At 63.9% G+C, this 56,401-nt stretch carries 51 protein-coding genes and 1 other RNA gene (2 of these 52 only partly in view); 33 read left to right on the top strand and 19 right to left on the bottom strand.

Going from position 1 to position 56,401, the window contains the following annotated elements; all coding sequences use genetic code 11:
• Together tig and mddA are read left to right on the top strand one after the other, a co-directional pair.
• On the top strand, positions 1-736 hold the 3' end of the coding sequence (gene tig / locus V474_RS00605) for a trigger factor (protein ID WP_059149653.1). Its footprint begins 833 nt before the window's first position; only the last 736 of its 1,569 coding nucleotides appear in the window; the start codon falls outside the window, past its left edge; it ends in the stop codon at positions 734-736.
• 237 nt (positions 737-973) lie between these two features.
• Positions 974-1,711: a methanethiol S-methyltransferase gene (gene mddA, locus V474_RS00610; protein ID WP_059149654.1), complete on the top strand. Its 738-nt coding sequence runs from the start codon at positions 974-976 to the stop codon at positions 1,709-1,711.
• Positions 1,712-1,719: 8 nt separating this feature from the next.
• Here mddA and V474_RS00615 read toward each other — a convergent pair whose 3' ends face one another.
• Positions 1,720-3,198, bottom strand: a complete 1,479-nt coding sequence (locus tag V474_RS00615; RefSeq protein ID WP_059149655.1) for an amidase — start codon at positions 3,196-3,198, stop codon at positions 1,720-1,722.
• Between the two features lie 168 nt (positions 3,199-3,366).
• On the opposite strand from V474_RS00615, the gene clpP reads away from it, so the two are divergent.
• The 3 genes from clpP to V474_RS00630 all read left to right on the top strand — a co-directional run bounded on the left by clpP (position 3,367) and on the right by V474_RS00630 (position 5,895).
• Positions 3,367-4,032 carry an ATP-dependent Clp endopeptidase proteolytic subunit ClpP gene (gene clpP, locus V474_RS00620; RefSeq protein WP_059149656.1) on the top strand — a complete coding sequence of 222 codons (666 nt, stop codon included), beginning with the start codon at positions 3,367-3,369 and terminating at the stop codon, positions 4,030-4,032.
• 133 nt (positions 4,033-4,165) lie between these two features.
• Positions 4,166-5,428: an ATP-dependent Clp protease ATP-binding subunit ClpX gene (gene clpX / locus V474_RS00625; protein WP_043976320.1), complete on the top strand. Its 1,263-nt coding sequence runs from the start codon at positions 4,166-4,168 to the stop codon at positions 5,426-5,428.
• 83 nt (positions 5,429-5,511) lie between these two features.
• On the top strand, positions 5,512-5,895 hold the full coding sequence (locus tag V474_RS00630; protein WP_082699545.1) for a ribonuclease HI: 384 nt from the start codon (positions 5,512-5,514) through the stop codon (positions 5,893-5,895).
• A 33-nt stretch (positions 5,896-5,928) separates the two neighbouring features.
• Here V474_RS00630 and V474_RS00635 read toward each other — a convergent pair whose 3' ends face one another.
• Entirely contained in the window at positions 5,929-6,906 is a 978-nt protein-coding gene (locus V474_RS00635; RefSeq protein WP_059149657.1) for a cation diffusion facilitator family transporter, read from the bottom strand.
• Between the two features lie 387 nt (positions 6,907-7,293).
• On the opposite strand from V474_RS00635, the gene V474_RS00640 reads away from it, so the two are divergent.
• On the top strand, positions 7,294-9,903 hold the full coding sequence (locus tag V474_RS00640) for a TonB-dependent receptor (RefSeq protein WP_059149658.1): 2,610 nt from the start codon (positions 7,294-7,296) through the stop codon (positions 9,901-9,903).
• A gap of 554 nt (positions 9,904-10,457) precedes the next feature.
• Here the strand turns inward: V474_RS00640 and mtgA are convergent.
• The 3 genes from mtgA to V474_RS00655 all read right to left on the bottom strand — a co-directional run bounded on the left by mtgA (position 10,458) and on the right by V474_RS00655 (position 13,217).
• On the bottom strand, positions 10,458-11,123 hold the full coding sequence (gene mtgA, locus V474_RS00645) for a monofunctional biosynthetic peptidoglycan transglycosylase (RefSeq protein ID WP_059149659.1): 666 nt from the start codon (positions 11,121-11,123) through the stop codon (positions 10,458-10,460).
• Between the two features lie 146 nt (positions 11,124-11,269).
• On the bottom strand, positions 11,270-12,175 hold the full coding sequence (gene rpoH, locus V474_RS00650; protein ID WP_059149660.1) for an RNA polymerase sigma factor RpoH: 906 nt from the start codon (positions 12,173-12,175) through the stop codon (positions 11,270-11,272).
• 97 nt (positions 12,176-12,272) lie between these two features.
• On the bottom strand, positions 12,273-13,217 hold the full coding sequence (locus tag V474_RS00655) for an RluA family pseudouridine synthase (protein ID WP_059149661.1): 945 nt from the start codon (positions 13,215-13,217) through the stop codon (positions 12,273-12,275).
• Between the two features lie 30 nt (positions 13,218-13,247).
• Here V474_RS00655 and V474_RS00660 point away from each other — a divergent pair, with 30 nt between their 5' ends.
• The 4 genes from V474_RS00660 (at position 13,248) to rnpB (ending at position 15,579) form a co-directional block, all read left to right on the top strand.
• The gene (locus V474_RS00660) at positions 13,248-13,643 is read left to right on the top strand and encodes a M67 family metallopeptidase (protein ID WP_236710469.1); all 396 of its coding nucleotides are present in this window, start codon (positions 13,248-13,250) and stop codon (positions 13,641-13,643) included.
• 54 nt (positions 13,644-13,697) lie between these two features.
• Positions 13,698-14,345: a histidine phosphotransferase family protein gene (locus V474_RS00665; RefSeq protein WP_059149663.1), complete on the top strand. Its 648-nt coding sequence runs from the start codon at positions 13,698-13,700 to the stop codon at positions 14,343-14,345.
• A 24-nt stretch (positions 14,346-14,369) separates the two neighbouring features.
• A complete protein-coding gene (locus tag V474_RS00670) occupies positions 14,370-15,074 on the top strand; it encodes an N-acetylmuramoyl-L-alanine amidase (RefSeq protein ID WP_059149664.1) in 705 nt (234 codons plus the stop codon).
• A gap of 8 nt (positions 15,075-15,082) precedes the next feature.
• Positions 15,083-15,579: RNase P RNA component class A (rnpB, locus tag V474_RS00675), an RNA gene on the top strand.
• Positions 15,580-15,738: 159 nt separating this feature from the next.
• On the opposite strand, the gene V474_RS00680 is transcribed toward rnpB, so the two are convergent.
• The gene (locus V474_RS00680) at positions 15,739-16,524 is read right to left on the bottom strand and encodes a metallophosphoesterase (protein WP_059149665.1); all 786 of its coding nucleotides are present in this window, start codon (positions 16,522-16,524) and stop codon (positions 15,739-15,741) included.
• A gap of 265 nt (positions 16,525-16,789) precedes the next feature.
• On the opposite strand from V474_RS00680, the gene V474_RS00685 reads away from it, so the two are divergent.
• Complete coding sequence (locus V474_RS00685) at positions 16,790-17,554, top strand: TorF family putative porin (protein ID WP_059149666.1); 765 nt, start codon at positions 16,790-16,792, stop codon at positions 17,552-17,554.
• An 82-nt stretch (positions 17,555-17,636) separates the two neighbouring features.
• Here the strand turns inward: V474_RS00685 and V474_RS00690 are convergent, their stop codons facing one another.
• A complete protein-coding gene (locus V474_RS00690) occupies positions 17,637-18,347 on the bottom strand; it encodes an SIMPL domain-containing protein (protein ID WP_059150701.1) in 711 nt (236 codons plus the stop codon).
• A gap of 144 nt (positions 18,348-18,491) precedes the next feature.
• Between V474_RS00690 and V474_RS00695 the strand changes: the two genes are divergently transcribed.
• From V474_RS00695 to V474_RS00720, 6 genes are all read left to right on the top strand, one after another.
• Entirely contained in the window at positions 18,492-18,923 is a 432-nt protein-coding gene (locus tag V474_RS00695) for a VOC family protein (RefSeq protein ID WP_059149667.1), read from the top strand.
• Between the two features lie 210 nt (positions 18,924-19,133).
• Positions 19,134-20,570 (top strand): glycosyl transferase family protein, encoded by a 1,437-nt coding sequence (locus V474_RS00700; RefSeq protein WP_059149668.1) that lies wholly within the window; start codon positions 19,134-19,136, stop codon positions 20,568-20,570.
• Between the two features lie 638 nt (positions 20,571-21,208).
• Positions 21,209-21,709, top strand: coding sequence for a hypothetical protein (locus V474_RS26450; protein WP_236710470.1), 501 nt, complete (start codon positions 21,209-21,211; stop codon positions 21,707-21,709).
• A gap of 46 nt (positions 21,710-21,755) precedes the next feature.
• Positions 21,756-22,670, top strand: coding sequence for a sulfite exporter TauE/SafE family protein (locus V474_RS00710; RefSeq protein WP_059149670.1), 915 nt, complete (start codon positions 21,756-21,758; stop codon positions 22,668-22,670).
• Between the two features lie 41 nt (positions 22,671-22,711).
• The gene (locus V474_RS00715; protein WP_407938315.1) at positions 22,712-23,431 is read left to right on the top strand and encodes a TIGR02186 family protein; all 720 of its coding nucleotides are present in this window, start codon (positions 22,712-22,714) and stop codon (positions 23,429-23,431) included.
• Between the two features lie 178 nt (positions 23,432-23,609).
• A complete protein-coding gene (locus V474_RS00720; protein WP_236710471.1) occupies positions 23,610-25,232 on the top strand; it encodes an ATP-binding protein in 1,623 nt (540 codons plus the stop codon).
• A gap of 16 nt (positions 25,233-25,248) precedes the next feature.
• Here the strand turns inward: V474_RS00720 and V474_RS00725 are convergent, their stop codons facing one another.
• The 3 genes from V474_RS00725 to V474_RS00735 form a co-directional block, all read right to left on the bottom strand.
• On the bottom strand, positions 25,249-26,688 hold the full coding sequence (locus V474_RS00725; RefSeq protein WP_082699547.1) for an MATE family efflux transporter: 1,440 nt from the start codon (positions 26,686-26,688) through the stop codon (positions 25,249-25,251).
• Positions 26,685-27,431, bottom strand: a complete 747-nt coding sequence (locus V474_RS00730) for a 7-carboxy-7-deazaguanine synthase QueE (protein ID WP_059149672.1) — start codon at positions 27,429-27,431, stop codon at positions 26,685-26,687. The genes V474_RS00725 and V474_RS00730 overlap by 4 nt, the downstream gene beginning before the upstream one ends.
• A 74-nt stretch (positions 27,432-27,505) precedes the next feature.
• Positions 27,506-30,154 (bottom strand): valine--tRNA ligase, encoded by a 2,649-nt coding sequence (locus V474_RS00735; RefSeq protein ID WP_059149673.1) that lies wholly within the window; start codon positions 30,152-30,154, stop codon positions 27,506-27,508.
• Between the two features lie 171 nt (positions 30,155-30,325).
• On the opposite strand from V474_RS00735, the gene V474_RS00740 reads away from it, so the two are divergent.
• The 5 genes from V474_RS00740 (at position 30,326) to V474_RS00760 (ending at position 34,781) form a co-directional block, all read left to right on the top strand.
• The gene (locus V474_RS00740) at positions 30,326-31,441 is read left to right on the top strand and encodes an ABC transporter permease (RefSeq protein ID WP_059149674.1); all 1,116 of its coding nucleotides are present in this window, start codon (positions 30,326-30,328) and stop codon (positions 31,439-31,441) included.
• Positions 31,438-32,355, top strand: coding sequence for an ABC transporter ATP-binding protein (locus V474_RS00745; RefSeq protein WP_059149675.1), 918 nt, complete (start codon positions 31,438-31,440; stop codon positions 32,353-32,355). The genes V474_RS00740 and V474_RS00745 overlap by 4 nt, the downstream gene beginning before the upstream one ends.
• A 9-nt stretch (positions 32,356-32,364) precedes the next feature.
• Complete coding sequence (locus V474_RS00750; protein ID WP_059149676.1) at positions 32,365-33,303, top strand: MlaD family protein; 939 nt, start codon at positions 32,365-32,367, stop codon at positions 33,301-33,303.
• Positions 33,304-33,314: 11 nt separating this feature from the next.
• Positions 33,315-33,935, top strand: a complete 621-nt coding sequence (locus V474_RS00755; protein WP_059149677.1) for an ABC-type transport auxiliary lipoprotein family protein — start codon at positions 33,315-33,317, stop codon at positions 33,933-33,935.
• Positions 33,936-34,232: 297 nt separating this feature from the next.
• A complete protein-coding gene (locus V474_RS00760) occupies positions 34,233-34,781 on the top strand; it encodes an outer membrane protein (protein ID WP_059149678.1) in 549 nt (182 codons plus the stop codon).
• A gap of 154 nt (positions 34,782-34,935) precedes the next feature.
• Here the strand turns inward: V474_RS00760 and V474_RS00765 are convergent, their stop codons facing one another.
• From V474_RS00765 to crcB, 5 genes are read right to left on the bottom strand one after another with little or no spacing between them, the layout of a single operon-like run.
• On the bottom strand, positions 34,936-35,628 hold the full coding sequence (locus tag V474_RS00765; RefSeq protein ID WP_059149679.1) for an ATP12 family chaperone protein: 693 nt from the start codon (positions 35,626-35,628) through the stop codon (positions 34,936-34,938).
• A 10-nt stretch (positions 35,629-35,638) separates the two neighbouring features.
• Positions 35,639-35,848: a hypothetical protein gene (locus tag V474_RS00770; RefSeq protein WP_059149680.1), complete on the bottom strand. Its 210-nt coding sequence runs from the start codon at positions 35,846-35,848 to the stop codon at positions 35,639-35,641.
• Positions 35,845-36,495: an HAD-IA family hydrolase gene (locus tag V474_RS00775; RefSeq protein WP_059149681.1), complete on the bottom strand. Its 651-nt coding sequence runs from the start codon at positions 36,493-36,495 to the stop codon at positions 35,845-35,847. Before V474_RS00775 ends, V474_RS00770 begins: the two co-directional genes overlap by 4 nt.
• A gap of 6 nt (positions 36,496-36,501) precedes the next feature.
• Entirely contained in the window at positions 36,502-37,878 is a 1,377-nt protein-coding gene (locus V474_RS00780) for an RluA family pseudouridine synthase (RefSeq protein WP_059149682.1), read from the bottom strand.
• Positions 37,875-38,294, bottom strand: a complete 420-nt coding sequence (gene crcB / locus V474_RS00785; RefSeq protein ID WP_059149683.1) for a fluoride efflux transporter CrcB — start codon at positions 38,292-38,294, stop codon at positions 37,875-37,877. The genes V474_RS00780 and crcB overlap by 4 nt, the downstream gene beginning before the upstream one ends.
• A gap of 301 nt (positions 38,295-38,595) precedes the next feature.
• On the opposite strand from crcB, the gene rpsU reads away from it, so the two are divergent.
• The 6 genes from rpsU (at position 38,596) to gatB (ending at position 43,468) form a co-directional block, all read left to right on the top strand.
• A complete protein-coding gene (rpsU, locus tag V474_RS00790; protein WP_043976268.1) occupies positions 38,596-38,802 on the top strand; it encodes a 30S ribosomal protein S21 in 207 nt (68 codons plus the stop codon).
• Between the two features lie 165 nt (positions 38,803-38,967).
• Positions 38,968-39,546, top strand: coding sequence for an FKBP-type peptidyl-prolyl cis-trans isomerase (locus V474_RS00795; RefSeq protein ID WP_059149684.1), 579 nt, complete (start codon positions 38,968-38,970; stop codon positions 39,544-39,546).
• A gap of 11 nt (positions 39,547-39,557) precedes the next feature.
• The gene (locus V474_RS00800; RefSeq protein WP_407938305.1) at positions 39,558-40,067 is read left to right on the top strand and encodes an FKBP-type peptidyl-prolyl cis-trans isomerase; all 510 of its coding nucleotides are present in this window, start codon (positions 39,558-39,560) and stop codon (positions 40,065-40,067) included.
• Between the two features lie 116 nt (positions 40,068-40,183).
• Entirely contained in the window at positions 40,184-40,486 is a 303-nt protein-coding gene (gatC, locus tag V474_RS00805) for an Asp-tRNA(Asn)/Glu-tRNA(Gln) amidotransferase subunit GatC (protein WP_043976262.1), read from the top strand.
• Complete coding sequence (gene gatA / locus V474_RS00810) at positions 40,486-41,970, top strand: Asp-tRNA(Asn)/Glu-tRNA(Gln) amidotransferase subunit GatA (protein ID WP_059149686.1); 1,485 nt, start codon at positions 40,486-40,488, stop codon at positions 41,968-41,970. Before gatC ends, gatA begins: the two co-directional genes overlap by 1 nt.
• Before the next feature lies 1 nt (position 41,971).
• Entirely contained in the window at positions 41,972-43,468 is a 1,497-nt protein-coding gene (gatB, locus tag V474_RS00815; RefSeq protein WP_059149687.1) for an Asp-tRNA(Asn)/Glu-tRNA(Gln) amidotransferase subunit GatB, read from the top strand.
• A 400-nt stretch (positions 43,469-43,868) separates the two neighbouring features.
• Here the strand turns inward: gatB and V474_RS00820 are convergent, their stop codons facing one another.
• The 3 genes from V474_RS00820 to V474_RS00830 form a co-directional block, all read right to left on the bottom strand.
• The gene (locus tag V474_RS00820; protein ID WP_059149688.1) at positions 43,869-44,171 is read right to left on the bottom strand and encodes a hypothetical protein; all 303 of its coding nucleotides are present in this window, start codon (positions 44,169-44,171) and stop codon (positions 43,869-43,871) included.
• Between the two features lie 11 nt (positions 44,172-44,182).
• Positions 44,183-47,116, bottom strand: a complete 2,934-nt coding sequence (locus V474_RS00825) for a M16 family metallopeptidase (RefSeq protein ID WP_059149689.1) — start codon at positions 47,114-47,116, stop codon at positions 44,183-44,185.
• 96 nt (positions 47,117-47,212) lie between these two features.
• Complete coding sequence (locus V474_RS00830; RefSeq protein ID WP_059149690.1) at positions 47,213-47,668, bottom strand: nuclear transport factor 2 family protein; 456 nt, start codon at positions 47,666-47,668, stop codon at positions 47,213-47,215.
• Positions 47,669-47,974: 306 nt separating this feature from the next.
• Between V474_RS00830 and clpB the strand changes: the two genes are divergently transcribed.
• Both clpB and V474_RS00840 read left to right on the top strand, forming a co-directional pair.
• The gene (gene clpB / locus V474_RS00835) at positions 47,975-50,554 is read left to right on the top strand and encodes an ATP-dependent chaperone ClpB (RefSeq protein ID WP_059149691.1); all 2,580 of its coding nucleotides are present in this window, start codon (positions 47,975-47,977) and stop codon (positions 50,552-50,554) included.
• Between the two features lie 96 nt (positions 50,555-50,650).
• Complete coding sequence (locus V474_RS00840; protein WP_059149692.1) at positions 50,651-51,094, top strand: hypothetical protein; 444 nt, start codon at positions 50,651-50,653, stop codon at positions 51,092-51,094.
• Positions 51,095-51,194: 100 nt separating this feature from the next.
• Here the strand turns inward: V474_RS00840 and V474_RS00845 are convergent, their stop codons facing one another.
• Positions 51,195-54,152 (bottom strand): TonB-dependent receptor domain-containing protein, encoded by a 2,958-nt coding sequence (locus V474_RS00845; protein WP_059149693.1) that lies wholly within the window; start codon positions 54,150-54,152, stop codon positions 51,195-51,197.
• A gap of 472 nt (positions 54,153-54,624) precedes the next feature.
• Between V474_RS00845 and V474_RS00850 the strand changes: the two genes are divergently transcribed.
• The 3 genes from V474_RS00850 to V474_RS00860 all read left to right on the top strand — a co-directional run.
• Entirely contained in the window at positions 54,625-55,410 is a 786-nt protein-coding gene (locus V474_RS00850; protein WP_059149694.1) for an SDR family oxidoreductase, read from the top strand.
• Positions 55,411-55,417: 7 nt separating this feature from the next.
• Complete coding sequence (locus V474_RS00855; RefSeq protein ID WP_059149695.1) at positions 55,418-56,074, top strand: TetR family transcriptional regulator; 657 nt, start codon at positions 55,418-55,420, stop codon at positions 56,072-56,074.
• Between the two features lie 73 nt (positions 56,075-56,147).
• On the top strand, positions 56,148-56,401 hold the 5' portion of the coding sequence (locus tag V474_RS00860; RefSeq protein ID WP_059149696.1) for a hypothetical protein. The gene runs 7 nt beyond the window's last position; only the first 254 of its 261 coding nucleotides appear in the window; its start codon is at positions 56,148-56,150; its stop codon lies off the right edge, out of view.

Raw genomic sequence — 56,401 nt, forward strand, 5'->3', positions numbered from 1 at the left:
CGGCCTGACCCGCACCGCCATGAAGCGCTCGCTGCTTGACCAGCTGGCTGCCGGCCATGACTTTGACGTGCCGCCGACCATGGTGGAAGCCGAATTCTCGCAGATCTGGCAGCAGCTCATCCAGGAAGCGCAGAGCGAGGAAGATCCCGCCGCTGCCCTGGAAGAGATTGAAGCCGAGAAGGACGATTACCGCAAGATCGCCGAGCGCCGCGTGCGTCTGGGCCTGCTCCTGTCGGAAATCGGCCAGGCCAACGGCGTCGAAGTGACGGCTCAGGAAATGCAGATGCTGGTCGGCCAGGCTGCCCAGCAGTACCGCCCGGAAGATCGCCAGCGTTTCTTCGAATACGTCCAGCAGGACCCGATGATGGCAGCCCAGCTGCGCGCGCCTCTCTATGAGGACAAGGTCGTCGACTTCCTGATCGAGAAGGCTGACGTCACCGAGCGCGAAGTGACCCGCGAAGAACTGCAGGCCGCCATCGAAGCCGACACCGACGGCGAGACGCCGGCGGAAGGCAAGAAGCCGGCAAAGAAGGCTCCTGCCAAGAAGGCCGCCAAGAAGGCCGACGACGCAGAAGCTCCGGTCGAAGCGGAAGCCGAGGAGAAGCCAAAGAAGGCTCCTGCCAAGAAGGCCGCCGCCAAGAAGGCCGATGACGCTGTTGAAGGCGAAGCTGAAGAAGCAAAGCCCGCCAAGAAGGCCCCGGCCAAGAAGAAGGCCGCTGCCGACAAGGAGGACTGATCCCTCCTTTCGGCCTGATGGCTCGAAAAAACGGCCCGGTGCAGCAATGCGCCGGGCCGTTTTCGTTTGCGCCCGGCGAGTCGGTCTTTTGTGGATATGACGCTTGGTGCCAGAGCTTGCGGTATTTTCCGATATTATCAGGAAGTTCCGTCCAAATATCACTGTATTTCACGGGCAAATGACAATTAATTATCCGTGTGTTATATTATTGATATAAAGTAATCGTGGGGTGCCGGGATGCGCATCGTCTTTCTCCTGTTCGGTGTGATCGCCTACGTCGTATTCTTTATGACGTTTCTCGCGCTGATCGCATTCGTTGGCGGACTACCGGTCTTGCCGCGCACTGTCGATGCAGGCGGACCATTCACTGCGCCCGGCATGGCTGCGGTGATCGACCTTGCCCTTATCATCCTGTTCGCGGTGCAGCACAGCGTGATGGCCCGGCCGGGCTTCAAGACGGTATGGACGCGGATATTGCCGCAGCCGATCGAGCGCAGTTTCTACGTACTGGCCGCCAGTGCGGCGCTGATCGTCCTGATGGTGTTGTGGCGGCCGATCCCTGCGGTGGTGTGGTCGTTAGGCAGTCCGTTGTGGGCCTGGCTGTCGTGGGCGCTGTTTGTGACCGGTTGGCTGATCGTGCTGGTGAGCACGTTCCTGATCAGCCATTTCGAACTTTTCGGCCTTAAGCAGGTCTGGAACAACCTGCGCGGGAAAATTGCTGCGCCGGTAGTTCTGCGTCAGCCGTTTTTCTATCGGCTGGTACGCCACCCGCTTTATTCCGGGTTCTTCCTCGCCTTCTGGGCGACGCCGCGGATGACGGCGGGACACCTGCTGCTGGCCGCCGGGCTCTCTGTGTTCATGCTCGTTGCGATCCGTTTCGAGGAACGTGACCTCATCGGGGTTTTTGGCGAGGATTACGTGAAATACCGGGCGAGCACGGGCATGTTGGTACCCAGGCGCCGCCGCCGGGCTTGACGGCGAGCCTACCTCCCCGTCGGTTCCCGCCAAGGCTGAAAGCCCGGTTTGGCAAGTATGGCGCTGCGCACCCTCTCATAGCCCGCACCTATGCGCAGGACTCTCGCGTCTGCCCACTTGCCCGCCATGAACGATAGTCCGACCGGCAATCCCTCCACCGCCCCCATCGGCACCGAGAGATGGGGATAGCCGGCCACCGCAGCGAGCGAACCCGCGCCGATATTGAGGAAATGATCGCCGATGACCAGGTCGATCGGCCAAGCGGGGCCGGTAGTCGGCGCCACCAGCACGTCGACCTTGTGCTTCGCCAGGAGCGCGTCGATCCCTTCCGCCCCGGCAAGCCGGGTCGCATCGCCTCGTGCTTTCTCGTATGTAGCCCGGTCGGTGGCGGCGAGCGCCTTTTCGAACAGTTCCTGGCCGAACCAGCGCATTTCCTCGGCTTCATGCGCCTTGTTGAATGCGATCAGCCCGCCGAGATCGCGTATCGGCGCAGACCCCGGCAGGGCGGCAAGATAGGCATCGATGCCTTCGCGAAATTCGAACAGCAGCGCCGCGGATTCCGCCTGTTCGAGCCGGGGCGAGGGCGCAAAGTCAATCTCGACGATTTCGGCGCCCGCGCGTTTCATGTCGGCCATGGCCTTGTCGAACAGCGCTGCCACGCGGCGCACTGAGCCGACCTGTCGACGCATTACGCCCACGCGCACACCGGTGAGCTTCGCCTTTGCAAGGCCGGCTGCGAAATTCGCCGCGTGTTTTCCTGCCTCGGCCGTCGCGGGGTCGGCCGGGTCCGCTCCGGCCATCGCGGTGAGCAACAGTGCGGCGTCGTGGACGCTCGTCGCCATAGGCCCGGCGGTGTCCTGTGTGACACTGATCGGCACCACCAGAGCGCGGCTGACAAGGCCTACGGTGGGCTTGAAGCCGACCACCCCGTTCACCGAGGCAGGGCAGGTGATAGACCCGTCTGTTTCGGTGCCGACCGCCGCCCAGGAAAGGCCGGCCGCGACTGCCGCGGCGCTGCCAGAGGACGAGCCGCAGGGACTTCTGTCGATTGCGTAGGGATTTTTTGTCTGGCCGCCCGCCGCACTCCACCCGCTGGAAGAACTGGTCCCTCGAAAATTGGCCCATTCCGACAGGTTGGTCTTGCCCAGGATCACCGCACCCGCGCCGCGCAGCCGCGCCACCAGCGGTGCGTCGCGGCCGGTCGCGTTGTTCTTCAGCGCCAGGCTGCCGGCGGTCGTGGGCATGTCGCGTGTCTCGATGTTATCTTTGACGAGCACCGCCCGCCCGGCGAGGGGGCCGGTGCTGCGCCGCGCCGCCGCGATGGCCGCTGCCGGGGCTACGGCGATTACCGCATGGATGGAGGGGGCTGCGTCGTCGATTGCCGCGATCCGGGCGAGATACTCTTCCGGCGTATCCTTCGCCTGTACGCCTGCAGCGCTGAAAACCAGCGGCAGTGCGGAAAGGATGATGGATGCGGATGGGCGCATAAAGGGGGGAACCTGCCTTGCGATGCGGGATGCAAACGCAAATCTGCAGGCACGCGCGGCGCCTTGCAACAAAGTTGTCCCAAGCGCGGTGCCGATTGATCGGTTAATCCCCTTGAACATCTGGCCCGGCCACGCGACATAGGCGTTCCAATCCAGATGAGGACTCCCATGCTCGACCTGTTTGGCGCTTCGGGCGCCCAAGGAAAGTTTCACACCGATCCCGTGACCGGCGCGCTCGTGCCGATGGTCGTCGAGCAGACCAGCCGCGGTGAGCGCTCCTTTGACATCTACTCGCGCCTCCTGCGTGAGCGGATCGTGTTCATCACCGGCCAGGTCGAAGACCACATGGCCTCCCTGATCGTTGCGCAGCTGCTGTTCCTCGAGTCGGAAAATCCGTCGAAGGACATCTCGATGTACATCAACTCGCCGGGCGGCGTGGTGACGGCCGGCATGGCGATCCACGACACCATGCAGTACATCAAGCCGCGTGTGTCGACCGTGTGCATCGGCCAGGCCGCCTCGATGGGCAGCTTCCTGCTCGCGGCCGGCGAACCCGGCATGCGTATCGCGCTGCCCAATGCCCGCATCATGGTGCACCAGCCTTCGGGCGGCGCCCAGGGCATGGCATCGGACATCGAGATCCAGGCACGCGAAATCCTGCGGATGCGCCGCCGCCTGAACGATCTTTACGTGAAGTACACGGGCAAGACCCTCGACGAGATCGAGAAGGCGATGGACCGCGACACGTTCCTCGAAGCCGATGAAGCGCTGGCCTTCGGCCTCGTTGACAAGGTCTTCGAAACCCGCCCCGAAGGCGACAAGTCTGCTGCCTGAACGGATGGCCTGATGCCCTGAAATGGGACCGCGTTTTTCAGTCTATGGCAAGGAATTGGCACTAGGATTGCAAAACCGGTCCCCGGCAGGGTAGAGTGGACGAGTCGCCTCGATTGGAGGCTAAAGACGGAAAATGACGAAATTGAGCGGATCTGACGCGAAAAGCACCCTCTACTGCAGCTTCTGCGGTAAGTCGCAGCACGAAGTGCGTAAGCTGATCGCGGGCCCCACGGTCTTCATCTGTGACGAATGCGTCGAGCTTTGCAACGACATCATTCGCGAAGAAACGAAGGCCGGAATCGCCGGTCGCAAGGAAGGCGAAATCGTCTCTCCTCGTGAAATCTGCGAGATGCTGAACGACTACGTGATCGGTCAGGAACGCGCCAAGCGCGTCCTGTCAGTGGCTGTCCACAACCATTACAAGCGCCTCAAGCACAGCGGCAAGCAGGGCGACGTCGAACTTTCGAAGTCGAACATCCTGCTCGTCGGTCCGACCGGTTCGGGCAAGACACTGCTCGCACAGACGCTGGCCAAGACGTTCGACGTGCCCTTCACTATGGCCGACGCCACCACGCTGACCGAAGCCGGTTACGTGGGCGAGGATGTGGAGAACATCATCCTCAAGCTGCTCCAGTCCTCCGACTACAACGTCGAGAAGGCGCAGCAGGGCATCGTCTACATCGACGAGATCGACAAGATCAGCCGCAAGGCCGAAAATCCTTCGATCACGCGCGATGTATCGGGCGAAGGCGTGCAGCAGGCTCTGCTGAAGCTGATGGAAGGCACCACCGCTTCGGTCCCGCCGCAGGGCGGCCGCAAGCACCCGCAGCAGGAATTCCTGCAGGTGGACACGACCAACATCCTGTTCATCTGCGGCGGTGCCTTTGCCGGCCTCGACAAGATCATCGCCGACCGCCTGCAGAAGCGCTCCATCGGTTTCGGCGCGCATGTCGCCGATCCGGACAAGCGCCGCGTGGGTGAACTGCTCCAGAAGGCCGAGCCTGAGGATCTGCTGAAGTTCGGCCTGATCCCCGAGTTCGTCGGCCGCCTGCCGGTGATCGCGACCCTGAACGACCTCGACATCGAGGCGCTGGTCAAGATCCTCAAGGAGCCGAAGAACGCGCTGATCAAGCAATACGCCCGCCTGTTCGAACTGGAAGACGTGGAACTCACGTTTACCGACGACGCACTCGAAGCCATCGCCAAGAAGGCTATCGAGCGCAAGACCGGCGCACGCGGGCTGCGATCGATCGTGGAAGGGCTGCTGCTCGACACCATGTTCGACCTGCCGACCGAGCGCGATATCGCCGAGGTCGTCGTCGACAAGGACGTGGTTGAGGGCCGCAAGGAACCCGTCCGCGTCCTCAAGGGCGACAAGGCCGAAGAAGCCGCCTGAGGGTAGCTTTTCGGTTGGAAAATCGGAGGGCCGCTCACCGCAAGGTGGGCGGCCTTTTCGTTTGAAGGCTCACGGAAACGACGATGATACGGCGCAGGTTGAAAGTGTTCTTCGATGGCGGCTGCCGCCCGAATCCCGGACGAATCGAGGCTGCCGTGGTGGTGCGCGGCGCCGTGTATGTGTTCGATGACCTGGGGCAGGGGAGCAATACCGATGCCGAATGGCTGGCCCTGATCCGTGCGCTGGAACTGGCGCAATCATTGGGCCTTGCCGATGTCGAACTGATCGGGGATGCACGCCAGATCATCGACGCGGCCGATGCGGCCTTACGTAGTGGCCGAGCCGGGTCAGCCCATGCCGCCACTTTCCTTGCGCTTGCCGGTAAGAGGGCGCCGGACCGGGTTCGCTGGATCAAACGCGAGCAGAACCTCGCCGGCATCGCGCTGGCCGCCCGGCACCCGCGATAGGATGGGGGCGCCGGTCCCTAGCCGAAAGAGCGGTTAGACGACCGCTTCGCTTTCCAGCGCACAAGGGCTGGCGGCGTCGGTCTCGATCTGGATCGTGGGGTGACCGATGCTGAATTCGTGGGCAAGGCCGTCGGCCAGCGCACACAGGAATGCGTCGCCCGGCTGGCCCCCCGGCATCAGGAGATGGGCGGTCAGCGCGGTTTCAGTGGTGCTCATCGGCCATATGTGCAGATCGTGGACGCGCGTTACCCCCGGCTGGCTTTCCAGGAAGGCGCGGACCTTGGGGCCGTCGATACCCTCCGGCACGCCGAGCATGCCCATGTGCAGTGCATCGCGCAGCAGGCCCCAACTCGACCATCCGATCACGGCGGTAATCACCAGCGAGGCGATCGGATCGACCAGCGCCCATCCCGTGGTGGCGATGACGATCCCCGCGATCACCACGCCTACCGATACCAGCGCGTCGGCCATCAGGTGGACGAACGCGGCGCGCAGGTTCAGGTCGGACTTCGCTCCCTTGGCGAACAGCAGTGCGGAAAGAGCATTGACGGCGATCCCAAGCCCGGCAACCACCATCATCGTCGTGCCCGCGACCGGCTCGGGATCGGCCATGCGGCGGATCGTCTCGACCAGGATCGCGCCGATCGCCACCCACAGCAGCGCCGCATTGGCTATCGCGGCCAGGATCGACGAACTTTTCAGCCCATAGGTGAATCGCTCTGAAGGCGGGCGCGCCGCCAGTATGCTGGCTACCCATGCCAGCACCAGCGAGAGCACGTCCGACAGGTTATGACCGGCATCCGCCAGCAGCGCCATCGAGCCGCTGAATAGCCCTGCGGCGATCTCTGCTACGACGAATACCAGGTTGAGCGAAACAGCGATGGCGAAGGCTTTGCTGACGCTGCCCGGCGGCGGCGGCGCATGATGTGCGTGGCCATGGGAATGACCATGGCCATGCGAATGCGCGTGCCCGTGCCCGTGCGAGTGTCCGTGATGATGTCCAGCGCCCATGGATGACCGCTTGGCATGTGTTGCCTACTCGCATCAAGCTATGACGTAACATCACACGCCGCATTGCATTGCGCGAGCGAAGTGATTGATTTCTTCCTGCGAATGCGTGTCGCAGGTGCAGCAATCGGTTTCTATTGGGCGTGATATTTATGCCACCCGACACCATGCGGCATAATGTGTAACATTATGATATAATTAGGAAAAAACCGGGAAAGGTTACTGATGTGACCATAGTGTCACAAAATTTCACAACATTGTAGCCAAATGATTCCCAAATGTCAGAAAGGTGTCATATCTCACTGCTCTTAGCAGCCGCAGCAATCATGTGGCGCAAGCAGTTCGTCGCACGTTGTGACCACTTCAGTCTGACAAGCTCAGGGGCATAAAATGAAATCCCACACCTTCCTCAAGATCGCTACCAGCACGCTGGCGCTCGGCGCCGCCGCAGCAGCGCTTCCCGCCTTCGCCCAGTCGACCGGTTCGTCTGACTTCGATGGCGATGCCATCATCGTCACCGGTGGCCGCATCAACGACATCGTCGGTGTTCGTACGCCTGACTCTCCCAAGGCCAAGGTCGAGATCGGCAAGGAATTCATCGCTTCTCAGCGCGCTGGCCAGTCGGTCAACGAGATCATCAACCTCGTTCCGGGCGTCAGCTTCACCAACAACGACCCCTGGGGTTCCAGCGGCGGCTCGTTCACGATCCGCGGTTTCGATTCCAGCCGTATCGCCCAGACCTTCGACGGCATTCCGCTGAACGATTCGGGTAACTACGCGGTCTATTCGAACCAGCAGGTCGACGCCGAGATCATCGAGACCGTCAACGTCAACTTGGGTTCGACCGACGTCGACACCCCGACCGCTGCTGCGGTTGGCGGCACCGTCAACATCAACACCAAGGTTCCGGACGATCAGTTCGGCGTGATGACCAGCCTGTCCTACGGCGACATCGCAGCCAAGGATTCGGGCGGCGAAGACCGTTCGTTCCAGCGCTACTTCGCCAAGGTCGAGACCGGCGAGTTCACCTCGATCGGCACCAAGGCTTACTTCACTGGTTCGTTCGCCCGCAACGGCGCCACCTTCGCCAATTACGGCAAGGTCCAGAAGAAGCAATTCAACACCAAGATCTACCAGCCGATTGGTGATAACGGTGACTTCATCTCCCTCTCGGGCCACTACAACGAAAACCGCAATAACTTCGGTGGTTCACCTCTGCGCGCCAGCGCTTTCAACGGCGACAAGTCCAGCCGCTTCTACGAAGTTGACGGCGGCATTCCCTGCACCGTGAGCCAGACCAGCGTCGTCAACAGCTGCGGCACGTCGTTCGAGCGTCGGTACAACCCTTCGAATACCGGCAACGTTCGCCTTGCCTCGCTGTTCACGTTGACCGACAAGCTGACCCTTTCGATCGACGCTGCCTATCAGTACACCAAGGCAAACGGCGGCGGCACCACCTCGGCTAACGAGGGCCTTTACACGCGCGCTGCCACCGCTACCACGCCTGCATTCTCGGGTACGGGTAACTACGGCGGTGCTTTCTACTTTGGCCGCGACCTGAACGGTGACGGCGCGATCGGCCAGGTGACCTTGGTGCAGCCCAGCCAGACGAAGACCAACCGCTACGTCGCGATTGCCAACCTGTCCTACGAGTTGAACGACACGAACCGCGTTCGTCTGTCGTATTCGTTCGACCGCGCGCATCACCGCCAGACCGGTGCAGCTGGCTTCCTGAAGGCCAATGGCGAGCCGTTCGACGTGTTCCCGGTCAACGATCCGCTGACCGACACGGCCGGCAACGTCCTGCAGAAGCGTGACCGCGACTCGTACGCTACGCTGCACCAGATCGCTGGTGAGTATCGCGGTGACTTCCTGAACGACCAGCTAACCGTCCTCGTCGGCGTTCGCGCACCGTTCTTCAAGCGCGACCTGACGCAGAACTGCTTCACCACCAGCTCGGGCGGTTTTGTGGACTGCGTACCCGCCGACCAGCAGGCCGCTTACATCGCTGCCCGTCCGTACTCGTTCAATGCCACGACCGGCCGTGCTTCGGGCGCCGCCCTGCCGGGTTCGCGCAAGCTGAACTATGATAAGATCCTGCCAAACGTCGGCGCCGTCTTCAAGATCACGCCGGAAGTCAGCATCGCGGGCAGCTATGCCAAGAACCTTTCGGTTCCCAGCACCGACGCCCTTTACAATGCGTTCTACTTCCCGGCCGACAGCGACGCCGCTTACCGTGTGCCGGAATCTTCGAACAGCTTCGATGCCAGCCTGCGTTACTCGACCCCTGTCGTTCAGGCATCGATCACCGGCTGGTACTCGAAGTACAAGAACCGTCTCGTCACCGCCTACGACATCGACGGTAACGGCACCGACACCAACCTGGGTCCGGTCAAGAAGTACGGCGTCGACGCCAGCTTCTCGGTTCGTCCGGTTCAGCCGCTGTCGCTTTACGTCTTCGGTTCGTGGATCAAGTCCGAGATCCAGAACGATGCCGTCACCGGCAGCTGCGCTGCGACCAGCGACATCGCGCTCGCCGGCCTGTGCTACAATGTTGCGCAGACCGATGGCACCACCATCAGCTACCTGCGGACTTCGGGTAAGCGCGAACGCGCTGCTCCTGAATGGCTGTTTGGCGGCCGCGCACAGCTTGACGTGGGTGACTTCCAGTTCGGTGCCCAGGCCAAGTACACCAGCGATCGCTTCCTGAACGACATCAACGGTGAAGTTCAGACTGTCACTGTTGCCGGCGCGCCGAAGATCATCGCTCCCGGTGGCAAGTTCAAGGCCTACACCGTGGTGGACCTCAACGTTCGCTACAACCTGGAAAGCCTTGGCCTTGCCAAGAGCCAGATCCAGCTCAACGTCTCGAACCTGTTCGACGAATACTACGTCGGTTCGTTCAGCGGTGGTCTGGACACCTTGGCAAGCTCCAGCTCGGCATTCGTGAACTTCGGTTCGCCGCGCGCCATCAGCGCCACCTTCATCATGGGCTTCTGATAGCCCTCGATACGGTAGCTGCGTTACAGGAGAGGGGAGGGACCGCCAGGTTCCTCCCCTTTTCGTTTGTGCGCGTCAGGAGCGGCGCCGGGCGGGCAACACGCTTAATATTTTTGAACCAAATAGGCTATGTGTCCGCCATCCGTCGTCCCAAGTACATGGGGGCGGTGTGATCGGGTCGGCGTCGTGCCCTCGGGGTGCGGGCATAACCGCAGCTGCGTGAACCATGCGCCATAAGACCGGCTGTCTCCATCGTGGCTCGGGCACGCCATTTATCTATGCGGAAATTGCTGACGTGAAGGGCTTCTTGGAAAGTCCCCTCTGCCTGCACCCGATGCGAGCCCGAGGTGGCAGGCCAAGCGATCAATCCTTTGAATACAGGCCGAGCCGGACTGCACCTGCGGGTATTCGGTCGTTCGCAACGTGAAGGCAAGCACTACCGGCGCCCCGAGCATGGGCGGTACCGGCGTTGCCCCGATTTCGCTTAGGTTAAAGAGTTTCCCCGCCGTCAGCCTGCATTCGCCAGCGGGCACTTTCGTGTGCCTAGTGCGCGTCTATTCGTAGACGCAGGCGTCGTAGCCGCCGCGTTTTACCATGCCGATGCGTCCGGCGATGGTGTTGCCGTAGCGGCGCGTGAAGCCGGAGGGGTTGGTGACGCTGCGGGTCTTGGGGCTGGGCAGGGCGGCGGCCATTCGGCCGGCCTCGGCGGTGGAGAGGTTCGCGGCCGACTTGCCCCAGTAACGCTGCGCCCCGGCTTCGACCCCGTAGGTGCCGATGCCGGTCTCGGCGACGTTGAGGTACACCTCCATGATCCGGCGCTTGTCCCACAGGTTCTCGATCAGGAAGGTGAACCATACCTCCAGCCCCTTGCGGGCGTAGCGGGTCCAGCCTTCGCCCTGCCACAGGAACACGTTCTTGGCGGTCTGCTGGCTGATTGTGGATCCGCCGCGCAGCCGCCCGCCCTTGGCGTTGCGCTCCATTGCCTTTTCGATCGCGTCGGTGTCGAAGCCGTTGTGGGTGCAGAACTTTCCGTCCTCGGCGGCGACCACCCCGGCGACCATGTTGCGGTCAATGTTGCTGAGCGGCTCCCAGTCCTTGGTGATGCCGTTGCCATCCACCAGCATCGTCACCGTGACCGGTGGCGGCACGAAGCGGTACAGCACCACCAGCCCGACGCTGATCGCCACGAACCATATGATGAACTTGGCAATGAGACGCATGGGAAGGGACGGACCTTGGCTGAGAAACGGACGTCCGTTCTCTCTAGGCCAGACGCACCGGTTGGCGCCAGCTTGCTTCGTCTGTCGCGGGCACAAAAAAGCCGGGCCACCCTTGTGGATGGCCCGGCTTTTTTATGCGTCGGCGATCAGGCGCCCGCGGGGAGCAGGCGCTTGTCAGTGGCGATGCGGTTCATTGCCTTCTGAACCTTTTCGAAGGCGCGCACTTCGATCTGACGCACGCGCTCTCGGCTGACCGAGTAGACCTGGCTCAACTCCTCGAGGGTCTTGGGGTCCTCGGTGAGGCGGCGTTCCATCAGGATGTCGCGCTCGCGCTCGTTCAGGGAACCCATGGCTTCGACCAGCATATCGTGGCGCACGGTGGCTTCTTCCGCTTCGGCGACGGTCTGGTCCTGCAGCGGCCGGTCATCCGCGAGGATATCCTGCCACTGGCCTTCGCCTTCTTCACGCAAGGACACGTTCAGCGAGGCATCGCCGCCCATCATCATGCGGCGGTTCATGTTGACCACTTCCTGTTCGGAAACGCCCAGCGTCGTCGCGATTTTCGTGACGTCCCGGGGGTGCAGGTCGGTATCCTCGTAGGCGTCGAGGTTCTTCTTCATGCGGCGCAGGTTGAAGAACAGCTTCTTCTGCGCAGCGGTGGTGCCCATCTTCACCAAGCTCCACGAACGCAGGATATATTCCTGGATCGAGGCCTTGATCCACCACATGGCATACGTCGCGAGACGGAACCCACGCTCAGGCTCGAACTTCTTGACGCCTTGCATCAGGCCGATGTTCCCTTCGGAAATCAGCTCGGACACGGGCAGGCCGTAGCCACGGTAGCCCATGGCGATCTTGGCGACGAGGCGCAGGTGGCTGGTTACCAGCTGCGCGGCGGCGGCGGGATCCTCATGTTCCGAATAGCGCTTGGCGAGCATATATTCCTGCTCGGGAGCCAAGACGGGGAACTTACGGATTTCGGACAGGTAGCGGTTGAGGCTCTGTTCGCCTCCAAGCGCCGGCACGGTCGCGACGTTTCTGTTGTTGCTCACGGTTTATCCGTCCTTTCTAGGTCGGCACGAGGTCAAAGACCCTTGAGAGGCGTCTTAGCTTGCGGCCACCTGTTCATGATAGCACATAAAAGCGATTTCAGTTTCGCAGTTCATCGATCAGTGTCCGCATGTCGTCGGGTAGCGGGCTGGTGAAATGAACCGTTTCTCCTTTAACGGGGTGGACGAAGCCGAGTTCCGCCGCGTGGAGCGCCTGACGTCGAAAATCGAGTCTTTGCAGAACCGCGCGCAAGGAGGAAGGTGTTCGCCCATAAACAGGGTCCCCCAATAGCGCATGACCGATTGACGCCATGTGAACGCGCACCTGATGGGTGCGTCCGGTCTCCAGACGGCACTCGATCAGGGTAGATCCGTTCATCAGTTCCAACGTGCGGAAATGGGTGACGGCGTGCTTGCCGCGCCCGTCCTCGACCAGCGCCATTTTCTTGCGGTCGTGGTTGGAGCGGGCGATCGAGCCGGTCACGGTCCGGGCGGCGGGCACCGGGCGCCCGCCGACGACGGCCATGTAGGCACGCACGATAGAATGGTCGGCGAACTGGACAGCTAGGCCTTCGTGCGCCTTGTCGGTCTTGGCGACCACCAACAGGCCCGAGGTGTCCTTATCGATTCGGTGAACGATGCCGGGCCGGGCGACCCCGCCGATGCCGGAAAGCTGGCCCCGGCAGTGGTGGAGCAGGGCATTGACCAGCGTGCCGTCGAGATTGCCGGCAGCGGGATGGACGACGAGGCCGGCGGGCTTGTCGACCACGATCAGATATTCGTCTTCGAACACGACACTAAGCGGAATGTCCTGGGCCACGGCTTCGGCGGGCGCGGCTTCGGGCACTTCGATGGTGAAAGCGGCACCCGGTTCGACCTTGGCCGAGCCTGACGAAACGGGCGCCCCGGCCAGGCTGACGCGGCCTTCGCCCATGAGCGCCTTGATCCGTTCGCGTGACAGGCCGCTCGCGTCCGCCAGTGCCTTGTCCAGACGGCCGCCGGGCGCGCCGATCCGCCCTTCGATGATATTTGATTTAAGCCCCATTGCCAGTACGATTTGGGGATGGAAGTCGAGGTGACAAGTGGCGTTATGGCCGCACTGCGCGCTGAAGCGAAGAAAGCCGGGGATGACGAATGCTGCGGCCTGCTTCTGGGCCGTATCGAAGGCGATGGCACCGAGCGGATCGAGATCGCCGAGGCAGCTGCGAACGTGGCCGTAAACCGCCGCATTCATTTCGAGATCGACCCGCTTGCTCTGCTCAGCGCGCATAAGGCGGCACGGAGCGGCGGGCTCCGGCTGCTGGGCTACTATCACTCTCATCCTACGGGCGATTCCATACCCTCGGCGACCGATTGCGAACATTCCACCGGGGATTCGCGCATCTGGGCGATCATCGCGCGGAGCGAGGTTGCATTCTGGCGCGATAGCGGGAATGGCTTCGTGCCATTGGCCCCGCGCGCCGCGGATTGACGCCGCGAGTTTGAGCGGGGCCTCACGAAAAGAAGACGGAAAGCACCTCATCCCATGACCACGAGTTCGCTCGAACTTGCCAGCCTCCTGTGTTCGCGCCTTTGCCACGACATGCTCAGCCCGGTGGGGGCGCTCTCCAACGGTCTCGAATTGCTGGCGGACGAGAAGGACCCGGAGATGCGGGCCCGCTGCTTCGAGTTGCTCGACCAGAGCGCGCGGATTTCTACCGACAAGCTCAAGTTCTTCCGCCTCGCCTTCGGTGCGGCCGGTGGTTTCGGCGAAATGGTTCCCGTGAGTGAGGCCAAGGCGCTGATCGACGCGCTGGTCTCCAACAATGCGCGCGTCACCCTCAACTGGGCGCTGCCCAGCGATTCGCTGCCGAAGCCAGCTATCAAGACACTGCTGAACTTTGCGCTGATCGGGCTTGAGGCGCTGCCGCGCGGCGGCACCCTCGATATCGCTGCGGAATACCGCGCGGATCATGGCGCCAGTGAGATCGTCGTGCGCTCGTCCGGTCCGCGCATCGCGTTCGACCGTGATGTTGGCCGCGCGCTGGAAGGTACTTTGCCGGAAGGCGACTTGTCGAGCCGCACCGCGCCGGCGGCGATGCTCGACCAGCTTGCCAAGGCCATTGGCGGCAAGCTGCAATATGTCCTGGCGGACGACGCGCTGGTGCTCGGCGCGGTTCTGCCGGGGGCCTGATTCCAAGAGGGGAGAATGCAATAGATGAACCGCTGGCTTGTCAATCGCACCGTTTCCTCTCCCAACTGGAACGAGCGCAAGCTGCCGGTGACGATGGCGGTCCTGCACTATACCGGCATGAAATCCGCCGAAGAGGCGCTGCAGCGCATGTGTGACGCCGAAGCCCAGGTCTCGGCCCACTACATGATCGATGAGGATGGCATGGTCACCTCGCTGGTGCCCGAGGACAAGCGGGCCTGGCATGCCGGACAGTCCTACTGGCGCGGCATCACCGATGTGAATTCGGCCAGCATCGGCATCGAACTGGTCAATCCCGGTCACGACTGGGGTTACCGCCCGTTCCCCGAACCGCAGATGGACGCGCTGACGCCGCTGCTTGCCGACATCCTCGACCGTCATGACATTCCCCGAGCCAACGTGGTCGCCCATTCCGACATCGCGCCGGCCCGCAAGCAGGATCCGGGCGAATACTTCGACTGGCCGCGCCTCGCCGAGCTGGGTCTGGCGCTGGATATCCCGCGCGCGAAGATGAATTTGTTCTACGACAACCCCGGCGCCTTCTACCTCGCGATGGAGCGCTTCGGCTACGATATCACCGATGGACGCGCCGCGGTGCGGGCGTTCCAGCGGCGCTGGCGGCCGGAAATCATCGACGGCGAGATCGACGGCGAGATCGGCGGAATACTGCTCGAACTGTTGTTGGAACGCGATACCGGGCGTGCTAGGTGACCCCCGCGCCGGGGAGCCGGGCAGCCGCGTCCTTCGACAAGCTCAGGATGAGCGAGGCGAGGGCCGAGGAAAGTCCGGGCTCCACGAAACAAGGGTGGCGGGTAACGCCCGCCGGGCGAGGGGGGCTTTCAGGCCTTCCGAAGCTTAGGGAAAGTGCCACAGAGAGCAGACCGCCAACCCCGCTCATCCTGAGCTTGTCGAAGGATCGAACGGGGAGGTAAGGGTGAAAGGGTGCGGTAAGAGCGCACCGCGCTGCCGGTAACGGTAAGCGGCAAGGTAAACCCCACCCGGAGCAAGACCGAATAGGGGCTGCGCGCTGGCGCTGCGAAAGCAGGAGATCGGCGGGTTCGTTTCGAACCCAGGCAGCCCGGGTTGGTCGCTTGAGCGGCGTAGCAATACGCCGCCTAGAGGAATGGCTGCCACCGCGGCGTAAGGTCCCCCGGACTTTGGTTCTATGGGGAGACCACGCCAGGAACAGAACCCGGCTTACAGGCTCCCCGGCGCAATCAGGGATTGGCTATCGGGTTTGATCGCGGGCGCGTAGCCGGTAGCGGTCTTCAGAAGTGCCACGTCCAACATGGCCGAAGTCTGATCTCACACAAGACCGGGCTTACCCTGAAAGCCGAGCCGGAAAGTCTGGATCAGTCGGACGGCAGCGCCGGTGTCAGGCAGCTTCGCTGCGCGATGCCGGGTCGTGGGCCTGAATGAACCAGCGTTCCTCCCCTTCCAGCCCGATCGCGGTGAGCGTACCGTGGAGGAAGGCGCCGGTATCGATGCCGATGCGATTGGCGCAGACGTCGGGTTCCGGCGTGATCGTATGGCCGTGCACCACGAAGCCGCCATAGTCACCGCGATGGCTCAGGAACGGTTCGCGAATCCAGCGGCAGTCGCGGCCGGACTGGTGTTCAAGGGGAGTGTCGGGCCGCACGCCGGCATGGACGAAGACGTAGTCGCCGATGCGTACCATCTTCTTGAAGGCGTCGATGAAGTCGATGTCGTTCTGCGGGATCGCGGCGTTCATCAGGCGCTGCAATTCGTGCAGTTCAGCAGATGACGCCGCTTGCGGGTCGACCCCGTAGGACAGGATCGTCTCCAGCCCGCCGAACTTGAGGAAACTGCGCAGCGCATCGGTATCTTCGCGGCTGACGAGGAGCATTTCCTCATGGTTGCCCTGGATGAATTCGACGTTGCGCTGGCTGCCCCAGCGGCGCGCGCGCTCGATCACCGCGGCGCTGTCGTGGCCGCGGTCGATCAGATCGCCCAGCAGGATTGCCGTGGTATACGCCGGGCCGCGTGCGGCGTCGTCATCTTCGATGGCGCGAATCAGATATTCGAACAAGTCGGCCCGGCCGTGGATATCGCCCACGGCATAGACGCGTTCACCTGAGGGGATCGAGGGGGGGCGCCTTACATCGCGGCGGCCCAGAAAGTTGCGGATCATGGAAATCATTTGTTGCGCCGCAATATGGGGCGCCCCGCGAGCCGGCACAACCCGTCGCTCTTTCCGATAGCACCGTTACGGACGTGGGCAAAGCCCGTGGCATAAAATCCACACTTCGTTTCTGAAATATTGCTCAATTGAAATGTTTCTTGTGCGCCCTCTGTGTGCAGTGCAGCAATATTGTGTCGTGGCAATTCAGGTCCGCAAAGAGACCGGATGCGACGGATGCAGGCAGGGACGAGGCATCAAAGACATAATTTGTGAGGGAACGACCATGCTTTTGTCCGTCCGCGGCGCCATTGCCGCCACTCTCCTTGCGGGAACTGCGCTTTCCGCCGTTCCGGCCTTTGCACAGGACGCCGAGGCTCCCAAGGAAATCACCGTTACCGGCAGCGCCGCCGTGACCAGCGACTACCGTTTTCGCGGTGTATCGCAGTCGGGTGGCGATATTGCGATCCAGGGCGGCATCACGGTTTCGCACGCCAGCGGCTTCTACGTGGGCACCTGGGGTTCTTCGATCGATCTCGGCTCACTCTACGGTAGCACCGAACTTGACCTGTTCGGCGGCTGGACGGGTGCCCTGACCTCGGGCCTGACCACCGATGTCGGCCTGCTCTACTACGCCTATCCCAACGGTAGCGGCGGCGATTCGGAATTCTTCGAGCCTTATGCCTCGGTCACTGGCCAGGTCGGTCCCGGCAAGCTCAAGGTCGGCGCGACTTACGCCTGGAAGCAGAGCGCGCTGCCGAACTTCGCTGGCAACAGGAAGTCTGACAACCTTTACCTGTACGGCAACCTCGATGTCGCGATCCCCAGCACACCGCTGACGGTTTCGGGCCACCTGGGCTATACCGATGGTGCGCTCGCTCCGTCGTACTACTCGACGTCTGACCGCACCGGCTTTGACTGGTCGATCGGCGCTTCGGCTACAGTTTACGGCCCGCTCTCGCTGAGCGTGTCCTATGTCGGCGTGACCGGTCCCAGCGTCGATGGCTACACCGACGACACCGTCGTGGCCACGTTGACCGCCTCGTTCTAAAAGCGGCAGGCCGCAAGGTTTTTGCAGGAGGGCACCCGCCCGGAGCGATCCGGGCGGATTTTTCGTATATGGAGGCGGCGTACTATTTCAGGTAGAAGTCGATCGTCGTGACCACGCGCACCTTCTTGTAGGGCGTGTCCGACTGGCCCCAGCCGCCGCCGGAATCGCCGTCCCGCGCCTCGACCGAGAAATAGCCCTGCGCCGCGTTCTTGATTGCGCCGACCTGCGATCCGCTGTCCTTGGCGAATTGCTCGGCGGCCGCGCGGGCGTCGTTGGTGGCGGCGGCTACCATTTCGGGCTTGATGTCGTTGAGCCTGGTGAAGGTATAGGCCATTCCCGACCCTTCCTCGAGGATGACGCCGCGCTTCACGAGGTCGAACTGGCGGCGCACCGCGTTCTGGGCGCGCTTGATGTCGGTAGTGCGCAAACTTACCCGCTGGCGTACCGTGAAACTGACGATACCATTGTTGTCGGTCGCCCGGGTGACGTTGACGCCGGTGGGCTGAAGCGCATCAGCGGGGAAGCCGAGCTCACTGAAGAAGGCGCGGATCTGCGCGGTGTCGCGGTCGACGCTGGACTGCGCGGTGGCAAGATCGGCCGCGCTGGCGGAATAGCTGATCGTCCATGTGGCAAGGTCGGCGGTCACTTCCCGCTCGGCCAGGCCTTTTACCGTTACGGCGCGGTCGGCTCGCTGTGCCCGTTTGATGCCATCGCCCAGTGCGAAGCCGCCGATCACCAGACCCACCGCAAGAATCGCCGAACTTGCCAGCCAGCGCGTGGTCACGGAATTCATCCCGCCTGCACCCTTGCTTGCCGTCTCGCCCGAACTATCTTCGCTCATCGCATCTCTCCCTGACCGTCGCCGCGCAATGCCAGGTGGCGGCTGTATGCGCGATGAACCGTTCAATTCCATAGACGAACCGAGAAAGCTCGTTCCATGACACGCTACCTGCACACCATGATACGCGTCACCGATCCCGATGCGACAATCCGCTTCTTCGAACTGGTCGGCCTGAAGGAAACCCGCCGTTTCTCAAGCGATCAGGGCCGTTTCACGCTGATCTACCTGGCCGCGCCGGGGCAGGAAGAGGCTGAGGTCGAACTGACGTACAACTGGCCTGCACAGGACGGGGCCGCAGAGGAATACACCGGCGGTCGCAATTTCGGGCATCTCGCATTCCAGGTCACCAATATTTACGAGACATGCCAGCGGCTGCAGGATGGCGGCGTAACCATCAATCGTCCCCCGCGTGATGGCCACATGGCCTTTGTTCGGACGCCGGACGGGATTTCTGTGGAACTGCTTCAGGACGGCCGCCTCGATCCGGCTGAGCCTTGGGCGAGCATGCCCAACATCGGCAGCTGGTAAACGGACCTAGTCACCCGCGTTTTGCCGTCACTGGCAAAGCGCGGGTTTCGGGTGGCTGCCAGCCTGGTTCGCGTCATTTTTACATTTATTAACTTTATGAAACAACGGCCAAGGCGACTGGTGAATTTTCCGTGGGTGATCATATTCCCCCTTCGTGACGGATTGCAGGGGGTGCACTCCGCATGATTTGACGCGACCAAGGGGGCACAGATGCCGGGGCAAGTGCTGGAATATGTCGCCCTGTCGCTACAGGTCGCGAAGCACGAATTACTGCTCTTCACGGGGTTCTGGTTTATTCTGGGCGCCTCGGACGATTTCGGCGTCGATTTGTGCTGGATCTGGTTGAGGCTTACCGGCCGCGCGCGCGCCGGCCGGATTACCCATGCAGAGGCTTCTGTCCCGCTTGCCGGCCACGCAGCCGTGGTCATCGCCGCGTGGCGGGAAGCGGCCGTCATCGGCCATACCATCAGCCATGCACTGTCGGTCTGGCGGCAGGACGATTTCACCTTATACCTGGGCTGCTACTGCAACGATCCCGAGACCATTGCAGCGGCGATGGCGGCGGCGGGCGGCGATCCGCGTGTCAGGCTGGTGATCAACGAAAGCCCGGGGCCGACCACCAAGGCCGATTGCCTCAACCGCATATATGCCGCGCTGTGCAGGGACGAGCAGCGGTACGCGCGGCGTTATAGCTCGGTTATTCTTCATGACGCGGAGGATATGGTCCATCCGGCCGAACTTGCGGTGATCGATGCCGGACTTGCGCGGGCGGACTTCGTGCAATTGCCCGTCCGGCCCGAACTTCAACGAGCATCGCCATGGATAGGCGGGCACTATGCCGACGAATTCGCCGAAGCCCACGCAAAGGTGATGGTCGTGCGCGATGCACTGGGAGCGGCGATGCCGGCGGCGGGAGTGGGCTGTGGCTTCTCGCGCGAGATGGTGGCACGCATCGCCCGGCTGCGCGGTGCGGCGGGACGCAGGGAAGGCGGTCCGTTCGCCGCAGAATGCCTCACCGAAGATTACGAATTGGGTCTGCTGGTCCGGCGCGAAGGCGGTCGTTCACGGTTCCTGCGGGTACGGGATGAGAAGGGCGAACTAGTAGCCACGCGCGCTTACTTCCCGGCGACACTGGACGCATCCGTGCGGCAGAAATCGCGCTGGATCCATGGTATCGCCTTTCAGGGCTGGGACAGGATGGGCTGGAGCAGAGGGCCTACCGAACTGTGGATGGCGCTGCGTGACCGGCGTGGGCCGCTCACGGCGATCGTCCTCGCGTGCGCCTACGTCTTGCTGATGATCGAAGCGGTGCAATCGCTTGGCACGGTGGCCGGGATACGTGTGCAGTTCACCGGTTCGCCTTTGCTTTACGGGCTGCTCCGGCTTTGCCTTGCCGGTTTCCTGTGGCGGGCGGCATTCCGCTTTGCATTCACCACGCGCGAATATGGCATACTGGAAGGACTGGGCGCGGTGATGCGTATACCCGTCGCCAATGTGATCGCGATCCTGGCGGGCCGGCGCGCGCTCACCAGCTATGTCCGCTCGTTGCAAGGGCAGGCGGTGCGCTGGGAAAAGACCGAGCACGCAGGGCATCCGGCTCTCGGTCTTCCTTCCATGGGCGAAACGGCAAGGGGCCTGATGCGATGAGCGGGGGCGGCGGCATTTCGCGCGGCCATCCGGTTATTGCCCTTCTTGCGGTGCTGGGCGGCTGGGTCGGTGGGCGTATAGCGACCTGGGAGCCACCAGTCGCAGCGGCGTTGCAATGGCCCGGGCCGGGAGCATCCGTGCCGGAAGGCGACTTCGTAGCCGATAGCCTGGGTGGGCCGCAGTCATTGCCCGGGACAAGACCGGCCCCGGTTTCGGCCGATACCGGCGATGTCTATCGGGCAGGCTTCGACCCCGTCCGGCCAGTCATGCCCTACTGGCGCTACGTCGTACAGCCGGCGCCGAGGTGGACCGGCGCTTTGCCGTTTTCGCCCGCTTCGCCGCTCAAGCCCGGACATTTGCGCGGTGAGTTCGCAATGACCGAATCGCTGCCGCACTTTTATGCTCCGGAACCACCGGGCATGTCCCGGCTATCTTCTTCATCGGCAGCCGCGAAAGCGGAAGCCGTTCCCCAGCGCGTAAGGCGGTGGTCGGCGGATGCGTGGGCGTTGCTGCGCCGTGACGAATCGGGGGCTCCGGCATCGCCCGGGGCTTTGCCGGCGACATACGGTGCCAGTCAGGCGGGGGCGGTGCTGAGGTATAGGTTGGCACCGGCGAGTGCCTATCGGCCGACCGCCTACATGCGAACCACTTCGACGTTGGGGCTGATGCAGGAAACTTCGGCGGCGGTGGGCCTGTCTGCACGGCCGTTGCCGTCGTTCCCGGTCATCGCTGCGTTGGAGGCGCGGCTGACCGACCAGGCCGGCCATCGCCGCTTCCAACCTGCTGTCATGGCTGTCACGGAGTTGCCATGGTTCGCGCTTCCGGCGGGTTTTCGCGGTGAGGCCTATGCGCAGGCGGGTTATGTCGCCGGTCGTTTCGCCACCCCTTTTGCGGACGGCCAGTTTCGGGCAGACCGCGCTCTTGTTTCACTCGGCAAGGTCGATGCGCGCATCGGGGGCGGGTTGTGGGGTGGCGCCCAGAAGGGTGCGGAGCGGCTCGATGCGGGGCCGACCGCCTCTATCGCGATGCCGTTGGGGCGCGGTACGGCGGGCCGCATAGCGGTCGACTGGCGTTTCCGACTGGCCGGCGATGCGGTGCCGAATTCGGGACCTGCTTTGACGCTATCCGCAGGTTTCTGATTCGCCGCTTTTCTCGGGGCTGATGCTGCGGTAGCGAGAACCCGCAATGGACGTTTATCTTCCCATCGCCAACCTTTCGGTCAACGGTCTCATCATCGTCGGCCTGGGTGCGCTCACCGGCCTGCTTTCGGGCATGTTCGGCGTGGGCGGGGGGTTTCTGACGACACCGCTGATGATCTTCTACGGCATCCCGCCGACCGTCGCGGCCGCCTCGGCCGCCAGCCAGGTCACCGGAGCCAGCGTTTCGGGCGTGTTCGCGCACACCCGGCGCGGCGGGGTGGATTACCAGATGGGGTCGGTGATGGTGGCCGGGGGCATCATCGGCACCGGGCTGGGCGCGGTCCTGTTCAACCTGCTGGAGAAGCTCGGGCAGATCGACACCGTCATCAACATTCTCTACGTCGTGCTGCTCGGCTCGATCGGCGGACTGATGGCGAAGGAAAGCATCCAGTCGATCCGGGCAGAGCGTTCGGGCGTACCGCTGCCCGCGCGAAAGCGGCGCCACCATCCGATGGTGGCGAGCCTGCCGATGCGCTGGCGCTTCTATCGCTCGGGCCTCTACATCTCGCCGCTCGCGCCGCTGTTGCTGGGGATCGGCACCGGCATCCTGACGATGCTGATGGGCATTGGCGGCGGTTTCGTCCTGGTGCCCGCAATGCTCTACATTCTGGGTATGAGCGCCAACGTAGTGGTTGGCACTTCGCTGTTCCAGATCCTCTTCGTCACCATGGCGACGACGATGATGCATGCGCTTACGACTCATGCCGTGGACATCGTGCTTGCCGCGCTACTGCTGCTGGGTTCGGTCTCAGGCGCGCAAGTGGGCGCGCAGTTCGCGCAAAAGGCCAGCCCGGTGAAACTGCGCCTGTTGCTGGCTGTCATAGTGCTGCTCGTCGCCGGGCGCATGGCGCTCGGGTTGGGCTACCGGCCTGATGAAATCTACACGGTGGCTCCGCTGTGAAGGCGTTCGCGTCGTCGCTGCTGGGGCTAATCGCGCTGGTCATGCTCACCGGCGCCCGCGACCCGATCCTGGTGCCTGAAGTCTCGCAGCACGAGGTCGACCTTCAGCAGGGCTTCACCGGCACCGAACTGCTGCTGTTCGGTGCGATCCTCACGCCAGAAGGTTCGCGCGCGGCACAGGATTACGACATTATCGTCGTACTCAAGGGGCCGACACAGTCGATTGTCCTGCGCGAGAAGCAGAAAGTGGCAGGCATCTGGATCAACGTCGCCAGTACCGAACTGCGTAGCGCGCCCAGCTATTACGCCATCGCCTCCACCAAGCCGATTGCCGATATTGTCGACGACAAGACTGCCGCGATCTACGAACTGGGGCTGAAATGGTTGCAGCTCTCGCCCATCGGCGCGATTGACCCGGAAGAGCAGGCGCGTTTTTCCTCCGGCCTCGTTGACCTCAACCGGCGCAACGGCCTTTACCGCGAGGAAGAAGGCGGCGTGAAAGTGAGCGAGCAGGTGCTCTACCAGGCACGCATCGGCCTTCCGTCGCGCGTGCCGACCGGCATCTACACCGCTGAAACTTATGCGGTGTCCAAGGGCAGGGTGGTGGCTTCCGCCAGCAGCCAAGTCGAAGTGCGCAAGCTGGGCATCGAGCGCGCCATCGCCAATTTTTCCGAAAATTACGGCTTCGTCTATGGCCTGATGGCGGTCTTCGTCTCTGTGGCGATGGGGTGGCTTGCCGGACGTCTGTTCGCACTGATCTGAAATCTTGCGATGGGGCGCCGCGGAGCGCCTCGGCTGTCTTTGCACGGCTCTTAGCCGGAAATTAACCTAGGTAGCTTTAAGAGCTGCAATCGGTTGCCAACAATTTCCGATGGTTGAAGAACAGATGCATGTCGACGGTCTCGATCAGGTTCACATGCCGCGGACAGGAGCGGCGCCCATGACGGGCGCGGCCTCCGCACATGGCCAGCAACCGATCGGTGTCGTACTGGAAATCAGCGGCGCGGGCAGCCGCATCGCTTTCGATCTCGAACGACTGAACGAGATCGCCGCCGACACAGACCCGTCCGTGGCACTGTCGGGCCAGGTGAGCAGCCAGATCAAAATTCGCGTCGGCAACGGCTGGTTGCTGGCCAGCGTGCGTAACCAGAAGCAGGACGCCAGGATGTCCGGCGCGGTTCTGTCCGACGTCGACTTCCTCGGCGAAGGGCAGGAGGAGCGGCTGACCGGGCGCATCATGGCCTTCCGGCGCGGCGTTACGTTCTATCCGATCCCCGGCACACTGGTTTATCCGGCCACCAGCGACGACCTTCGCCAGATCTACGCCAGCGACGGGCGCTCCTCGATTCAAGTCGGCAGTGTCTATCCCACCAAGGATATCCGCGCGGGTCTTTACGTCGATGCGCTGCTTGGCAAGCACTTCGCTCTGCTTGGGTCGACCGGCACCGGCAAGTCGACCAGCGCCGCGCTGATTCTCCACCGGATCTGCGAACATGCGCCTGAGGGCCACGTCATCATGGTGGATCCGCATGGCGAATATGCCGCTGCCTTCCGCGACACCGGCGTGATCCTCGACGTCACCAACCTGCAGATGCCCTATTGGCTGATGAACTTCGAGGAGCATTGCGAAGTCCTGCTGACCTCGCGCGGGGACGATCGCCAGCTCGACGCTGAAATCCTCGGCAAGGCGCTGCTGGAGGCGCGTTCGAAAAATCGATTGGCGGAGCAGATGGGCAAGATCACCGTCGATTCGCCGATTCCGTACCTGCTTTCGGACCTCGGGATGATCCTCAACAATGCCATGGGCAAGCTCGACAAGGGCCATACCAGCGCGCCCTATCTGCGCATTCGCGGCAAGGTGGACGAGTTGAAGACCGACCCTCGCTATCAGTTCATGTTCTCCGGAATGTTGGTGGGGGATATCATGGCCGAGTTTATCGCGAAGCTGTTCCGTCTGCCCTCGCGCGGGCGGCCGATCTCGATCATTGATGTTTCGGGCGTGCCGGCCGAGATCACTTCCACCGTCGTCGCGGTGCTGAGCCGCCTGGTATTCGACTTCGCCGTCTGGGCGCGGGATGAACAGACCCGGCCGATCCTTCTCGTCTGCGAGGAAGCGCACCGCTACGTTCCGAACGAGAAGAACGCCGACGGATCATCTGTCGGGCGCATCCTGTCGCGTATTGCGAAGGAGGGCCGCAAGTACGGCATTTCGCTGGGTCTCATCACCCAGCGTCCTTCCGATCTCGCCGAGGGCGTGCTGTCGCAGTGCGGCACGATCATCTCGATGCGGCTCAACAATGACCGCGATCAGGCTTTCGTGCGCGCCGCGATGCCGGAAGGTGCCCGCGGGTTCCTCGATTCGATCCCAGCCTTGCGCAACCGCGAATGCATCATCTGCGGTGAGGGTGTGGCAATCCCTATGCGGGTGTCCTTCGACGACCTGGAGGAGCACAAGCGCCCGGCCTCGGCCGATCCCTCATTCACGCGACTGTGGAACTCCACCGGCGGCGAGGAGGAAATGGTTCTGCGCACCGTCCAGCGCTGGCGGGCCCAGGGGCGTTGATCATGCCTCTGGGGGCCTAACTCTTGTAGGCCGCGCGCCAGTTGCCCATGCGGTAATAGCCCAGAGTGATCAGGACCGTCAGCGCCGAACCGACCGGGTAGGCCCACCACACCGCTTCGCTGCCGATGTAGGGCACCGCCAGCGCGTAGAAGCCCAGTCGCCCCGGATAGAGCCCGAGGAACAGGATCACCAGCGGCGCAACCACCGAGCCGTAGGCGCGCATCGTGCCGGTCAGGATCATCGTCACCGAGACGATCACGAACGAGGCCGTGCAGATAAGCTGGATATGCTCGGCGATCGGCATGGCCGGGCTGTCGCCGCCCAGGAACAGCGCCAGTAGCGGATGGTCGAAGATGACGATCAGCGCCGCCACCACCGTCGACATCACCAGATTGGCGCCGAGCCCGGTCATCGTCACCTTGTCGACGCGGCTATGATCGCCTGCGCCCAGCGACTGCGCGACCATTGCGCTCACTGCCGAGCCGATGGCGAATGCGGGCATCTGGAGGTAGTTCCACAGCTGTAGCGAAGCACCGTAGGCAGCAGCCGCATTCAGTCCTTCGCGGTTGACGAGGCTGACCATAATAAGACCTGCCGAGGAGACGATCAGCATCTGCGCGCCCATTGGCAGGCCTTTGGTCACGACATAACGCAGGTCTGCGCCGTGCGGAATGAGATAGCGCAGTTCCGGTCCACGCAGGCGCAGCGCGAGGTCCTTGTGGTAGATATGCCAGAGCTGGAACAGCATTCCCGCCGTGTTGGCGCAGGCCGTGGCGATGGCCGATCCGGCCACACCCAGCGCGGGGACCGGGCCGAGGCCCATGATGAGGATCGGGTTGAAGATGATATCCAGCGCCACTGCCAGGATCATAGCGTAGAGCGGCGTCTTGGAATCGCCGGCACCGCGCATGCCCATCGACACCATCATGTTGATCGTGCCCAGCGGCAGGGTGACGAAAATCACCTGCAGGTAGGCGAGCGCTTCGCCGCGGCTGGCGGCAGGCGTGCCCAGCGTGTCGAGCAGGGTGCCGCCGCCCAGCCAGCCAATCGCTCCGGTAATCACCGAGATGACGAGGCAGAAGCCCACGCCGGTGCCGAAGGTACGCCGAGCCGCGTCGATGTCACGCGCGCCGAAGTGCTGGCCTACGCGCACGGTGGTGGCCATGCCGAAACCGAACACGGCGGCAAATACCAGGAACATCACGATATTCGCGTTCGCCGTTGCCGCCAATGCCGCTTCGCCCAGCAGGCGGCCGACCCAGATAGCGTTGACCGACCCGTTCAGCGTCTGCAGCACGTTGGACAGCAGCATCGGGATCGAGAACATCAGCAGCGTCTTGAGAATCGGCCCCTTGGTCAGGTCCCCCCGCATCGACGGCCGTGCGGCGGCCTGTTCCTGCGGCGTGGCGGCACCGGGCGTTTCCTCGCCGAGCGGAAAGGGAGATGCTTCGTTCATGTGCCTCTCGTGTCGCCCCAGAGGTGGATGTGCAAGCGATCGGTGAAGCGCAGTCCGTGTAGCGAGCAGAAATCTGCCAGCCAGCCCGAGCGCTTCCTGATGACATCGCTGGAGCGGCCTTCGGGCATCAGGAACAGACGCGGGCCGGGAATGGCGTAAGTTTCTTGCAGGGCCATGACCTCGGTAAGGTCGGATTTCTCTGCAATCACGAACTTGAAGAAGGCGCGCGGGTTTGCCGCCCATGCCGAGAGGCGGTCGGGCAGCAGGGCCAGTTCGGCGGGGTTGCCGCTGTGCGCCAGCTTGGGACTGACGTTGTACTGGTGGACCAGACCGTCGAGCGCCGGATGCGGCGCGACCGTAGAGTTCGTCTCGACCTCCACGTGCATCCCTGGGCGCAATTCGTTGAGCGCGGCGACCATGCGGGCCAGCGCGGCGCCCTGTAACAGGGGTTCGCCGCCGGTGATGACGAGGCGATCGGGGACGAGATCGGCGACGGCGCGGGCTAAGTCGCCTTCCTCCATCGCCACCTGATTCTCGCGGCGCTCGAAGGCGAGATCGTCGCGGTGGAAGCGGTTGTCGCCAGTGAACCGCCACGTGTAGGCAGTGTCGCACCACTGGCACGCAAGGTTGCAGCGCGAGAGGCGCACGAACGTGCTTGGGCGGCCCATGGAAGGACCTTCGCCCTGCAGTGAGGCGAAGATTTCCGGTTCACCCGGCGTTGTGGTGGCGAGAGTCAGGGTCATAGCGACAGGGCGTCTACACGGTTTACCCGGTTCCGGGGAGGCTTTCCCAACTCCTCCCCGGAACAGGTGAGAACTTAGCCCAGCCGTGCCAGCGCAGCCGCCAGCCGTTCCGCTTCGGCAGCATGAGCGGCGTGATCGGCGCGTGCCTTCTCTACCGCTTCGGGTTTGGCTTTCTGGGCGAAGGCGGGGTTGTCCAGCCGCTTGGCCAGCGAATCGCGCTCCTTGATCGACGCTGCTTGCGCCTTTTCCAGACGGGCCTTTTCGGCGGTGAGGTCGATCACGCCGTCCAGCGGGATCGCCAGCATCGCATCGCCTGCACCGACCTGCATGGCAGGCCCTGCCGGCGCCGCCTCGAAGCGGATCGCGTCGAGACGGGCAAGGCGGTCGATCGCCACGGCGTTGCGGTCGATCACTGCGCGGGTCGTCTCGGACGGCTCTGCAAGGTAGGCGGTCAGGCGGGCGCCGGGCGAGATACCCAGTTCCGATTTGGCGCCGCGCAAATTGCCGACCAGCGCGATCAGCCATTCGACTTCGACCTTGGCGGACGCATCGACCTTGGCCTCGGGGGCGGGCCAGTGCGCCACGATAAGCTCGTTCTCACGCGCGCCCATCTTGCTCCACAGCTCTTCGGTGACGAAGGGCATGAAGGGGTGGAGCATGACAAGGATCTGGTCGAGCACCCAGCCGGCCACGGCCTTCGTCTCGTCATCGAACTGACCCTTGATCAGTTCGATGTACCAGTCGCAGAACTGGTTCCAGACGAAGTGGTAGATCGCGTTGGCGGCAGCGTCGAAGCGCAAGTCCGCCATGGCCTTGTCCAGCGCGGCGACGGTTTCGACGACTTCGCCGATGATCCAGCGGTTTACCGCCGAAGTGGCGGCGGGGGCTGCAATCGAAGTGCTGGCGGCGATGCCGTTCGACTGGCAGAAACGCGCGGCGTTCCACAATTTGGTGGCGAAGTTGCGGTAACCCTCGACGCGTTTTTCATCCATCTTCACGTCGCGGCCCTGGCTCTCCATGGCGGTCATGAAGAAGCGCAGCGCGTCGGCGCCGTACTGGTCGATGAGGCCGAGCGGGTCGACCACGTTGCCCTTGGACTTGGACATCTTCTGGCCGTCGGCGGCGCGCACCAGGCCATGTAGGTAGAGCCGCTTCCACGGCACTTCCTTCATGAAGTGGATGCCCTGCATCGCCATGCGCGCATCCCAGAAGAAGAGGATGTCGAAACCGGAAACGAGCAGGTCGTTGGGGTAATGCTTGGCGAGCAGCGGTGCGTCTTCGTCCGGCCAGCCAAGCGTGGCGAAAGGCCACAGAGCGCTGGAGAACCAGGTATCGAGGACGTCCTCGTCGCGGGTCAGCTTTTTGTTGCCGGCAAGCGCCTGAGCTTCTTCCTCGGTTTCGGCGACGAAAATTTCGCCATCCTCGGCGAACCATGCCGGGATGCGGTGACCCCACCACAGCTGGCGTGAAACGCACCAGGGCTGGATGTTCTCCATCCAGTTGAAAAAGGTCTTCTCCCAGGTCTTGGGGACGATCTCGATCTGGCCGGTGCGCACGGCTTCCAGCGGCGCCTTGGCGAGGGTTTCGGCATCGACGTACCACTGGTCGGTCAGCCAGGGTTCGATCACAACGCCGCCGCGGTCGCCGTAAGGCGTTGCGATCACGCGGTCCTCGACCTTTTCGAGCAGGCCGTCGTCGTCGAGCATCTCGACCACGCGCTTGCGGGCATCGAAGCGGTCCATGCCGATGAATTCGTGCGGGATCAGGCCGTCCGAGGTTTGCTGCACTTTCGCTTCGGCGTCGAGCATGTTGAGCATGTCGGCGGCCTTGAAGCCGGCGCGCTTGCCAACCTCGAAGTCATTGAAATCATGGCCCGGCGTAATCTTCACCGCGCCCGAACCCAGTTCCGGGTCGGCGTGTTCGTCGGCGACGATGGGAATTTCGCGGCCCGTGATCGGCAGCGTCACCGTGGCGCCGCGTTCCAGCAGCGGCTTGTAGCGCTCGTCCGCCGGGTTCACGGCGACGGCCATGTCGGCCAGCATCGTCTCGGGGCGGGTGGTGGCTACCATGATGTGGCCCGACCCGTCCGAAAGCGGGTACTTGAAGTGCCAGAAGCTGCCATTGATCTCGCGGGTTTCCACTTCGAGATCGCTGATCGCGGTCTTGAGCTTGGGATCCCAGTTCACCAGCCGCTTGTCGCGGTAGATGAGGCCCTGCTTGTGCAGGTCGACGAAGACCTTGACCACGGCGCGCGTGAAGTGCGGGTCCATGGTGAACTGCTCGCGGCTCCAGTCCATCGAGCAGCCCAGGCGGCGCAGCTGGCCGGTGATGGTGCCGCCGCTTTCCGCCTTCCACTCCCAGACCTTCTCGATGAAGCCTTCGCGCGTGTAGTTGGTACGCTTGTCCTGCTTCGCTTCCATCTGACGCTCGACCACCATCTGTGTGGCGATGCCGGCGTGGTCGGTGCCGACCACCCATAGCGCATCCTTGCCGCGCAGGCGCTCGTAACGGATGACCACGTCCTGAAGCGTGTTATCGAGCGCGTGGCCGATGTGCAGGCTACCCGTCACGTTCGGCGGCGGATTGACGATGGTGAAGGGCGCCGCTTCCGGGCGCTCAGGGCGGAAGAGGTTCTTTTCTTCCCAATGGGCGAACCACTTGGCCTCGATCCGGGCGGGGTCGAAAGTCTTGTCGAGTGCGGCTTCTGAAATCTCTTCGGTCATGGCGCCGGGCTTTGCCAGTGCGCGGGTTTGCGCGCAAGAAGCCAATAGTGCTGCATTGCCACGGTTTTGCCGCAAGCGGCTGGCAAGGATGGATTGATACGTAAACGAAACAATTCGTCGCAGCCCTGGAACCTCTTGCCGGGCCACGCTTTTTCCACGATACGAGCGAATATGCGGGAATGGGCTGAATTCACCCTGTCGGAAAACGACCAAGGCGGCGACCATGTCCTGGCGCTCAAGGGGCCGCTGCGCGTCCATTCCCTGGGCAATCTCGACGCTAAATTGGCTGGTCTGAGCGGGAACTTCACGCGGGTCGACATGTCCGGCGTCACCGATATCGACACTACCGGCGCCTGGCTCGTTACCCGTTATGCGGGCGAACGCGGCCTCGAAGTCATCGGTGAGAGCGAGCAGGCGCGCCGCCTTTTCGCCGCCATAGGTAACATGGAAGAACCGGCGGCAGAGCCGGAACCAGAACTATCGCTGATACCCCGCACCCTTGCCGATCTGGGCGATATGGTGGCGCTGTGGGGCAATGGCCTTTACAAGCTGATCGGCTTCCTTGGCGAACTTATCATCGCGTTCGGCCAGGTCATTCGCCGCCCGTCGCGCCTGCGCGGCACCGCGTTGATCTTTCACATGCAGTATGTGGGCATCAACTCGCTGTGGATCGTGGGCCTGATGAGCTTTCTGATCGGCATCGTGATCGCCCAGCAGGGCGCGGTGCAGCTCGCGCAGTTCGGCGCCGAAATCTATACCATCAATCTGACCGGCCGCCTTTCAATGCGCGAACTGGGCATCTTGATGACCTCGATCATGGTCGCGGGCCGCTCCGGTTCCGCCTTCGCCGCGCAGATCGGCACCATGAAGCTGACCGAGGAGGTCGACGCCATGCGTACGATCGGCGTCTCGCCGATGGAAGCGCTGGTGGTGCCGCGCGTGCTGGCCTCGATGCTGATGATGCCGCTGCTGGGCTTCTATTCCTCGGTGCTGGCGATCATCGGCGGCGCCACTATCGCCAATTTCGCGCTCGACATCCCGTTCTGGACCTTCCTCCAGCGCACGCAGGAAGTAGTGCCTATTACAGACGTCTGGATTGGCCTTATCAAAGCCCCGGTTTTTGCGCTGATCGTGGCGCTGGCGGGGTGCTATCAGGGGATGCAGGTGACGACCAACGCCGAGGAAGTGGGCGCGCGCACTACCCAGGCGGTGGTCACCGCGATTTTTACGGTCATCGTGCTCGACGCCTTTTTTGCCATCTTCTTCACCAAGATCGGCTGGGCATGACCGACCTTTCGCCCGCCACCTCAGATGACTTCCCGATCGTCGTCAAAGGCCTGCGCAACACCTTCGGCGATCATGTGATCCACGAGGATTTGCAGCTCAAGGTCCGCCGCGGCGAGATCCTTGGCGTGGTCGGCGGCTCGGGCACCGGCAAGTCGGTGCTGATGCGCGCTATCATCGGGCTGCAGCAGCCGACCGCCGGCGAGATAACCGTGCTGGGCCACAAGATGGGCGATTCGACCGAGGAAGACTCGATCGACCTGCGCTCGCGTTGGGGCGTGCTGTTCCAGGGCGGCGCGCTGTTCTCTACCTTGACCGTGGGTGAGAACGTGGAAGTGCCGCTCAAGCAGTTCTTCCCGGAAATCACTGACGAACTGCGCAGCGAGATCGCCCGGTTCAAGGTCCGCCTCTCCGGCCTGCCCGAGGAAGCGGCGTTCAAATATCCCAACGAGCTTTCTGGCGGCATGAAGAAGCGCGCCGGCTTGGCCCGCGCTCTGTCGCTCGACCCTGAACTGCTGTTTCTCGACGAGCCGACCGCCGGCCTCGACCCGATCGGTGCTGCCGCGTTCGACAGCCTGACCCGCGAACTCAAGGAAACGTTGGGCCTCACCGTATTTTTGATCACCCACGATCTGGACACGCTTTACGCCATTTGCGACCGCGTTGCGGTGCTGGCTGACAAGCAGGTGATCGCGGTGGGCACGATCCCGGAACTTCTGGCGCTCGATCATCCATGGATCCAGGAATATTTCAACGGCCCGCGCGGCCGTGCGGCGCTGGCCGGAAAAGGCGACCCGGCGGTAGCGCCGGAACAGGATGCGGCAAAGGCCGTTGAACCGTCTTCAACCTCTCGCGAGGTGGAGCCGGCCGTTATGGGCGGCGCCGACAGCATAGATATCAGAAAGCCGGGGGCATAGGTCACAGCGATGGAAACACGGGCCAATCACGTATGGGTCGGAGCCGTCACGCTGGTGCTGCTGGCGGCTCTGGCGGTGTTCGTCATCTGGATCGCACGCCTGAATGAAGGCAGCCAGAACGAATACGACATTTTCTTCAAGCAGTCGGTCGACGGTCTCGCGAAGGGTTCGGAGGTCAGCTATGCCGGCGTGCCGGCGGGGCAGGTAACCCGGATCGAACTCTGGCCGCAGGACCCCAGCTTCGTGCGCGTGCGCGTCAAGGTGGACGAGAAGGTTCCCATCACGATCGGCACTACCGCCACCGTGCAGGGCAGCTTCACCGGCGTTTCCGACATCCAACTGGCCGGTGCCGTCAAGGGCGCGCCGCTCATCACGGAGCCGGGACCGGAAGGTGTGCCGGTGATCCCGACCAAGCCGGGCGGCTTCGGCGAAATCCTGAGCAACGCACCGCTGCTGATGGAGCGGCTGGCGACTTTGACAGAAAATCTCAACCAGATGCTGTCCGAGGATAACCGCAAGTCGATCACGGGCATCCTCAAGAACACCGACAAGATGACCGCAGACCTCTCGCAGGCGACGCCGGAATTCCGCGCGACGATGGTGGAGATGCGCGGAACCCTCGCGCAGGCGACGCAGACGCTCAAGGCGTTCCAGGGCGTGGCCGGCAAGGCCGACGATCTGCTTGGCGGTGAGGGCAGTTCACTGGCCGATCAGCTGCGCAAGACGCTGGCTTCTGCGCAGAAGTCGATGGAGCAACTCGACAGAACGATGCAGCACGCACAGCCGGCGCTGGATCAGGTGTCGCAGCAGACCCTGCCCGCTGCTGAAGCCGCGATCCGCGATCTGCGTGCGACCAGCAAGGCACTGCGCAACGTCACCGAGAAGATCGACGAGCAGGGCGCCGGCGCATTGCTCAAGGGGCAGAAGCTGCCCGACTATAAGCCGTGAAGGAAAGCGCGATGACCCGCTTGCACAAGATCCGCGTAGGCAGCATCTATCGCGCCGGCTTCATGGCTGTCGCGGCTGCGCTTACCCTATCGGGCTGCGTCAGCCTGGGCACCAAGCCGCCTGACGAGCTGATGCGCCTCACCCCGCAGGAAACTGCGCCCGCAGGGGCCACCTCCAGCGGCCAGCTCAGCGAGGCGATCGTCGTCCTTGATCCTGAAGCGGATCGCGGGCTGGATGTACTGCGCGTGCCGGTCACGGTCGATGCGTCCAGCGTGGCGTACCTCAAGGACGCACTCTGGATCGAAAAGCCCACGAGGCAGTTCCGCTCCGTGCTGGCCGAAACCCTGCGTGCCCGCACCGGGCAGCTGGTGGTGGAAGGCGGCGATTTCGAGGTCACCGGTCGGACGTTGATCGGCGGACGGCTGCTGCAGATGGGCTATGACGCGCAGCGCAGCGCCGTCATCGTGCGCTTCGATGCGATCCGTACCGATCGCGGCGGCGCGCCAATCCAGTCGCGGCGGTTCGAGGCCGTGGTGAGCGGAGTGGAAGCCAAGGCCAAGCCCGTGGGAGTGGCACTCAACCAGGCGGCGAATGACGTCGCGCGGCAGGTTGCGGACTGGGTGAAGGGTTGAATGGCAGGTTTCTGCGGGCTTGAGGCCCGTAGGGGCCCTCAGGCCATCAACGAAGGGCTGTGGTGCCGAAAATAGTTTGACCACGGTCTGCGATAATTTTGAACTTGGGTGAAATCCCCCTAGATCAGGGTGGAAACACAGTTCTTCATCTGTTGTCGTTGTGGCTTATTAATCACAATGACGTTTTCATGACACCCTGTTTCAACTCCATGGTTTGCCGACAAATTCTCCCCGGCTAAGGGGCGCGTCCCACCGCCTGAAACGGCGCGGGCCAATAAGAATTTGCAGGAGCATACCATGAAGAAGTTCGTCACCGCAGCGGCCGCCGCCGCGCTGTTCGCCGTTCCGGCTGCCGCCAATGCACAGGCTTTCGTTCAGGCCGAAACCGGTCTCGACGTAATCTCGGTGCAGGGTGAGTCCGACGAAGGCGTCAGCTACGGCGTGACCGCGGGTTACGACATGCCGCTGTCCGGCGGAATGTTCGTCGGCGTGCAGGGCACCGTTGCAGACAGCAGCACCAAGGAATGCGCAACTGTCGGCGCCGAGCGCGCCTGCATCAAGACCGGCCGTGATCTCTCGGCTCTCGTGCGTCTTGGCACCACTGTGGGCGAGAAGAGCAAGCTCTACGTCCTCGGCGGCTACACCAATGCCCGCATCCGCGCCACCTACACCAACGGCACCGACAGCTTCAGCGAAGGCGCGAACGGCGACGGTTTCCGTCTCGGCGCGGGCGCCCAGTACGACCTGACCGAGCAGCTCTTCGTAAAGGCTGAGTACCGCTACTCGAACTACGAATCCGACTTCAGCCGCCACAACGCGCTCATCGCGCTGGGTGCGAAGTTCTGATCTCAATAAAAAGGGCGGGCGTTCCCATGCGCCTGCTTTGACAGGAGGCCCGCCCTGGATTCGTCCGGGGCGGGTTTTTTGTTGGCCGAGGTGCCGAACCGGATGCGATACGGGAGAAGTTAAGACAAGGACGGCTACCCGCGGCCCTTGGCCCTTACCGTGCCAGTTCGACCAGCTTCATCGCCAGCTTGAAGGCCGTGAACCGCGTGATGCGCAGTTGGGTGGCTTCCCAGTCCTCGCCCCAGAGTTCGACCTGCCAGTCGGCTTCCAACTCGGCGGCCTTCCATAGGGCGTCGGCGTCGGCATCGGGGCGGATCGCCTCCAGCGCGATGACCAGCGACGCGGAGAGGCTGGAGAGCATCTTCAACGCGGCCAGTTGGAAGTCGTCGCACGCTTTCAGTTCAGTCCGCAGACACGCCAGCGTGGCTTCGGGCTGGGGCTTGTGCATGATGCCTGAGACGCGCGTGAAGCGCACGCCAAGGCGCGCCTCGAAGGCGGACAGCAGTGGTTCCCAGATTTCCGCCTGGCGCTTGTAAAGCGCTTCGTCGGGATCGGCGCGGTAGCACAGCGTATCGGTCTCGGCATAGGGCACCAGTTCGGCGATCACGGCGTCGTGGTTGCCAGCAATGGCGTCGATCGCGAAGTCCGCAAGATCGCGGAAGTGGAAGGTGGAGGCCTCGATGGTGTCGCCCTGGCCTGCCCATTCGGCGGCGAGGGCCGCGGCCAATGCCTCGGTCGGCACGATTTGCGCTCGTCCCCCGGCAGTGCGGATACCGCGTCCGTCGAGGACCGCGCGCCAGCCGCCATCGGCCTGCTCAATGCTGGCTTCCTTGTAGAATCGCTTCATCTGGATCGCTCTATTTAGGGGTGCGCCACTTGCGGGCCATTTTTACCGGAATGACGAAGATACCGACGAGGCCAATGGCGAGAATCAGGTAGGCGATCCAGACCGGAGCGCCTGCGAACAGGCGGCCGTTCGCCATCAGCATACCCGCGATCACACAGGCGACGCCGAAAATGCGCGTCACCTGAATCATGGCGAAGCGGGCGGCGGCCGGGTCGCTCATGCGATAAGGTGAGCCAGAAGCAGCTCAGGGCTCTCCACCACGATCTCTGCGCCGGCCCCGGTCAGTTCGCGCGGGTGGTGATAGCCCCAGTCGACACCGATGGCGCGCACTTGCGCGGCGCCGGCCATCTCGATGTCGTAGACGGTATCGCCGATCATCACTGCCTCGGCAGGCTGGGCGCCGGCTTCGAACAGCGCCTGCTCCAGCATCGCCGGATGGGGCTTGGAGGGATGCCGGTCGGCGGTCTGGAGTGTAATGAACAGGTCGGCGATGCCGTTGGCGGCGAGGCAGTGGGTCAGGCCCCGATCCGACATTCCGGTCGCCACGCCCAGCGTCCAGCCTGCGGCGTGCAGGCCGCGCAGGGTGTTCTCGATACCGGGGAACAGCGGCTGGGCGACGCGGCCCTGTTCCCGCGCGGAGCGGAACGAGAGCTTGTATGCCTCCGCCATGGCGTGCTGCTGCTCGGCGCCCGATGCGGGCAGAAGCTGGCGGATCGCCTGCGGGAGCGAAAGCCCGACCGCGCGCCGGATCGCCCCGCGCGAGGGTGCAGGCAGCGAGAAGGCCGCGAACGCCGCCTCCATCGCCTCGCAGATCGGCGCCTGGCCATCGACCAGGGTGCCGTCGCAGTCGAATACCGCCAGCTTCATCGCCGATCAGCCACGGCCGCGCGGAGCGCCGCGGGGCGCGCCGGACGGCTTGCGCGCTGCGCCCGTGCCGCCGCCGGTACGCGGCCCGGAAGGCTTGCCGCCGCCCGGACGCGCCGAGGGACCGCCAGCACGCGGGCCGGCGGGCTTGCCAGCCGGTTTGCCGAACGACTTGCCAGCAGGCTTTGCGCCGGGCTTGCCCACCGGCTTGCCGCCCAGCTTGCCGATCGCCTTGGCGCCGGGCTTGGCCGAAGGCTTGCCCGAACGCACCCGGCCCGAGGGGCTGTCGCTGCGGTTATGGCGCTCGCCGCGGCGTTCCTTGCGGTACTCCTTGGCGTGTTGCTTGGCCGCCTTCTTGCGCTCGTCCTTGGTGAACTCGTTCGATGCCTCTTCCGGCATTTCGCCTTCGGATTCCTCGAAGCCGAGCTGCTCCAGCGAGTTGGCGAAGTGTTCGGGCAGGGGCGCGGTCACGTCCAGCGGGGTGCCGTCCGGGTGCTCGATGATCAGGCGGCGCGCGTGCAGGTGCATCTTGCGGCTGATCGAGCCGGTCAGGAAGGCTTCCTGGCCACCGTACTTGCCGTCGCCGACTATGGGGTGGCCGATCGCCGCCATGTGGACACGCAGCTGGTGGGTGCGGCCGGTCAGCGGGTGCAGTTCGACCCAGGCCGCGCGGTTGCCGGCGCGGTCGATCACGCGGTAGCGGGTGCGCGCGGTCTGGCCTTCCTTCTCATCGACATGCATCTTCTCGCCGCCGGTGCCCGGCTGCTTGGCGAGGGGCAGTTCAATCATGCCTTCGTGGATGTGCGGCACGCCGACCACCAGCGCCCAGTAGATCTTCCGCGCGGTGCGCCCCGAGAAGCGCTTGGAGAAGAACGCGGCGCTGCCCGGCGTGCGGGCAATCAGCAGTACGCCCGAAGTATCCTTGTCGAGCCGGTGGACGAGGCGCGGACGCGGTCCGCGTTCCACATAAGCGTCGAGCAACCCGTCGACGTGTTCCTTCTGACCGGAACCGCCCTGCGTGGCGAGGCCCGGAGGCTTGTTCAGCACGATCGCGGCGCGGTCCTGCGTCAGCACCATCGAATCGGCGAGGGCGATCTCTTCCTCGGTCAGTTCGCGACGCGGCATGTCGGCGCCGCCGAGCCCCGGCTTCGCTTCGCCTCCCGGAGGTACGCGCAGGATCTGGCCGGCGGCGAGCCGGGTATCGACATCGCCGCGCTTGCCGTCGATGCGGATCTGGCCGGTACGCGCCCAGCGCGAGACCATGGCGAAGCCGATGTTGGGCAGGTGGCGCTTGAACCAGCGGTCGAGGCGCACGCCTTCATCGTCTTTGCCGACAGTGAACTGGCGGACGGAATCGGTATTTTCGGGGGTATTGCCGGGCTTCATGCCACGCTCCGCATCATGATAAGGCCGAGGAACAGGCTGGCGAAACCCGCGGCCAGCGAAAGGCCGCAATAGAGTGCAGCCGTGCCGACATCGCCGCGCTCGATGAGCGTGACGGTGTCGAGACTGAACGACGAGAAAGTAGTGAAACCGCCGAGTACGCCGACGGCGAGCAGCAGGCGTGTCGCTTCGCCATGCATTCCCGCTCCCTGGCCAGACCTTGCAAGCGAGCCTGCGAGCAGGCCCATCAGCAGGCTGCCGGCGATGTTCACTGTCAGCGTGCCGTAAGGAAACGCCCCGGCGCGCACGGGGCCGAGCGCGGCGCTCCAGCACCGGCCGACGAGGAAGCGCAGCCAGGAGCCAAAGGCACCGCCGCACGCCACGTATAGCGAGGCTGCAAGAAAGGAAGGTTGGGGCATGGCGCCCGCCTTAGACGCGAATCGGCAAATTTCCAACTGCGGTGGGCATGGCGGGCGGATTGCTATATATAGAGCGTTACGTGATTGCGGTATCGGGATGGGCCTGATGGCTTTTCCCGGTGCTTTCGCAGCTGCAATTGGCCCTTAGGACTTGTCTTCAAGGCGTCACTTTGGTAACGGGCCGGCCATTCGAGCCGTACCCTCGCCGGTTGCGGCCTTGGTTTGGCTCTAGGATTCGCGGTTCGACTCGCCGAAAGGTGTGGGTCGGGCCCCGTTCGTATTTTGTGAGGTGTGTCGGTTTATGCAAATTCTCGTTCGCGACAACAACGTCGATCAGGCTCTTCGTGCGCTCAAGAAGAAGCTGCAGCGTGAAGGCGTGTATCGTGAAATGAAGCTGCGCCGTCACTTCGAAAAGCCGTCCGAGAAGCGCGCCCGTGAAAAGGCCGCTGCTGTGCGCCGTGCCCGTAAGCTGGAGCGTAAGCGCATGGAGCGTGACGGCGCCAAGTAAGGCCCGTTTCCTGCGCTTTTGCGCAGGGCACCTCGAAATCACGGCTTGCGGCTTGAACGCCGCGCCGGGTTGAGCCATGAGGGCGCGGAATTTCCTTTCCGCGCCCTTTGTGCATGCGCCATTTCGGGCACGAATCCACAATTTTTCCGAATACGAGGCAGGTCCATGACAGAGATTACCCGCGTTGCGCTTCAGCCGATCACCAAGGGTTCGCTTACCAAGATCTGGCTGGGCGTCGCCGTGGTCGCTCTGGCAGCCGGCGGTATCGCCTATGCGGCACTGCCGCCGACTCCGACCGTGAAGACGCTGAGCGCGGGCACGGGCGATTCGCCGACGATGGAAGACGTCGTGCTGATCAATTACAAGGGCATGCTTCAGGACGGCACCGTGTTCGACCAGAACAAGGGCTACCCTAACCCGGTCGCGCAGTTCGTGCCCGGCTTCAGCAAGGCGCTCATGAAGATGCAGCGTGGCGGCAAGTACATGGTAGAGATTCCCTCGGCGCTGGCCTACGGGGCGACCCCGCCTGCCGGTTCGGCGATTCCCGCCAATGCTGACCTGAAGTTCGAAGTTGAACTGCTCGACTACAAGAGCCTCGCCGAAATTCAGCAGCAGCAGCGCATCATGCAGCAGCTTCAGCAAATGCAGCAGCAGCAGGGCGGCGCGCCCGGCGCGGTGCCCGGCATGCCGGGCGCTCCGGGTGAGATGCCGGGCGTTCCTGGTGCGGCTCCGGCCCAGCGCTGATCGCTTCGATGATGCCTGGTAACGCCGGCCGGTTGGCGGCTCTCGTTCTCGCGGCGGCGGTGTCCTTGGGTGCCGCGCCTGCGTCGACTGCTCCGGCGGCTCCATCCCCGGCGGCAGCATCCGTCGCGCCCAAGGTTCGTGTGGAAACGCTGACCCCGGGCACCGGCGAGAAGCCGCCCGAGCATTCCTACGTTCTCATCAACTACAAAGGAATGCTGCCGGACGGCACTGTGTTCGACGAGAACCAGAAGATGCCGATGGCGCTGGACGAGGTCGTCCCCGGTTTCGCACTTGGCCTTGTCCAAATGCAGCGCGGCGGCAAGTACAAGCTGACCATCCCGCCCGAATTGGGATACGGTGCGCAGGCGTCCGGTCCGATCCCGGCAAACGCGACCCTTGTGTTCGAGATCGATCTGCTCGATTTCAAGACGCCCGACGAGATCGCGGTGATGCAGCAGATGCACGATCAGCAGTTGCAGGGCCAGCAAGCCCCGGCTCCCGCTCCCCAACCGGGCCAATAGCCGCCGCTGCCGGCGTGCCCGTGCTTGAAGCCGCGCTGGCCCGATGCTAGCGCGCGCAATCGAATACCGCCCCGGCGCCAAGCCTTGCGCGCCGGGCTAAACCGTGAAGGAAAGCCATGTCGGTCGATACCGCAACCGTGGCGAAGATCGCCAGTCTCGCGCGCCTTAAGGTGAGCGAGGCCGAGCTTGAGGCGATGGTGCCCGAGCTGAACGGCATTCTCGCCTGGGTGGAGCAACTCGGCGAAGTCGACGTCACCGGCGTCGAACCGATGACCGCCGTCATCCCCAACACCCTGCGCCTGCGCGAAGACGTCATCAATGCCGACCCGCTGACTGGCGGCGACCGGCGCGACGCCGTGCTGGCCAATGCCCCCGCCGCGCAGCATGGCTTCTTCGGCGTGCCCAAGGTGATCGAATAATGACCAACATTACTGATCTCGGCGTTGCCGCCATCCGTGACGGCGTTGCCGCCGGCCAGTTCTCCGCCGTCGAAGTGGCCGAGGCGTTCAACGCCAATGTTGCCGCCGCACAGAGCGCGTTGAACGCCTTTATCGTCGCGACCCCTGAAAAGGCGATCGAGGCCGCGAAGGCCGTCGACGCCGCGCGCAGTGCCGGTCAGGCGCTTGGCCCGATGGCCGGTGTGCCGATCGGCATGAAGGACCTGTTCGCCACTGAAGGCGTGCAGACCACGGCCGCCAGCCGCATGCTGGAATGCTTCGTGCCGCATTACGAATCGACCGTCTCGCGCAAGTTGTGGGAAGCGGGCGCCGGCATGCTGGGCAAGCTCAACCTCGACCAGTTCGCGATGGGCTCCTCGAACGAGTCGAGCTATTTCGGCAACGTGATCTCGCCGTGGCAGCGTCGCGGCAGCAATGCGCAGCTGACGCCGGGCGGTTCTTCGGGCGGTTCGTCGGCAGCGATCGCGGCGCGCCTCGCGCCAGCGGCCACCGGCACCGACACCGGCGGCTCGATCCGCCAGCCCGCCGCCTACACCGGCACCGTGGGCATCAAGCCGACCTACGGGCGCTGCTCGCGCTGGGGCGTGGTGGCTTATGCCAGCTCGCTCGATCAGGCCGGTTCGATGGCGCGCGACGTCACCGACTGCTCGATCATGCTGGAAGCGATGGCAGGCTTCGATCCCAAGGATTCGACCAGTCTCGACCTCGCGGTTCCGGCATGGACGGCCAGCCTTTCGGGCGATCTCAAAGGCAAAAAGGTCGGCATCCCGCGCGAATACCGGGTCGATGGCATGCCTGCCGAGGTCGACGCGATCTGGGAGCAGGGCATTGCCTGGGCGAAGGACGCGGGCGCGGAAGTAGTCGAGGTTTCGCTGCCGCACACCAAGTATGCGCTGGCCGCCTACTACATCATCGCGCCTGCCGAGGCGTCCTCGAACCTCGCGCGCTATGACGGCGTGCGCTACGGCCTGCGCGATCTGCCCGACGGCGCCGGCCTGCAGGACATGTACGCCGCTACCCGCGCCGCCGGTTTCGGCGACGAGGTGAAGCGCCGTATCCTGATCGGCACTTACGTGCTTTCGGCGGGCTTCTACGACGCGTATTACACCCAGGCCCAGAAGGTCCGCACGCTGATCTCGCAGGACTTTGCGAAGGCCTTCGAGCAGGTCGACGTGCTGTTGACCCCGACCGCGCCGAGCGCCGCCTTCGCGCTGGGCGAGAATGTCGACGATCCGCTGTCGATGTACCTCAACGACGTGTTCACCGTGCCTGCCAGCCTTGCCGGCCTGCCGGCGATGTCGGTGCCTGCGGGTCTCGACGCACAGGGCCTGCCGCTTGGCCTGCAGATCATCGGCCGCCCGCTCGACGAGCAGGGCGTGCTGAACGCCGGCCTCGCGATCGAAGCCCGCGCCGGGTTCACGGCCAAGCCTGAGAAGTGGTGGTAATATGAGCACGTATCGCATTCAGGGCGCCACCGGGGACTGGGAGGTCGTGATCGGCCTTGAGGTCCACGCGCAGGTCACCTCCAATTCCAAGCTGTTCTCCGGCTCGGCAACGGCCTTCGGAGCGGAGCCGAACAGCCAGGTATCGCTGATCGACGCGGCGATGCCGGGCATGTTGCCCGTGCTGAACGGCGAGTGCATCCGCCAGGCCGTGCGCACCGGCATGGCCATCGACGCGCAGATCAACAAGTGGTCGCGCTTCGACCGCAAGAACTACTTCTACGCCGATCTGCCGCAGGGCTACCAGATCAGCCAGCTTTACCACCCGATCGTGGGCGAGGGCAGCCTGACCATCGAGGCGGACGAGAAGGCCGGCATTCCCGAGGCCAAGGTCATCGGCGTCGAACGTATTCACGTCGAGCAGGACGCGGGCAAGCTGATGCACGACCAGCACCCGACGATGTCCTATGTCGACCTCAACCGTTCGGGGGTGGCGCTGATGGAGATCGTCAGCCGTCCCGATATGAACAGCCCGGCCGAAGCAGGGGCCTACCTGTCCAAGCTGCGCACGATCCTGCGTTACGTCGGCTCGTGCGACGGCAACATGGACCAGGGTTCGATGCGCGCCGACGTCAACGTGTCGGTGCGCCGCCCCGGTGACGAACTGGGCACGCGGACGGAGACGAAAAACGTCAACTCGGTGCGCTTCGTCATGCAGGCGATCGAACACGAGGCGAACCGCCAGGTCGACGTGATCGAGGGCGGCGGCAAGATCGTCCAGGAAACGCGCCTGTTCGATCCGAACACCGGCTCGACCCGCTCGATGCGCTCGAAGGAAGACGCGCACGACTATCGTTACTTCCCGGACCCGGACCTGCTGCCGCTGGTGCTGGAGGACGCGTTCCTCGAGAATTGCCGCGCATCGCTGCCTGAACTGCCCGACGCCAAGCGCGCGCGCTACGAGGGCGAACTGGGCCTGTCGGCCTATAACGCCGCCGTACTGACCGCCGATGTGGATACGTTCCGCTGGTTCGAGGCGCTGCTCGCGGAAACTGCTTTGGCGCAGGGCAAGCAGCCCGCCGAGGTCGCCAAGCAGGCGGCCAACTGGCTGATTTCGGAACTGTTCGGCGCGCTCAACAAGCTGGGCAAGTCGCTCGACGAATCGCCCGTCAGCCATGAGCAGGCGGCCGAACTGCTGGCGCTGGTCGGCAAGGGCACTATTTCCGGCTCGATCGCCAAGCAGGTGCTGGAGATCATGCTGGAAACCGGCGAGGGTGCCACGGCCATCGTCGAGCGCGAAGGCCTCAAGCAGGAAAGCGACACCGGTGCCATCGAAGCCAAGGTGGACGAGATCCTCGCCGCCAATAGCGACAAGGTGGAACAGTACCGGGGCGGCAAGGTCGCGCTGTTCGGCTTCTTCGTCGGTCAGACGATGAAGGCCATGCAGGGCAAGGCCAACCCGGGCGTCATCAACGAAATCCTCAAGTCCAAGCTGGGCTGAGGCAACTATCCGGCGGCAACCCGGGGTTGCCGCCGCCTTCCTACCCCCCATCGGGCACTTCGTGTTGCACCTGCGTAACACTCCGGCGCTGTTAAGCATCGCAGATGGCCGTCAGTGGGTGTTTCGGCAATAATCCGCTTGTCTTCGGCAGTCCTGGTGTTATCGATTGCGCCGGAAGGACGGGGGGTCTTTCCAACTATTCCATGACATGTGCGCGGGTACGCGCACGCCAAATGCTGCGTGTGCGAAGCGCGCGGATAGGTACGGCCGGAGACCGACGCTGCGGCGCGGGGGCACTCTGATCTTGCCGCACGAGCTCACCTGGGGGGGTGAGGGAGCCCGGTACTGCGCCCAATGGAGCGCGCGGTACCGGGCTTTCGTGTATTCGGGCAGCGCGCTCCTATGCCTGCCGCGTACCCGTCAGTTCCATCGACCCGAACATGCCGGCCTTGATCTGCCCGGTCAGGCTATCGCCTTCCACCGTGGCCTTGCAATCGAGGTCCATCGGCATTGGTGTGGTCATCTTCATCGACCACGTCAGCGATTGCCCGCTGATACGCCCGTCGGTGATATCCATGCTGCCCAGATCGCCCGAGATGTGCCCGGTGAAGCTGTCAGCTTCGCCGGGCAGCACGGTGAGCACGCCCTTTTGCTTGCCGAGCGGCGTGTTGGTCACGCAATCGTAGGTTCCTGCAACGGACATTCGGGTACTCCTTACTGTTGTTCGCCTTCGTCGCCGATGGCGGTGGGGGCCTCGCGGACCTCTACCGGTAAACTGAGCCCCTTGAGCTGCGGTTCCACGATCTTGCGGTCCCCGACGATCACCCAGGTCAGGTCAGCGGGTTGCAGGTACTGCCCTGCGGCCGCGCCGATCCGCCTGGCGTCGATGGCGCGGTAGGTAGCAGCGAGGCGTACGTAATAGTCTTCAGGCCGGCCCAGCCGGTCGTTCTTGACGATGGCGGAGAGGACCGCGCTGTTGGTTTCGAATTGGGTCGGCAGGGCCCGGATGGCGCCTTCGGTGACGCGCTGGTATTCTTCGGCGGAGACCGGCTGTTTGGCCGGGAAGGCGGTCATATCCTTGATGATCGCGCTGATTGAATCGCCGGTGCGGTCGGCCTGCACCGGCGCCATGATCTGCAGTGCGCGCGGGCCGATGGACTGGGTCACCCCGGTGCGCACGCCGTAGCTCCAGCCCTTGTCCTCGCGAATGTCGGCATTCAGGCGTGAGAGGAAACCGTTGCCGACCACATCATTGGCCAGCATCAGGGGCTCCTCGCCCGGGGTGCGACCGGTTAGCGGCAGGACGCGTCCGGCGTAGATCACCGACTGCGGCGAATTGGGCCGGTCGATCAGAACGATGCGCGATGCAGGCGCGGGCGTCTGCGCGTCGAGCACCTTTACCGGTTTGGCGGCGGCCGGGGCCTTCCACCCGCCGAGCGCCTTTTCCAGCAGCGGCTTCAATTCCGCCATGGTGACGTCGCCGACCACGGTGATCCGGGCGAGGTCGGGGCGCAGCCACTTGGCATGGGCGGCGCGCAGAGCCGAAGGGGTCAGCGCGGCGAGCGAGATCCGTGTCCCAAGGCCGTCGCCGGGCTGGGCATAGGGATGGCTGCCGTAAAGTTCGCTGCTGAGCGTGCGGGCGGCGAGGGCGCTGGGCGTCGATTCCGCCTGCGAGAGCTGGGCCTGCGCCTGTCCGCGCGTGCGATCGAAATCGGCCTGTGCGAAAGCGGGATGGAGCAGCAGGTCTGCGGTCAACGCCAGCGAGGGCGCCAGATTGGCGCTCAGCGCGCTCAGCATCACGCTGCTGGTGTCGAGGCTGGCCGTGGTGCCGATGGAGGCGCCCAGACGTTCCTGCTCCTCGGCGATCTGGGTGGCGTTGCGGGTTTTGGTGCCTTCCTCCAGCATGTCGAGCATCAGCCCCTGTGTCCCCGGCGTATCGAGCGCGTCGGCGGCAAAGCCCGCGTCGAAGTCGATGGATACGACCAGCTTGGGCACGGCGGTGCGGCGCGCCAGCACCACCGGGATGCCGTTCGACAAGGTAGTGCGCTCGATCGCCGGGAAAGCAAGTTCGCCCACCGGCGCGACCGGGGGTGAGGTGCGCTTGGGCGCCGGAGCCAGCTTGGCGGTCTTGGTCTTGGCATCGGCCGGCGGAGCGGCGGTTTCCTTTTCGTCGCCCCATCCGCCCATGACGTTGCCGTTCTCGGTACGCGCGCCGGGCACGATGGCCAGCTTGTAGACCGGGCGGCTTAGCCATTTGCGCAGCGCTTCGTGGACGTTCTGCGGCGTGAGGGCGGCGATGGCCTGGAGGTCCGCTTTGTACTTGGCGGGATCGCCGGAATAGACCTGCCCTTCGGCAAGGGTGGCGCCCTTGCCGGAAAAGCCGCCGACCTGCTCCAGTCCGCCGATTTCGGCAGAAAGCGTGCTGACGACGGCGCGGCGCACTTCGTCCTCGCTTGGGCCGCGGGCGACGAAATCGGTGATGACCTTGTCGAGCGCGGCTTCGGCGGCGGCGCGTTCGACGCCGGGCTTCACGTCCATCGAGGCTTCAAGCACGCTGACCTGCTGGTAGACCTGCGCCGAGGCGCTGACCGATACCGCCTGCTGCGATCCGCGCACCAGCGCATTGTCGAGCTGCGAGCTGGCAAGGCCGCCCAGGATGTGCATGCCGACGCGCAGCGCCGGAGCATCGCCATCGTTAAGGCCGGGCCCGCTCCACTGGCGAGTAAGGCGCAGGACGGGGACCTGGTCGGTCATGTCGCGCGAGATTGGCGCGGGCAGCGTGACCGGACCGGCTTGCACGGGCGCGACATCGGGGCCTTTGGGGATCTGCCCGAACCATTTTTCCACCTTGGGCTTGGCCGTGGCCGCGTCGATGTCGCCCGAGAGCACCAGCACCACGTTGTTCGGGCCGTAGTGCTCGGTGAACCACTTGCGCACATCGGTAAGCGTGGCGGCGTCGAGGTCCGCCATCGAGCCGATAGTGGAATGGCGGTAGGGGTGGCCGACCGGGAACAGCCCGTCGGCCACGGCATATTCGGCGAGGCCGTAGGGCTGGTTGTCGCCCTGGCGTTTCTCGTTCTGGACGACGCCGCGCTGCTTGTCGAGTTTGTCCTGGGAGACGGCGGGCAGCAGCGCCCCCATGCGGTCGCTCTCCATGAACAGCGCAAGGTCCAGCGCTCCTGTGGGCACCGTCTCGACGTAATTGGTGCGATCGTACCAGGTCGAGCCGTTGGTGGGCGTGGAGCCTGCCCCTTCCAGCGGAATGTCGAAGCTGGGCACATTGGCCGAGCCGCCGAAGAACAGGTGCTCATACAAGTGCGCGAAACCGGTGTGGCCGCGCGGCTCGTTCTTGGAGCCGACCTTGTAGTACAGCGTGACGGCAACGATCGGCGCCTTGCGATCGGTATGGACGATGGTGGTCAGCCCGTTGGGCAGCACGAACTTTTCGAACGGAATGTCGACGCGGGAGACGAGTTCTTCCGCAGAAACCGCGCCTGCTACTGGGCCGGGCGTGGCGGAATACCGGTTCTCCTGTCCCGGAGCGACGGCCGGGGCCGGCGGTGTTCCGGGCGGACCTGCGGTGGCGCAGGCGGAAAGGGCAAGGGCGGCGGCAAGAGCGCTCAGGCTCGACGTGGGGGACAGTCGCATGGACCCAGCGTAGCAGCTTGTTCGGCAAGGGCCAGCCCTGCCAATGCCCGCCGGCGCCCTGAACGGATGCGGCACGCCGGACATGCCGGCGCAGGGTCATCCCCGTTTGAAGATCTGGCCCGAATCGAACATCGAAATGCGCCATTCGCCGTCTGCGTCCCGGCGGCATTCCATCTTCACGTCCGCCACGGCCAGAGGGTCGCAGTACGTATCGAAAGGTCCGTCGCCCAATGCTGCGAAGAACACCAACAGGTAGCCGACCTTTGCGTGGTCCACGTCGTCGAAACTTATGCGTAGCGAGGTGATGATGTGGCGCATAGTCATCAGTCCCGCGCCGCTGCGCATCGCTTTGGCCCGGCCCCCATAGAACGCCTCGACCGCCTCCAGTCCCTCTCGCCACTGGCCGCCCACATTATAGCGCACGTCCTGCGTCAGACAGTCGGCCGCGCGCATCGAGAGGCCGTTGTGGATGTCGAGTTCGTCGCCCCACTCGTAGATCACCTGCTTGACCGCAAGCACGTCCACTGCCTGCTGGGGAGTGAATTTCGCCACTGTTGCCGCCTCGTCCGTTTGGATTATTGCGCCGAGGCTAGGGCAGTCATGGGGCCGAGGCCAAGCCTTGATAGACAGTGTTGTTCATTATCGCCCCCGCGACGCTGTCGCCCAAGATCCTCTGGCAATTTCCTACAGTACACCCATCTCTGCTGCGGACCGCTTCGGCGCCGATTGTTTTGCGAACGATCAAGGCAATCTCGTCTTGAACATGCGAAATGATGGGCCCCGGAAAATTTCCGTCGGCGGCTCTTGTGTTGCAAAACTGCAACACCATATCGACGAGGTCAGGAGGCGATATTACCCATGAATCTCGAAAAATTCACAGACCGGGCCAAGGGATTCCTGCAGGCCGCGCAAACCGTCGCGATCCGCTTGAACCATCAGCGTATCGCGCCCGAACATGTCCTCAAGGCATTGCTCGACGACCCCGAAGGCATGGCTGCGGGCCTCATCAAGCGTGCGGGCGGCAATCCCGTCTTCGCAGTGCAGGAACTGGACAAGGCACTTGCCAGGGTGCCGGCGGTATCGGGCAGCGGCGCGGCCGGTGCGCCGGGGCTGGATAACGATGCGGTGCGTGTGCTCGACGCGGCGGAACAGGCTGCTACCAAGTCGGGCGACAGCTTCGTTACCGTGGAGCGGCTGCTGCTGGGCCTCGCGCTCGCCACCACGACGCCTGCGGGGCAGGCGCTGAAGGCAGCGAATGTCACGGCGCAGTCGCTGGAAGCGGCGATCACCGAACTTCGCGGCGGCCGCACCGCCGACAGCGCCGGGGCCGAGAACGCCTACGACGCGATGAAGAAGTACGCCCGCGACCTCACCGAGGCAGCGCGCAGCGGCAAGCTCGACCCGGTCATTGGCCGCGACGAGGAAATCCGTCGCACCATCCAGATTCTTGCCCGCCGTACAAAGAACAACCCGGTGCTGATTGGCGACCCCGGCGTGGGCAAGACCGCCATCGCTGAGGGCCTTGCGCTGCGCATTGCCAATGGCGACGTGCCCGACAGCCTGAAGGACCGCAGCCTGATGTCCCTCGACATGGGTTCGCTGATCGCGGGCGCCAAATATCGCGGCGAGTTCGAGGAGCGCCTGAAGGCCGTGCTCGACGAGGTGAAGGGCGCGGACGGCCAGATCATCCTGTTCATCGACGAGATGCACACGCTGATCGGCGCGGGCGCGTCGGAAGGGTCCATGGACGCAGGCAACCTGCTCAAGCCTGCGCTTGCGCGCGGCGAACTGCACTGCATCGGTGCGACGACGCTGGATGAATACCAGAAGTACGTCGAAAAGGACGCGGCACTGCAGCGGCGTTTCCAGCCCGTCTTTGTGGGCGAACCGACGGTCGAGGACACCATTTCGATCCTGCGCGGGCTCAAGGAGAAGTACGAGCTGCACCACGGCGTGCGCATCACCGACGGCGCCATCGTGGCGGCGGCGACCCTGTCCAACCGCTACATCACCAACCGTTTCCTGCCCGACAAGGCGATCGACCTGATGGACGAGGCCGCCAGCCGCATCCGCATGGAAGTGGAGTCCAAGCCCGAGGAAATCGAGAAGCTGGACCGCCGGATCATCCAGCTCAAGATCGAGGAAATGGCGCTTGGCAAGGAGAGCGACGAGGCATCGAAGGACCGCCTCGCCACCTTGCGCGGGGAACTGGGTAACCTCGAACAGCAGTCGAGCGAGCTGACCACCCGCTGGCAGAACGAGCGCGACAAGATCGCCGCCGAGGGCAAGCTCAAGGAGAAACTGGACGCCGCGCGCATCGAGTTGGAGCAGGCACAGCGTTCGGGCGACCTCGCCCGCGCGGGTGAGCTGTCCTACGGCACGATCCCGGCGCTGGAAAGGCAACTGGGCGAGGCGCAGGCCTCTGCCGGTAACGCTTTGCTGCGCGAGGAAGTGACTGAGGATGACATAGCCGGCGTCGTCAGCCGCTGGACCGGTGTGCCGGTCGACAAGATGTTGGAGGGCGAGCGCGAGAAGCTCCTCAAGATGGAGGCCATCATTGGTGCGCGCGTCATCGGCCAGAAGGATGCGGTGTCCGCTGTATCCAAGGCGGTACGGCGCGCGCGCGCGGGGCTTCAGGACCCGAATCGGCCGCTCGGCTCGTTCCTGTTCCTTGGCCCCACGGGCGTCGGCAAGACCGAACTGACCAAGGCGCTGGCCGGCTTCTTGTTCGACGACGACACCGCGATGGTACGTATCGACATGTCGGAGTTCATGGAAAAGCATGCCGTCTCCCGCCTGATCGGCGCGCCTCCGGGCTATGTCGGGTACGAATCGGGCGGCGTGCTGACCGAGGCCGTGCGCCGCCGTCCCTATCAGGTCGTGCTGTTCGACGAGGTCGAGAAGGCGCATCCCGACGTGTTCAACGTGCTGCTGCAAGTGCTCGACGATGGACGGCTGACGGATGGGCAGGGCCGGGTGGTGGATTTCACCAACACCCTCATCATCCTGACCTCGAACCTGGGCAGCCAGTACCTGACCCAGCTCGACGAGGGACAGGACGTCGATGTGGTCGAGCCGCAGGTGATGGAAGTGGTGCGCGGACATTTCCGGCCCGAGTTCCTCAACCGTCTCGACGAAATCGTACTGTTCCATCGGCTGGGGCAGGCGGACATGGGCCCGATCGTGGATATCCAGGTCGCGCGGGTGCAAAAGCTGCTCAAGGACCGCAAGATCGTGCTGGACCTTACCGATGCGGCCAAGCGCTGGCTCGGCCGGGTGGGCTACGATCCGGTCTACGGCGCCCGGCCGTTGAAGCGAGCGGTTCAGCGCTATCTGCAAGACCCGCTCGCCGAAAAGCTGCTGGCAGGCGAAGTGCCCGACGGGTCCCACCTCCACATCGAGGATGGCGACGGCGCGCTGGTGATGACGGTGGGGTAAAGGCGGCGGTATCGCGCTTGGCGCTGCCGGGTCTTTTGCCTATGCTTCCGGTCGTTACCGGCCGGGGCCGGTCCATCGGAACAGGAGGGCTTGAAAATGGGCAACAGGATCGCCGCGGTGGCACTCGTACTCGCATTCGCGGCAACGCCGGCCATGGCGGCGGACAAGCTGGAGAAATGCGTGAGCGTGATCGGCGCGACGCAGCGGCTTGCCTGTTACGATGCGCTGGCGGGACGGGCGGCGGACGAAACTCCGCAGCAGACGGCTGACCGCCAGACGCGCCAGTTCGGCCTCGCCGAAAAGCAGAAGGCGCCGCAGGACCGCAAGGAGGTCGAGCAGATCGATAGCAAGGTCAGTTCGGTTTCAGGCACGCGCATCGTGCTGGAGAACGGCATGTCGTGGAAAGTGGAAGATGGCGGCCATTTCCTCGAATGGGTGCGGCCCGGTCAGGTCGCGACTGTGAAGAAGGGGCTGATGAGCGGCTATCGTATGATGGTGGACGGCCTCAACGGCAAGGCAGTCGTCACCCGGCTGCGGTAAGCCGGGCCACTATCCGAACAAGGATGCCGACAAGAGAAAAGGGCGGGAAGCCGAAGCTTCCCGCCCTTTCTGTTTGCTCGGCTTGCGCCGGGCGCCTGGATCAGAACTTGACCTTGGCGCCGGCATAGAAGCGACGGCCCAGCGGGTCGTACGTGCCGGTGTCCGATTCCATGCCGGTGGCAGCGCCGGAAACGCTGGCCATGTAGATGGGATCGTTGTCGAACACGTTGTCCATGCCGACGAAGAATTCGACACCGGTCTTGGTGAAGAAACGAGCCTGCAGGTCGAGGTAGAACTCGGGGTGCACCTTGTAGGCGTGATACCCGTCGAACTGATCGTCGATCCACGAAGCGCCGATGTAGGTGCCGGTCGCGGTGATGCGGAAGCCGTCGGTGCCAACGCCCAGGTTCGCGGTGAAGCGATCCGAAGCCGCGCCCACTTCACCCTCGAAGTAGTCCTTCGTCTGCTCGGTGACGAGCGGAATGGTGTAGCCCGACAGCAGGTGGGTGTAGGCGACGTTCAGGCTGGTGTTCAGGCGCGTGTTGCCCAGATCGAACGAGTGGGTGTAGTTCACCGTCACGTCGATGCCCGAAGTCTTCACGCCGCCCGAGTTGGTGACGCCGCTGTTGACTTCGTCAAGCGAACCCGAGCTATTCGGACCCGACACTGCCGGGCGGCGAACGATGAAATCGCACAGGTTATTGTTGTTGTAGCACTGGTTCAGGATGTAGTTCAGATCGGTCTGAACGATCGCGTCCTGGATCTTCACGCGGAAGTAATCGACCGTAAGGGTCAGGTTACGCAGCGCGTCGATCGACACCGGGTTGACGACCATGCCCAGGGTAAGGGTCTTGCCCTTTTCCTCGGACAGGTTCGGGTTGCCGCCGGAGAAGCTGGTCACGCCCTGAAGGTCGGACTGCGTCTGCGCGAAGGCACCGCCGTTTGCCGCGATGTTGGCAAGGACGCCCGGAGCCGCGCGGCAGTTGTCACCCAGTGCGCCGCCACCGGTTGCGCCGATGCCGACGCAGGGATCCTGCACCTGCGGGAAGTCCTGGCTGCGGCCAGCGAAGAGTTCCGCAATGTTCGGAGCGCGGACCGTCTGAGCGTACATCGCGCGGAAGCGGACATCGCGGATCGGCGCGAATTCAGCACCGGCATTCCAGCTGAAGGTGCCGCCAACGGTGCTGTACTTCGAGTAACGCGCCGCGCCGCGGATCGACAGATCGTGGACGAAGCTGTCGGTCACCAGCGGGAGTCGGGCTTCGCCATAGACTTCCTTGACGTCAAAGCTCCCGACGGTGGGCGGAAGGGCATTGCCGCCGTTCAGACCGGCCGTCTGGAGAGCGTCCCAACGTGCATCCTGGGCTTCACGGCGATATTCGGCGCCGATCGAGATGCCGATGTCGTCCGCGCCCAGCGGGTTGGTGATGCCACCGGAGATGTTGCCGCCGACCTGGGTTTGCTTCTGCACGGCGGTGTAGGTGCTGGGTGCCTGCAGGTAGTCGAGGGCGTTTGCAAGGCTGCCGGTGCCGAAGACGTTTGCAGGGACGCAGCCCTGTTGACGCGCAGCCTCGCTGGCGCACTGGTAGCCGCCAGCGCCATCGGGGATGATCTGCTGCGAATTCACGAAGTTCAGAACGTTGATCTGGCCGGTGCCGTTCTGGGTGATGTTCGACTGGCCGTAGTTGCCGAAGACTTCGAAGTTCCACTTCTTGGCGATTTCGCCGCGGAAGCCGCCGACGACGCGGAACGTGTTCTGCGTAGAGGACGAGGTACGGTTGCCGAAGTCGTTCAGGCGCTTGGTGACGAAGATGTCGCGCAGGCCGTCGCCGTTGGTGTCCGAAGAATCGTTGAAGATCGCGTCAGGCACATACGGGTTACGATAGGTGACGCCGTTGAAGAGCGTTTCGATCGGCATCTGGCCGTCGGCGTAGCCGTAGGACGTGTCCCACGGGAAGGCTTCGATGTTCGACTTCGCGTTGGTGCTCACAAACGAACCTTCGAGGAACGCAGTGATACTGTCCGTGACGTCGTAATGTGCGTTCATGAACGCGCTGTAGCGCTGCACCGGAATGGCGAGGTAGCGCTGGGCAGTACGGTTGAAGCCGGTCGGGCCGGTGCCGGTGCCGAGCGAGTTCGAGCAGGTTGCGACGTTGGTGGCGACGCAGGGCTGAAGTGCGCCGCCGGGGCCGTACGTGAACGCGCCGTTGTCGGTGTAGTACGTGCCCTGGGGAATGTAGCCCGAGTAATAGGGTGCATACTTGTCGAACGGGCTGTCGCTTTCGCCGACGAGAAGCGCCGAGATGCTATCCACGTCGGAACGACCGGCTTCGGTCTTGTGGTTGCGCATGTAGGCTGCGCCCTGTTCCGAGTAGCCCACGAACAGGGTTGCGTTACCGCGACCGTCGTCGAAGTTGCCGCCCAGCATCACGCTGGTGTCGAGCGTGTAGTTGTCGCCGGTTTCGGCGATGCCCGACTTCACGTCGAACTGCATGCCCTGGAAGTCGTCCTTCAGCACGAAGTTGACTACGCCCGCGACCGCGTCCGAACCGTAGACGGCCGAGGCGCTGCCCGAGGTCAGGGTCTCGACGCGGTCGAGCATCTGCACCGGGATCATGTTGAGATCGACGGCGGCGCTGCCCGGGACGCCCGAGACGACGCGGCGGCCGTTGATCAGGACCAGGGTGCGGTCGATGCCGAGGTTGCGAAGGTCGACCGTCGCCAGACCGGCGCCGCTGGTCGAGAACGAGGTATTGGTGCGCGAATAGGTTGGCGTGCCGAACACCGGGTTCTTGAGTAGCGTTTCCTGGATGTTCACCGAGCCGGTGCTCTGGATCTGTTCCGAACCGAGCACCTGGACCGGAGCGGCCGTGGTGGGCGCGCCCGTCTGGATGCGCGAGCCGGTGACGACGATGGCTTCGCCCACGTCGGCGTCGGCTTCATCTGCTGCCTGGGGGGTGGTGTCCTGAGCGAAAGCCGGAATTGCGAAGAGCGCCAACGATGCTGCCGACAGGCAGGTCGCGCCCCGGAGGGCGGCCTTCTGGAAGGTTTTTTTCACTTGTGTGTCCCTTGTTGCGTCGTTCCCCGGGTGGATGCGTGACCAATTCCACCAAGTGACCCGTTGCCAGCTTTCGAGATGCGCACGCGCAACCCGATTGCCATGGAGTGCTTGTTGCTCCGCAAGCACAGCCTTTCAATCCCATTTGCCAATGGCGCACAAATTGCCTGCGCCAATGTTGCAATGTTGCAACGGACGCTTGCAACGTTGTGCAATGCGGCATCGAGACAGGCAGGATTCCGGAGGGTTGCCGGCAACAACAGACCTGTTGCATTTGCGCATTATCCGGCAGCAATCTTACGCCTCTTATCGCCGTGGTGAAATCCTGTTGCGCCGGTCGAGAAAGCTGTCGGCGAACGGATTGACCGTTGCTCGCTTGCGATTTAATCGTTTGATTAAATTGCGCCGTCGAAATGCTTGTCCGGGTCTGCCGAATGAGCCTAGGGCCGATGCAGCGAAAGGATTGTTCGGGATGAAGCTTGATAGCACGCTCGCCGCGGTCGTCACCGGGGGCGCCTCGGGGCTGGGCGCCGCCACGGCGCGGGCGTTGGCCGCCAGGGGCGTCAAGGTGTCGATCTTCGATCTCAATACCGAGGCTGGCGAGGCGGTTGCGGCCGAAGTGGGCGGGGTTTTCTGCGCGGTCAACGTCACCGATGAGGAGAGCGTCGTGGCCGGGTTCGCGAGGGCGCGCGCCGAGAACGGGCAGGAGCGCGTGCTGGTTAACTGCGCAGGGATCGCCCCCGCTGCCAAGACCGTGGGCAAGAACCGTGAAACCGGCGAGCCGCGCGCGCACGACATGGCGCTGTTCGAGAAAGCCATCGCCATCAACCTCGTCGGCACGTTTCGCTGCATCAGCAAGTCGGCCGCAGGCATGGCGACGCTGGCGCCGCTCGACGAGGCGGGATCGCGCGGGGCCATCGTCAATACAGCGTCCGTCGCGGCGCAGGACGGGCAGATCGGGCAGGCCGCCTATGCCGCGTCCAAGGGCGGCGTGCTGGCGATGACACTGCCTGTCGCGCGCGATCTCATGAGCGAGGGCATCCGCGTCAACACCATCCTGCCCGGTATTTTCGAGACGCCGATGATGGCCGGGATGCCGCAGGGCGTGCAGGACGCGCTCGCCGCGATGGTGCCGTTCCCCAAGCGGCTGGGCAAGGCAGAGGAATACGCCAAGCTGGCTCTGTTTCTGCTGGAGCACGATTATATGAATGGCGAATCCGTGCGTCTCGACGGCGCGATCCGCCTGGGGCCGAAGTAAGGCTGCCATGAAGGAGCGTTCCGCCTTGCCGAACGGCCCAGCATCGGGCGACGTTGCCGTCCCTCCGGGCGCGCGCGCCATGCTGCTCGATACTGCCAGCGCGATCATGCGCGACGGCGATGTGGTCGACATCTCGCTGTCCGAACTGTCGCTGCGGTCCGGGCTTAACTCGGCGCTGGTGAAGTACTATTTCGGCAACAAGGCGGGGCTTCTGAAGGCGCTGCTCGACCGCGACTGGCAGGCCATCGTCAGCAGCGTCGACGCGTTGGTAGCCAAGGACGAGTGGGAGCCGGAGGCCAAGCTGCGGCGGCACTTGTGGAAGGTTGTCGACACTTTCTACGAGGTGCCTTACCTCAACCGCCTGACCATGCGGATGGTGCGCGAGAGCGACGACACCGAGGCGCGGCGGATTGCCGACTGCTACCTCTCACCGATCTACCGCGCTTACGAGCAGCTGATCGGTGACGGCGTGAAGGCGGGCGTGTTCCGCGAGATAGACCCGCAGCTGTTCTACTTCACCGTCACCGGGGCGGTGGACCGCTTCTTTTCGGCGCGGCTGGTGCTCAAGCATTGTTTCGATCAGGATTCGCTGACGGAAGAACTGCGCGACCGCTACCGCGAACACACCATCGACATCATCATGGCGGGGATCCTTGCGCGCTGAGTTTGGCCAAAGCTGGCTGCTGCGGATCCGCGGCGCTGTTGCCGACCGCGTGCCGGCCTGACAGGGGGGCTGCATGGCCCGAAAAAAGCGCTACCTCACCGCGACGATGCCGGATGGCTACGTCAAGACGATCGGCCCCACCGGCGATCCCCTCACGCATTACTGGCGCGTGGTGGCGCAGTTGCAGAACGGCAAGACCGAAGTGTTCTGGGGCCATGCACGCTCGCTGGCGGAAGCGAAGAAGAAGCGTGCTGCCCTGGACGACGCGGCGCGAATGCGCGGCTGGACGAGTTTCGTGTTCGAAGTCGTCGATCTGGTGGAAACGCC

The organism is Novosphingobium barchaimii LL02 (assembly GCF_001046635.1).
Taxonomy (GTDB): Bacteria; Pseudomonadota; Alphaproteobacteria; order Sphingomonadales; family Sphingomonadaceae; genus Novosphingobium; species Novosphingobium barchaimii.

What these genes read in the sequence shown, in the direction of transcription:
- V474_RS00740 (WP_059149674.1), top strand. Translation starts at nt 30,326, where the DNA reads ATGCGGGAATGGGCTGAATTCACCCTGTCGGAAAACGACCAAGGCGGC.
- V474_RS00750 (WP_059149676.1), top strand. Translation starts at nt 32,365, where the DNA reads ATGGAAACACGGGCCAATCACGTATGGGTCGGAGCCGTCACGCTGGTG.
- V474_RS00735 (WP_059149673.1), bottom strand. Translation starts at nt 30,154, where the DNA reads ATGACCGAAGAGATTTCAGAAGCCGCACTCGACAAGACTTTCGACCCC.
- V474_RS00825 (WP_059149689.1), bottom strand. Translation starts at nt 47,116, where the DNA reads ATGCGACTGTCCCCCACGTCGAGCCTGAGCGCTCTTGCCGCCGCCCTT.
- V474_RS00720 (WP_236710471.1), top strand. Translation starts at nt 23,610, where the DNA reads ATGACGGGCGCGGCCTCCGCACATGGCCAGCAACCGATCGGTGTCGTA.
- mtgA (WP_059149659.1), bottom strand. Translation starts at nt 11,123, where the DNA reads ATGCGTCTCATTGCCAAGTTCATCATATGGTTCGTGGCGATCAGCGTC.
- rpsU (WP_043976268.1), top strand. Translation starts at nt 38,596, where the DNA reads ATGCAAATTCTCGTTCGCGACAACAACGTCGATCAGGCTCTTCGTGCG.
- V474_RS00685 (WP_059149666.1), top strand. Translation starts at nt 16,790, where the DNA reads ATGCTTTTGTCCGTCCGCGGCGCCATTGCCGCCACTCTCCTTGCGGGA.
- V474_RS00725 (WP_082699547.1), bottom strand. Translation starts at nt 26,688, where the DNA reads ATGAACGAAGCATCTCCCTTTCCGCTCGGCGAGGAAACGCCCGGTGCC.
- V474_RS00655 (WP_059149661.1), bottom strand. Translation starts at nt 13,217, where the DNA reads ATGGGGCTTAAATCAAATATCATCGAAGGGCGGATCGGCGCGCCCGGC.
- clpX (WP_043976320.1), top strand. Translation starts at nt 4,166, where the DNA reads ATGACGAAATTGAGCGGATCTGACGCGAAAAGCACCCTCTACTGCAGC.
- V474_RS00760 (WP_059149678.1), top strand. Translation starts at nt 34,233, where the DNA reads ATGAAGAAGTTCGTCACCGCAGCGGCCGCCGCCGCGCTGTTCGCCGTT.
- V474_RS00775 (WP_059149681.1), bottom strand. Translation starts at nt 36,495, where the DNA reads ATGAAGCTGGCGGTATTCGACTGCGACGGCACCCTGGTCGATGGCCAG.
- V474_RS00850 (WP_059149694.1), top strand. Translation starts at nt 54,625, where the DNA reads ATGAAGCTTGATAGCACGCTCGCCGCGGTCGTCACCGGGGGCGCCTCG.
- V474_RS00615 (WP_059149655.1), bottom strand. Translation starts at nt 3,198, where the DNA reads ATGCGCCCATCCGCATCCATCATCCTTTCCGCACTGCCGCTGGTTTTC.
- V474_RS00820 (WP_059149688.1), bottom strand. Translation starts at nt 44,171, where the DNA reads ATGTCCGTTGCAGGAACCTACGATTGCGTGACCAACACGCCGCTCGGC.
- V474_RS00780 (WP_059149682.1), bottom strand. Translation starts at nt 37,878, where the DNA reads ATGAAGCCCGGCAATACCCCCGAAAATACCGATTCCGTCCGCCAGTTC.
- V474_RS00670 (WP_059149664.1), top strand. Translation starts at nt 14,370, where the DNA reads ATGAACCGCTGGCTTGTCAATCGCACCGTTTCCTCTCCCAACTGGAAC.
- gatA (WP_059149686.1), top strand. Translation starts at nt 40,486, where the DNA reads ATGACCAACATTACTGATCTCGGCGTTGCCGCCATCCGTGACGGCGTT.
- V474_RS00640 (WP_059149658.1), top strand. Translation starts at nt 7,294, where the DNA reads ATGAAATCCCACACCTTCCTCAAGATCGCTACCAGCACGCTGGCGCTC.
- mddA (WP_059149654.1), top strand. Translation starts at nt 974, where the DNA reads ATGCGCATCGTCTTTCTCCTGTTCGGTGTGATCGCCTACGTCGTATTC.
- V474_RS00755 (WP_059149677.1), top strand. Translation starts at nt 33,315, where the DNA reads ATGACCCGCTTGCACAAGATCCGCGTAGGCAGCATCTATCGCGCCGGC.
- V474_RS00695 (WP_059149667.1), top strand. Translation starts at nt 18,492, where the DNA reads ATGACACGCTACCTGCACACCATGATACGCGTCACCGATCCCGATGCG.
- V474_RS00745 (WP_059149675.1), top strand. Translation starts at nt 31,438, where the DNA reads ATGACCGACCTTTCGCCCGCCACCTCAGATGACTTCCCGATCGTCGTC.
- V474_RS00855 (WP_059149695.1), top strand. Translation starts at nt 55,418, where the DNA reads ATGAAGGAGCGTTCCGCCTTGCCGAACGGCCCAGCATCGGGCGACGTT.
- V474_RS00630 (WP_082699545.1), top strand. Translation starts at nt 5,512, where the DNA reads ATGATACGGCGCAGGTTGAAAGTGTTCTTCGATGGCGGCTGCCGCCCG.
- V474_RS26450 (WP_236710470.1), top strand. Translation starts at nt 21,209, where the DNA reads ATGCGAACCACTTCGACGTTGGGGCTGATGCAGGAAACTTCGGCGGCG.
- V474_RS00800 (WP_407938305.1), top strand. Translation starts at nt 39,558, where the DNA reads ATGCCTGGTAACGCCGGCCGGTTGGCGGCTCTCGTTCTCGCGGCGGCG.
- V474_RS00765 (WP_059149679.1), bottom strand. Translation starts at nt 35,628, where the DNA reads ATGAAGCGATTCTACAAGGAAGCCAGCATTGAGCAGGCCGATGGCGGC.
- gatB (WP_059149687.1), top strand. Translation starts at nt 41,972, where the DNA reads ATGAGCACGTATCGCATTCAGGGCGCCACCGGGGACTGGGAGGTCGTG.
- clpB (WP_059149691.1), top strand. Translation starts at nt 47,975, where the DNA reads ATGAATCTCGAAAAATTCACAGACCGGGCCAAGGGATTCCTGCAGGCC.
- V474_RS00680 (WP_059149665.1), bottom strand. Translation starts at nt 16,524, where the DNA reads ATGATTTCCATGATCCGCAACTTTCTGGGCCGCCGCGATGTAAGGCGC.
- V474_RS00700 (WP_059149668.1), top strand. Translation starts at nt 19,134, where the DNA reads ATGCCGGGGCAAGTGCTGGAATATGTCGCCCTGTCGCTACAGGTCGCG.
- gatC (WP_043976262.1), top strand. Translation starts at nt 40,184, where the DNA reads ATGTCGGTCGATACCGCAACCGTGGCGAAGATCGCCAGTCTCGCGCGC.
- V474_RS00795 (WP_059149684.1), top strand. Translation starts at nt 38,968, where the DNA reads ATGACAGAGATTACCCGCGTTGCGCTTCAGCCGATCACCAAGGGTTCG.
- V474_RS00710 (WP_059149670.1), top strand. Translation starts at nt 21,756, where the DNA reads ATGGACGTTTATCTTCCCATCGCCAACCTTTCGGTCAACGGTCTCATC.
- V474_RS00715 (WP_407938315.1), top strand. Translation starts at nt 22,712, where the DNA reads ATGCTCACCGGCGCCCGCGACCCGATCCTGGTGCCTGAAGTCTCGCAG.
- crcB (WP_059149683.1), bottom strand. Translation starts at nt 38,294, where the DNA reads ATGCCCCAACCTTCCTTTCTTGCAGCCTCGCTATACGTGGCGTGCGGC.
- V474_RS00770 (WP_059149680.1), bottom strand. Translation starts at nt 35,848, where the DNA reads ATGAGCGACCCGGCCGCCGCCCGCTTCGCCATGATTCAGGTGACGCGC.
- V474_RS00635 (WP_059149657.1), bottom strand. Translation starts at nt 6,906, where the DNA reads ATGGGCGCTGGACATCATCACGGACACTCGCACGGGCACGGGCACGCG.
- V474_RS00840 (WP_059149692.1), top strand. Translation starts at nt 50,651, where the DNA reads ATGGGCAACAGGATCGCCGCGGTGGCACTCGTACTCGCATTCGCGGCA.
- clpP (WP_059149656.1), top strand. Translation starts at nt 3,367, where the DNA reads ATGCTCGACCTGTTTGGCGCTTCGGGCGCCCAAGGAAAGTTTCACACC.
- V474_RS00690 (WP_059150701.1), bottom strand. Translation starts at nt 18,347, where the DNA reads ATGAATTCCGTGACCACGCGCTGGCTGGCAAGTTCGGCGATTCTTGCG.
- V474_RS00665 (WP_059149663.1), top strand. Translation starts at nt 13,698, where the DNA reads ATGACCACGAGTTCGCTCGAACTTGCCAGCCTCCTGTGTTCGCGCCTT.
- V474_RS00730 (WP_059149672.1), bottom strand. Translation starts at nt 27,431, where the DNA reads ATGACCCTGACTCTCGCCACCACAACGCCGGGTGAACCGGAAATCTTC.